Below are 57,671 nucleotides of genomic sequence, written 5' to 3'. Positions count from 1 at the left end.
ACCATTATTTTTCAATCCTCTACAAAAATTCCAATAACTTTTTGGAAAATTTGGAGATAAAAATATAAAATTCATCACCCTCACCCCTTTTTATTAAATATTAACATATATTATCATATATTTTTGGTATATTCAATATATTTTTTTATAACTCTATTAAAAATTACAATAGTTTTCTATTATAACTTTTATTTATATTACTCATATATTTTCTAAAATATATTTTTTAAGTTTTATATTGACTTTTATATAAATAAGTAGTATAATGCACAAAAGTAAATAAGCTAGAGGATAGAGGTTGCAATTTTCAAGAGTAATCTAAATGTAAAAAGTTGATGGACTGTTGTTTAGATAAAAGGGAGAATTGCCGAAAGGATTATAATCATCAAATAATTCTTGGGCTATTATAAAATATATAATAGACTGTCACAAATTTGTGGAGAGCTATCAAAGTATATTAGTTTTGTTATTATCATTACACTAATTGCATATAACTCATTTTTGTGAAGCCTCATTTTATTTGTGGCTTTTTTTATTTGTTAATATTAAATTTTTATAAATATGGAGGGTTTTATGAAAAAAAGTTTTATTAGAAGCATTCTTATATGCTCAATGTTTTTACTGTTATCTAGTTTTAGTTTTGCTGGAGAAGAAGGATATCAACCAGCACTTTATTCTACATTTTGGTCTTTAGTTCCACCTATAGTGGCGATAGTTCTTGCACTTATAACTAAAGAAGTTTATAGTTCACTATTTATAGGAATTACTGTTGGAGGTTTATTTTATTCTGGTTTTACTTTTGAAAGAACGGCTACTCATATTTTACAAGATGGTTTTATTTCAGTTCTTTCTAGTAGTTATAATGTAGGAATTTTAATTTTCTTAGTTGTACTAGGAACTATGGTTTGTCTTATGAATTCAGCTGGTGGTTCATTAGCTTTTGGATTATGGGCTAGTAAAAAAATAAAATCTCGTGTATCAGCTCAACTTGCTACAATATTACTAGGATGTTTAATATTTGTTGATGACTATTTTAATTGTTTAACTGTTGGAAGTGTTATGCGTCCTGTTACTGATAAATATAATGTATCTCGTGCAAAACTTGCTTATATTATAGACTCTACAGCAGCTCCTGTATGTATTATAGCTCCTATTTCTTCATGGGCAGCAGCAGTTACAGGATTTGTTCCTGGTGAAGACGGATTTTCAATATTTATTCAAGCGATTCCTTATAACTTTTATGCTTTACTTACAATATTTATGTTAGTAACTTTAGTTATTTCTAAAATAGATTATGGACCAATGAGAATTCATGAAGAAAATGCTTTAAATGGAGATTTATTTACAACTGCTGACCGTTCATTTGTTACAGAAGAAGTTCAAGAAAATAAAAAAGGTTCTGTTTTAGATTTAGTAATTCCTATTGCTTTATTAATTATTTGCTGTGTAATTGGAATGATTTATACTGGAGGATTTTTCAGTGGAGCTACATTTGTTGAGGCATTTTCTAGTAGTGATGCATCTCTAGGTCTTTCTTTAGGAAGTATTTTTGCAATGATATTTACAATTATTATTTATTCATTAAAAAGAGTTTTAACTTTCCATCAATGTATGGGATGTATTCCAGAAGGATTTAAAGCAATGGTTCCAGCAATTATAATTCTTACTTTTGCTTGGACTTTAAAAGCTATGACTGATAGTTTAGGAGCAGCTCCTTATGTAGCTCACTTTATGGAGACTTCAGCAAGTTCTTTAATGAATATGTTACCAGCAATTATATTCTTAGTTGGTTGTGGACTTGCTTTTGCTACAGGAACTTCTTGGGGAACATTTGGAATTTTAATTCCGATAGTTGTTGCTGTTTTTGAAGGTGACCATCAAATGATGATAATAGCAATTTCTTCTTGTATGGCTGGGGCTGTTTGTGGAGACCATTGTTCTCCAATTTCTGATACTACTATAATGGCTTCTGCTGGAGCTCAAAGTAATCATGTAAATCATGTTTATACTCAATTACCTTATGCTTTAACAGTAGCTGCTGTATCTTTTGTTTCTTATATTATAGTAGGATATACTAGAAGTTTATTCTTAGCTCTTCCTTTTGGAATGATAGCTCTTGCAGTTATTTTATTAATAACAAGAAAAAAACATATCTAATTTAATAAAAATTAAAAAAAATGTTGATTATAATTAAATCTTATAATCAACATTTTTTTCATTACTAGATTTTATTAAAAAAATATGTTAAAATATTTTGGATTTAAAATTACAATTGTTTTTATGGAGGAAAAATGTTAAAAAAAATAATAATTTAACTGAATCTAATGAGTTATTTAAAATAGATGGAAAACCTTCTTTTTTAGAAGCTCTACCACTTGCTTTTCAACATATTGTAGCTATGTTTGTAGGAAATGTTGCTCCTATATTAATTGTTTCTAGAGTTGCCAAATTAGATCAAAATATTATTACAATTTTAATTCAATGTTCTATGCTTACTGCTGCTATAGCTACTTTTATTCAAATTTATCCTATTAGTATTTTTGGATTACAAACAGGTTCTGGTTTACCTATAGTAATGGGAGTAAGTTTTGGATTTTTACCAACAACCTTAGCTATTTTAGCTGGTGGCTCAGAAAATTTACCTATTCTTTTTGGTTCTCAAATAATGGGTGGAATAGTTTCTATATTAATTGGTGGTTATTTAAAAAGAATAAGAAAATTCTTTCCACCATTAGTAGCCGGAACAGTAGTCTTTTCTATTGGATTATCTCTATTTCCAATAGGAATTAATTATATGGCTGGTGGAGTTGGAAGTCCTACATATGGTTCATATGAAAATTGGGCTATAAGCTTAATTGTTTTAGGAATAGTTTTATTTTTTAACCACTATACAAAAGGAATAACTAAATTATCTTCTATTTTAATTGGAATGAGTATAGGATATATAATTTCTCTATTTTTAGGAATTGTAGATTTTACTCCTGTAAAAGAAGCTTCTTGGTTTGCTTTACCTAAATTTTTTGTATTTGGAGCACCAAAATTTGAAATTGGTTCTATTATAGCTATGTCTATTATGTATCTTGTGACTGCCATTCAAGCTGTAGGAGATTTATCTGCTGTTACTTTAGGTGGAATGAATAGAGAAGTTACTGATAAAGAATTATCTGGTGGAGTTATAGGAAATGGATTTGGAGCCTTAGTTGCTTCTGCTTTAAACTCTTTTCCAACAGCAACATATTCTCAAAATGTTGGTTTAGTGGTATTAACAAAAGTTGTAAGTAGATATGTAATTGGAATAGCTGCCTCTTTCTTATTGATAGCAGGATTTGTTCCAAAATTTGGAGCTTTAATAAATACAATTCCTTCTGCTGTAATTGGTGGTGGAACTATAACTGTTTTCTCTATGATAAGTATGACAGGAATACAAATTATCAGCAAAAATGGAATTACAGGAAGAACAATGATAATAGTTGGATTATCTGTAGCTTTAGGTTCTGGAATTGGGCAAGTTCCTCAAGCTATAGCTCAATTTCCACAAATTATAAAATTAATATTTGGTTCTAGTGTTGTTATGTCTACATTACTTGCTTTATTATTAAATCTTCTCCTTCCTAAAGAAGAAGAAAAAAAATAAAAATAGGAGCTATTTTATTAGCTCCTATTTTTTTAATCTAATTCTTGAGTTCCTCCACCATTTATATAAATTATTTGACCACTTGTCCAAGAAGAAGCTGGACTTGCAAAATAAAGAACAGCCATAGAAATATCTTCAACATCTCCTAGTCTTCCTAATGGAGTTTTTGACAACATTTTTTCCTCTATTTTTTCAGTAAGAACTGTACTAAGAGCATGAGTTTTTATAGCTCCTGGTCCAATAGCATTGACTCTTATCTCTGGTCCTAAATCATAAGCTGCATATTTAGTCATTTGGTTTACAGCAGCTTTCGAACTTCCATATATAATCATATTATGACTTACCATATTAGCTGACATAGAACTAATATTGATAATTGAACCATATTTGTCTTTTTTCATATGTGGAGCACAAAGCTTTATAAGCATAAGTCCTGCAAAAAGATTTAAAGTAAAAGTTTTTGTTATATATTCAAGAGTAAGTGAATCTATATTCTCACGTCCAGCTCCACCACCACCAGCGTTATTTACTAAAATATTAACTTTTTCAAAAGTTTCAACAGTTTTATTTACAAGATTTATTAAATCTTTTTCTTCTAAAACATTACATTTTACAGCTAATGCTTTTACTTTAAATTTTTCTTCTATCTCTTTTACAAGAAGATTAATTTTTTCTTCATTTATATCACTGCATACTACATTAGCTCCTGCTTCAGCAAGTTTTAAAGCACTAGCTTTTCCTATTCCATCTCCAGCTCCTGTAATAATCGCAACTTTTCCACTTAAATCATATTTTTCTTTAATTCCCACATTTGACTCCTTTCATTTCTAATTCTAATAAATATTTTTTTATATTTAATCCTTTAGCATAACCTACTAATTTTCCATTACTTCCTATAACTCTATGGCACGGAACTACTATTATAAAAGGATTTTTATTATTAGCATTTCCTATGGCTCTAGCTCCTTTTGGACATCCTACATTTATACCAATTTCTTTATAAGTTCTAGTTTCACCATAAGGAATTTTTTCTAATTCTCGCCAAACTTTTATTTGAAAATCTGTTCCTTTAAAATTTAAAGGTAAATCAAATTTTTTTCTCTGTCCTAAAAAATATTCTTTTAATTGTTTTATAGCTTTTTCTCCCATATCATCATTTTGATTATTTTCAAAATCTATATTTTCTATTAATTCCACAGAATTTATATAATTTTCATCATAAATTATTTCTAGAAGTCCAATAGGAGATTTATAATATTTTTTATAATTATTTTTCATACAGAGATGTTACTCCAGTTTCTGTTAAGTTTTTAATATCTTCTTCTGAATATCCCAATTTTTCAAGTATCTCTTTTGTATGGTAACCTAAAGGATATCCACTCTCTTTATATTCTATAGGACATTCTGAAAGTTTTAATGGAGTTCCCATTTGTTTTACAATTTTTTCTTGAGAATTAGCCACTTTTACATCTACAACTAATTTTCTATCTTTTATATGTTCATCTTCTAACAGAGCTTCCCTCATATTTAAAACAGGTTCTACACAAACATCTTTTCCTTCAAATATATCCAACCATTCTTTTAAAGTTTTTTCTAATAATCTTTTTCTAATTTTTTCTTTCATCTCTTTTACATTTTCAGGCATTACTGTTTCTTTGATAAGTTCTGGAAGTTCTATACAATTACAAAAGTTTTCCCAAAATTTTGGTTCAAGAGAACCAACGCTTAAATATCTATTATCTTTTGTTTCATAAAAATCATAGGCACTTCCACCATTAAGTCTTGTTTTTTCTCTTTGTGGCTCTATTCCATTAACTAGAAAACTTGCTCCTTCCATAGCATGAAATGGAATAAGTCCATCAAACATAGATATATCAATATATTGTCCTTTTCCTGTTTTTTCTCTAAAATATACAGCAGAGAGAATACCTATAATAGAATGAAGAGAGCCTACACCTATATCTGCTATTTGCATATTTGTTAATACAGGACCTATATTTTCTTTTCCTGAATAATTCATATTTCCACTTCTAGCAAGATAGTTTATATCATGTCCAGCATTATTTTTTAAAGGTCCTGTTTGTCCATAACCTGTTAGAGAACAGTATATAATTTTAGGATTTACTTTTTTCAAATCTTCATAACCAAATCCCAATCTATCCATTACTCCAGGTCTAAATTGTTCAATTACTATATCATATTCTTTTATCAATTTATATATAATTTCTTTAGCTTTTTCTGTTTTTAAATTAAGAAAAAGATTTTTTTTATTTCTTCCAAGCCAAGCTTGATTGGCAGTAATATCACAACCATCTATATAAGGAGGATAATCAGCCACTATATCTTTTTTATCAGGAGCACTTATTTTTATAATATCAGCTCCTAAATCTCCTAACATAAGAGTAGCATAAGGTCCTGGTAATAATGTTGAAAAATCTAATATTTTTAATCCTGTTAAAGCTCCCATAATATCACTCCATTATATTTTTAAATATTTTTCTATTTGCTCTTTTGTAAATGTAAATTCTGGTGTACCTTCTGAATAAGGTGCTATGGCATATTGTTGGTATCTAATTACAAATTCATTTCCTCTAAAAAATAAAACAGCATTATCTAAATCAACAGTCCTCATTGTTTTTTCACCAAAATAATTAATCTCTCTTTTCTCTAAAGGTTTTCTCAACTCAGATTCTATTTTTTTAGTTATCTCTTGCTCGAAATATTTTTTTGCTCCTCTAGAAAAAATATCATTAAAAGTTAAATTTTTTCCTGTTTCTGAATTTATATTATAAGAAGTAAGTCCTGTTATTCCATGAGCTCCTCCTGTATAAAAATAATTCATTACCAAAGTAGATGTTATTCCAAAATTATTTTTGAACTCTTTAAAAATCATTTTAGCTTCATAAGGTCTATTTTTATATGGGTTAGTTACTCCCTCTTTTTTAAATCCTTTTATATTATCGTTAACAATTTTTTCAATCTCATTATTTACTGATAAAGATTTTTCATTTAAAATAAATTTAGGATATGAAAATTCATATTTATATTTTTCTGTTTCTTCATTTTTTGATATTGTTTTTATATCTACACTAGCTAAAGCTAAAGTAGAAAATAAAAAATAAAATAATAAATTTTTTTTCATAGTAATACTCCTTTGTACTTTAATTCATTATTTAGAGTTTATTTTTTTATAAAAAGTTTAAAAAAAGAGTTGGTTGCCCAACTCTTAAAAAAAACTATTTTTTTGTTCCTTCATGAAAGATTTCACTAAATGTTGTAAGATTTTGTAAGTCACTAGGAATTATTATTTTTGTAGCTTGTCCATCAGCCACTTTTACGAAAGTTTCCATACTCTTTAAAGCAAGTACAGATTTATCTGCTCCAGCTTCTTTTAGAAGTTTGATTCCCTCTGCTTGAGCATTTTGAATTTTTAATATAGCTTCAGCTCTTCCTTCAGCCTCTCTTATCTCAGCTTCTTTTTTAGCCTCAGCTCTTAAAATAGCTGCTTCTTTTTCTCCTTCAGCCACAAGAATAGCTGATTTTTTTTGTCCTTCTGCTTTTAATATTGATTCTCTTCTTTCTCTTTCAGCTTTCATTTGTTTTTCCATAGCATCTTGAATTTCAGCTGGTGGAATAATATTTTTTAATTCTACTCTATTAATTTTTATACCCCAAGGGTCTGTTGCCTCATCTAGTATAGCTCTCATTTTAGTATTTATTGTATCTCTTGAAGTAAGAGTATGGTCAAGCTCCATCTCTCCAATAATATTTCTAAGAGTTGTAGCTGTTAAATTTTCAATAGCATTAAGTGGTCTTTCAACTCCATATGTATATAATTTTGGGTCTGTAATTTGAAAATATATAACAGAGTCTATTTGCATAGTAACATTATCTTTTGTAATAACAGGTTGTGGTGGAAAATCCAATACCTGTTCTTTTAAAGAAACTTTTTTAGCAACTCTATCAATGAAAGGTATAAGAATATTTAAACCAACATCCCAAGTAGTTAAATAAGCTCCTAATCTTTCAATAACATAAGCTTGTGATTGAGCAACTATTCTTATATGAATAGCAGCTAAAACTATAATAACTAAAATTAGTAAAAATATAAAAAACATTTGTCCCTCCTAATATTATTTAGATTTTTCTAGTATAAGTTTATTTCCTTCTATTTTTTTTACATTAACAATTTCATCAAGATTAAGTTTTTCTTCAGAAATACCGTACCAATATTTTCCATCAAGAAAAACTGTATATATATTCTCTCCTCCTCTCTCTTCAACCTTTTCAATTTTGACTTTTTTATTTTGAATTCTATTTAATTCCTTACTCTTTCCTTTAAACTTTTTTACAGCTATTTTTCTTATAAAAATTAAAAATATTCCTGAAGTTGCTACAAAAATATAAAACTGATTCATAAATTCCAATTTATAAAAGAACATAGTTATAAAAGCACCTAAAGAAAACCAAATTGAAATTAAACCAAAACTAATTCCTTCAATTATTAAAAATATAATTCCTACAGCAAACCAAATTTCCATAATCAGTCTTCCCTTTCTTTTTTCTTTTTAAGACGATATTTTGTATATATTTGTTTATGACTTAAAATTTCTGATTTTTTTCTTTTAAAAGATTTCCATTTATATCATAAAATCTTATTATTTTTCTATATATATTGGAATTTTTTATCTCTTCATATTTCATTTTTCCATTCATATAATATTCTCTGTATATAGATAATTGGTCAGGATAAATAGTACTTATGTATTCTTCTTTTCTCTTTCCATTATAATGATAATAAGTTAATACTCTTATTCTAGAATCATTATCCACAAATTGCATTTGAGCTTTTAGTTTTCCATCTAAATAATATTTAGTTTCATCATCAGCCCAATCAGAAGTTTTTGGTCTAAATACTATTAACTTTCCATTATAATATTCTTTTCTTCCTTTACTATTCCCTTCTCCTATTAATTGTCCAGCTAAATTATAGCTTTTATATGAGTTATTATCATGGATTTCTTTAATCTTTCCATTTTTAAAATAGTATATAATTTTTTCTAAATTTCCATTTACATATATAAATTTTGAAAATAATTTTTTACTATTCCAATAATATTGTTTTTGCTCTCCAATAGCATATCCATTTTTGAAATTAAAATCTGCATAAATATCACCGTTTGGTGAGTAAATTCTATATTTTCCATTATATTTTGTTTTTTCAGATTTTCTTACCTCTTCATAAACTTCATTCCAATCTTTTAATGTTTTTTCAGCTTCTGAAAATAATTTTTGGTCTTCAAGAATCATATTTGTTACTTCTACTCCTTTAGGAGCTCCTGTATCATAATAATTTTTCCAATATCCCATTTCTCCCTTAGAGTAACTTTCTTTAATTAAAGTTTCTCCATTGTATTCTCTAGTTAACTTTTCTTTTCCTGTTAAATTTTTTGTTAAATTTCCATTTATATCATAAGATATATATTGAGAATTATCATGGTCTACTAAATAATATTGTTTTCCATTTGGATAATATACTTTTTCATAAACTTTTTTTCTTCTTCTAAATTTTTCATGGACTATTAATTGTCCACTTGGAAGATACCCTTTTCTTTCTGTAATAAATCCACTTTTGTCAGAAAAAATATCATATATAACATATTCATTCCTATAAAAATTTCCCATAAACCAATCACTACTAAAATATCCTTGTGATTTTGATTTTCCAGGTACAGTTGTTAAGCCTTGCTTTCTCTCTTTTTCCTCTTGAGATTGTTCCACTTGGAACTTAAATTCCTCTTTTACTTTGACAATTGGATAAATTATTGGAGAAAGAGCTAAAGCTGCTGCTTCCATTCCATAAGCTCCCACTTCTGTTTTTGGCTCTAAAAAGCTGCAACTACATAAAGTTAAAATTAAACTTCCTAAAGCAATTATTTTTTTCACAAATTTTCCTCCTCTCCCTTTTTAGATTCCTCATATTCTTCATATGCCAATCTTTTACATTTTTGAGATTTATATGATAAAATTACTGAAAATAAAATTTTTATACTACTAAATATCATAGGAAGAGAGCCAGACATTATAAAAGTTTTTGTTTCAGAGCTTATACTTCCAGCATCATCAAATCCTAAAAAGAATATTACAGGAACAGTTATTATAATAATCAGAATTAAAAATACTATTCCCCATAATAAATAAGATAAAAAAAACTTTTTTGAATGTTTAATAGTATATTTTTCACTTAACATACAATAAAAAATAAGTATACTAAGGTTAAGTGGAATTGATATAAGATAATTTTTTAAGGTAAATAAACAGACTATAAATACAAAGGGGTCAAATTTCCAAGTTTTTGTATTTTCCCAAAGTTTATCATATAGATTTTCCATTATTTATCACCTTCTATCACATTTTCATATAATAATTTTTCTGTTTTTCCATAAAACTTTTCTATCTTCTTATCCCCTACTTTTTTTACCTCATAAAATTTCTTTCCATTATTTCTATATTCTATATAATATTCTATATCACTAATCATCTCTTTATTTTTATGAATAGTTTTAGATTCAAGTTTCCCATTCTCAAAATATTTTTCTGATATAAGTTTTTTATTAGTTTCATCATAATAATTATTAGTATCAAGATTTCCATTTTTATAATATATTTTTCCAACAGGCATTCTTTTACCAAATAATTCATAATAAGTATATTGAAGATTTCCATTTTCATAATAAATATTTGTTTCTTCTAAATTAGATTTTTTTACTTCTCTTGTTGTATATTTTTTAACTCCATTTTCGTTATAGTGTTCTTTAATTTCTTCTAATATTTCTTCATTATCAGAGTATAAAATTATCTCTTTCTCTTTTATTTTTTTAGTATCTTCATTATACTCTATACTTTCTCTTCTATTTTTTTCTGTGAAATCATAAGAAGATTTTGGTTCTCCTGAAAAGAAAAATTCATTTTTAATTTTTAATTTTCCATTCTCATCATATTTCTCATAAACTTCTATATCTCCATTTTTAAAATAATATTTTTGTTCCCCTACTTTCATTCCATCTCTATAATTTTCTTCTGCAAAAATATCTTTTGAGTCAATGAAATATATTTTTTTACTTCCATCTAATTTTCCATTTTTATAATTAGATTCTGCTACTATATTCCCATTAACAGAGTATATTTTATCTACACCATTTTCTACTTTACTCTCTTCTTGGGCAAATCTTTCTATAATATTTCCTCCAATATCATATCTAGTATCACCTTTAGAATTTTCTTCTACCCTTCTTAAAGCACCATTTCTATGATAATACTCCTCTTTTTTTCCCTCTTTTTTATATTTTAAAACTCCGTCAGGATAAAATACCTCTCTATCTGCAGTATATGGAGCTATTCTCTTTTTATATTCTCGATAGTCTTGTATAACTTTTTTATAGGGATAAAATTCATTTCCTATTCCTAAAGCAATCAATAAAAATACTATTATTTTAAATTTAATATTATTTTTTTCTTTCATAGATAATTTCTCCTAATATTGATATTCTCTCTTAGATTCTTTTTTCATTTTTCCAACTAAATCATAAGTTCTTATATAACTAAATCCTTTTCCTGTTCTATAATTTGTATGATATTCACTTGAATATCTTTTCTTTCCATTCTTATAGTAAATACTATATTCTTCTATTAGGTCTCCATCTTCTTTTTTTAATTCGTATTTATATTGAATTTTATTATCTCTATATGCACTTTCGATTTTTATTTTATTGTCTAATTTTAGACTGTATTCTAAATTTCCTTTTTCATCATATCTTTTTAATTCTCTAACCATTATATCTGTTGTATTATCTATTGTTTCTAATTCGTCATAATAAATTTTTCCATTTTTATGATAACTTATTTTATGAAATTTAGTAAATTTTTCATTTTCTTCAAACTTAGATTCATATATAAGTTTTCCCTCAACTGTATATCTTTTTATATTTTTAGGTAACTCAACTTTTGCTTCAAGTCCATCATCATATTCACTTATTAATTTTTTTATACTTTTCTTATAGATATTAGGATAATATTCTCCTGAAAAAGTTAAAGTTCCATTTTTTGAAAAATATTTTTCTATTGTTTTATTATCTTTAGTAAGATATTTTTCATAAGCTATTTTTCCATCTGGATACTTTATAGTATAAGGAAGATTTTTATTTAATCTTTCCCTATAATTTTCATAATCTTTATCTTTATACTCTTTCTTTAAATCATTATTCAAATATATTTTTTCAGAAATTATTTTTTCACTTTCATCAAAATATCTTGTTTCATTATGTAAAATATTATTTTTATCTTTGAAGGTAATATCTTCATATTTTTTATTACCATTCAAATAATATTTTGTTTCTTTATTATCTTCTGTTACAGTCAAAATATTATCTTCAAAATTTATTTGTTTTATGATTTTTTCTTTCTCATTGACTTTACTATAACTTTCATTAACTAAAAGTCCATATTCATATTTTCTAGAAAAATTTTCTAAATTTCCTGTTTTTTCCTCTTTTATATTAATATCATTATAAAATTTAGAATAAAGGTCAGCATCATTTACAAAATTATCTTCTTTTCTATATCTTATTCGGACATTGCCATTCACTTCTAATTTTTTATCTAATCTTCCATCAAAAGAAAAATAATTTCTATCATTAGGAATATTGTTATCATTAATAAAAACTATTCTTTCTTGTCCATCTTTTATTAATTTTCTTTGAGATAAAGTTCCATCCTCATAATATTTTTCTTCTAAATAGGCATCTTCCTCTTCATCATATTTTGTTAATTTTTTTATAGCACCACTTTCATAAAGCTCTTTTTCCTCTGAAATTAATCCATCTCTATAAATTATCTCAAGATAATCTATATTTTCTGGTTTTGTAGCATAAATTAGAGTCCCTGTAAAAACATCATTAATGTCTGGAGAATAATATTTTCCATTTTTAAGATACAAGTCAGCTCTTTTATCAGGGTGTTTATCTGCTAAAGCTAAAGAAGAGAGAATTAAAAATCCAAGTATTATTTTTTTCATACAATCACCTTATCTATATTTTTTCTAAAAGTTCAATTTCCTTTTCCATAACTCCTTTTTGTGTAAAGTAGTTAAGAGCACGAATTTTATTATAATATATTTCCCAAACTTCTAAATCTTCTTTTTTAATAATTTGTGTATCTTTAAGTTTTCCATCATTATTATATATTTTTCTTTCAATAAAATTATCTGAACTTCTTGCTACTTCTTCTAATTTTAATTTTCCATCTTTATCATAAACCTTAATAGGCCAAACTACTTTTCCCATATTATATTCTAGTTCTATAAAAGTTTTTCCATTTGGATAATAAACAGTTCTTTTTCCATGAGGTTTCTCATCTTTATAATTTTCCTCTTTAACAAGAACTTCATCTTCTGAATAATATTTCTCTTTACAATAATTATCTTCATGTATAAATTCCATATCTATATTTCCATTTGGATAGTAACTTTGATGATGTTCTATTTTATCATTTTTATATTTTGTTTCCATATAAAGTTTTCCATTTTTATCATATTCAATTTCAAATACTCTTTCTCCTTTTTTATATTCAACCTCTTTTTCAAGTCTTTTATCACTTGTATAATATTTTGCTATTCCATTTCTTTGTCCGTATTTATAAGGAATTTCTGCATATCCACCATCATAAGTTTCAATCTCAACACCATTTCTCGAAAAATCTTTTCCTCTTGTATAATTTGTCATCATTTTACTAGTTAGAGATGAAAGTAAATTTATTATAATATATACAACTATAACTTTTCCGATAATTTTTAAAATAGATTTTTTAGTAGCTTCTCTCTGATATTCCTCCACTATAAGCTTTTCTTTAAAAGTTTCTTTTAATATTACTAAAAATTTTTCAAAATTTTCATCTTCTTTTGTAATTTTTTGAATAGAGTTAGGATTTTTTATTTCTGTATCTAAAGTGATGTTTTCTCCATTATACTTTATTATCCCTATCTCTACTTTATTTTTTATTTGAGAAACTCTAATTGTTGCAATATCATCAAAATATACTTTTTTAAATAATTTTATTTTTATATATGAGTTATCAAAATATATTTTAATTACTCTTTGTTTTAATGTTATAATAAGTGCAATCATATATATAATTGCTATAATATTAATTACAGACAATACAGGGCTTAATATATATTCCATAAAATTTTTATAATAAAAAACAGGTTCACTAATTATATAAAATATTATATAAAATCCTAATATAGTAACAATATGCAGAAAAATAAAGATATAAATTTTATTTTTAGAAAAATTAAATTTCTCCATATTTTTTAAATTAAACATTATCTCATTCTTTTTCTTTAAACCACTTTCTAAATAATCTAGTACAATACTTTTTTGATTTTCCATATTCTCCTCCATAATTAAATATTTTTTAATAAAAAAAATACCCATAATAAAATTATTCTTTTTAAAATAATTTTACTTTGGGCATCACCTCTCTTAGCATTGTAAAAATATGTTTTTCTGTTGAGTATTATATCATATTTTTATTATAATTAAAAGATAAAAATAAGTTATTTTTATATAAAAAAGAGTTGATAAGTTCTGTTTTCTATCAACTCTTTTCATATTAAATTATGATAATAAATTTAGTGGTTGTAATAATTGTTTTACCATATCGAAATCTTTTTTTACATCAGAAGAATTTTCTTTTTCTCCTCCTATAAATGATTCAGCAATCTCTAAATATTTTTGAGCTTTTTCTCTATCTTCTATTAAAGCATAGCAAATAGCAAGTTCTAATTCTACCCAACCTTTAAATAATGTGTTCTCTAAACTATTTTCTAAAACTTCTATAGCTTTTTGAACTTCTCCACCTTTTCTATAAACCACACCTAAATGATATGCAACCCAAGTATCATCTGGATTTATAAATAAAGCTTTTTCAAAATATTTTTGTGCTTCTTTTTTCTTATTAAGTTTTGATGAAACAAATCCTATTTGTCCAAAAATCCAGTTATCATCTCTTCCTAATTCTATTGCCTTATTAAGATACTCAAAAGCTTCATTATATTTTGTAGAATCATCTGATAAATTCCAACCTATTTCTGAATACAACCAAATATCTTTTCTTCCAAGTTTTTCAGCTTCAAATAGATATTTTAAAGCTTCTTTAGATTTATTTAGTTTTCCATATAAATATCCTATTTGAGAATTTATCAATATTTTATCACAATTTTCAAATGTAAGTACTTTTTTTAATCTTATAATGGCTTCTTCTATATTTCCTAATTCTCCAAGACATTCAGCTATCTCTACATTTATCCAATCATCATTTCTTCCTAATTCTTCTACTTTTAAATAATTTTCTAAAGCTTCTTCATATTTTTTTAATTTCTTTAATGAGAAACCTATTTCAGTAAATATCCACTCATCTTCTCTTCCTAAAGATTTAGCTTTTTGTAAATATAAAACAGCTTCTTCATATCTATCTAGCCTATTTAAAGAAAAACCTATTTCTGAATCTATCCATGAATCATCTTTTCCTAATAATTCTTTGGCTATCTCTAAATACTCAAGAGCTTCTTGATTTTTTCCTAAAGCATTTAGCCAATATCCAATTTCAGCATTGACTCCTACATCATTTTTTCCCAATTCTTTAGCTTTTTTATAACACTCTATTCCTTCCTCTATTTTATTTATTCTAGCAAGAGCATAACCTTTTTCAAAATAAATCCATTCATCATTTCTTCCTAATTCCATAGCTTTTTCTATATATAATAAAGCTTTTTCATTTTCTCTAATATGATTATACACCCAACCAAATTCTGAATTTATCCAAATATCATCTCTTCCTAGTTCTTTAGCTTTATTAAGATATTCTAACCCTTTTTCAATATCATTTTTTACATTATCATATATCCAAGCTATTTCAGAAGTAATGTAAATATCTTCCGAATCTATTTCTAAACCTTTTTGGTAACTTTCCATAGCTTCGTCATATTTTTCTAATTCTCTATAAGCTAATCCCAATCTTCCATATATCCAACTATCTTCTCTTCCTTGCTCTATAGCTTTCTTATATTCTTCAGCAGCTTCTTCAAATCTATTTAATCCTGATAAACAATATCCTAATTCAGAGTGTAACCAAATATCATCTCTTCCTAACTCTACTACTTTTTGTAAATGTTCATAGGCTTTTTCATATTCTTTCATATAGTCATATGCCCAAGCTAGTTCAGATTCTCCATAGATAATTCCTTCATCATCTTTTGCAATAGATAATATTTTTTTAAAATACTCTATAGCTTCTTCGTTTTTTCCCTCTTCTATTTTTTTATTTCCTAAATCAGAATAAGTATATCTTAAAAGAGTATCTCCATCTGGTTCATCAGGATTTAGCTCTAAACATCTTTCAAAATATTTTTGAGCTTCTTCAAGTTTTCCAGAATAATAACAAGAATATCCTATACGAAAATTCCAAAGAGATGTATTTTCTCCCTCATCTTTTAATGAAAGTAAAATCTCCATTCCTTTTTCATATTCATCATTATTATTATATGCTCTTGCAAGTTTTCCAAGAATATCATAAGTTAATTCTTCTTTTGGAAGAGAGGTAATTATATTGATAATTTCTTTATGTTGATTATCCTTATGTAACATATCTAACTTTTTCTCTAAATCACTTTTATTTAAAAATTGATTATATAAATTTTCATCATCAATATTTATTAATCTTTCTTCTAGGTTTTTATCTGCTTCTTCATTTATATAGTGAGAGTTTGCATAAGCATATCCTCTATCATTTTCTATATCATCTTTTAATGTTAAAAATTCATAATCATTTGGTACAAGCTCCAATCCTTTATCTATAGCTCTAAAAGCTTCATCTAAAAGATTAAATTTATAACATAGTCTTCCAAGTTGTAACCAACCCCAAGGATAATTAGGCTCTATCTTAGTCCCTAATCTACTATATTCTAAAGCTTCATCAAATCTTCTAAGGTAAACTAATGCACAAGAATATCTATAACACCAAACTCCACTTTTTACACCTTCTTCTTTCACTTTAGCAAGAGTTTTTTCTGAAAGTTCATAATATTCATACATATCCATATTGTTATAAACATAAGCTCTCCAAAGGGCAACATCTAAATCATTATCCATCTCTTCATCTGTATAATTATTCTCTTTTTGTAAGGCTTCTAATCCTTTTATTATTTCATCAAGATATTCTGCTTCTTCAAATTCTTTAGCCCATTCTTTAGTTACCAGTGACATAAGTATAACCTCCCTTAATTAATTTTTAAATATTATACATTTATTTTATATTAAAGTATAATTTAATTTTAGAGTAAAGTCAATTATTTATAAAAGATTTTAAATTAACATATCTTTATATAAAAATCTTTTACTTTAGATAATTTCAAGATAAAAAACTTTTATTAGAAATTAATTGTTTAACTGTATCATACTCTTTTTTAATTTCTAAAGATTTTGCAATTTCTCCTCCAATATATAAATCAACTTCCTCTAAATATTTTTGTGCTTTTTCTTTTTCATCAATTAGAGCATAACACCAAGCAAGTTCTAATTCTGTCCAACCTTTAAATTCTCCTATTTCTAAAACTATATTTAATAACTCTATTGCCTTTGATATTTCTCCAAACTTTCTATAAGTTGCCCCTAAATTATATAATATCCACTCATCATCAGGCTCTATAAATCTAGCTTTTTCAAAATATTTTATGGCTTCTTTAAATTTTTCAAGTTTCATATAAGCAAACCCAATTTGTCCATTAATCCATTTATCATCTTTTCCTAACTCTTGAGCTTTAATTAAATATTCCAATCCTTTTTTATAATTCTCTAACTTATCTTTACTACTTTCCATTTCATCAGCTATATTTAATATGTTCCAAGCTATTTCTGAAAGAACCCAAGTATCATCACTTTTTAATTTTTCAGCTTCATATAAATATTTTAAAGCTTCTTCATAATTTTCCTCTATTCCTAATATTCTTCCTATTTCAGAGTTTATATAAAGTTTATCACAATCTTCATAAGTAAGAGCTTTTTTAAGTCTTATAATTCCTTCTTCTAACTTATCCATTTCTGTTAAACATTCAGCTATTTCAACATTAATCCAATCATTATCTTTTCCTAATTCTTCAGCTTTATATAGATATTCTAAAGCTTCTTCATATCTTTCTAAATTTTTTAAGCAAAATCCTATTTCAGTAAATAACCAATCATCTTTTCTTCCTAAAGTCTTAGCTTTTTGTAAATATAAAATAGCTTCTTCGTATCTATCTAATCTATTTAAACAATAACCTATTTCAGAATTAATCCACTCATCATCTCTTTTATCTCTAGCTTTTATTAAATAAGGAAAAGCTTCCTCATATCTATTTAAACAATCAAGACAATATCCAATTTCAGAGTAAAGCCATTCATCATTTTTACCTAATTTTTCAGATTTTAATAAATATTCTAGTGCTTCTTCCTCTCTATTCATTCTATTAAGAGAAAATCCAACTTCATAATTAATCCATTCATCATCTCTTCCTAACTCTTTAGCTCTCAATATATGTTTTAATCCCTTTAGATAATCTTTTAAATGATTATATAACCAACCAAATTCTGAATTTATCCAAATATCATCTCTACCTAATTTTTTAGCTTTTTCTAAATATTCAAATCCCTTAGAAAAATCTGATTTTTTATTATTATAAATCCAAGCTATCTCTGAAAGTAACCAAATTTCTGAATTTTTTTCTTCAGCTTCAAGTCCTTTTAAGAAAATTTCTAAAGCTTTATCATAATTTTCTAATCTTTCATACATAGTTCCAAGTCTTGCATATATCCAATCGTCATTTCTTCCCATTTCAATAGCTTTTTCAAAATGTTTTATAGCTTCTTGATATTTTTCTAATCCACCTAAACAAAATCCTAATTCAGAATGTAACCAAATATCATCTCTTCCTAAAGCAACAACATTTTGTAAGTGATTATATGCCTTTTCATATTCTTTTATATGGTCGTATGCCCAGCCTAAATCTCTTTCAGTTAAAATAATAGTTTCTTCATCAGTTGCTAAATCTCTAGCTTTTAAAAGGTATTTTAATCCAACTTCAGATTCTCCAGATTCAACTTTACTATTTCCTATCTTTGAGCATATTAATCTATACATCATTATTGAATTTTTTCTTTCAGGCTCTATTTCTAAGGCTTTTACAATATATTTTTCAGCTTCCTCTAAATTATTTGAACATAAATAAGAATAAGCCATTCTATGATTCCAAAGAGCTGTATTCTCTTCATTAGCTTTCAGTCTAAGTAAAACTTTTATAGCTTCTTCTGGTTCAGAATTATTATTATATGCTTTAGAAAGAGAATATAAGACTCCAGCTGTTAGTTTTTCATTAGGAAGAGAATTAATTAAATCTATTATTTCTTGGAATTTTTCTAATTCATCTAAAATAATAATTTCTTTTTCTATATCACTTCTACTTAAAAATTCATTGTATAGCTTCTCATCATCAATATTAAGAAGGTCGTCTTCTGATTCATCATTATCTACTTCTTCATCAACATAATGAGTAAGACAAAAAGCAAATCCTCTATCATTATCTATATCATCTTTTAAAGTTAAAAAAGTATAATCATTAGGTCTTAATTGAAGTCCAGTTTCTATTGCTTTATAAGCTTCATCTAATAAATTAAACTTATAATAAAGTTTTGCTAGTTCTAACCAAGCCCATGGATATTTAGGATTTAATTCTACTGCTCTTTTACAATATTCTAAAGCTTCTTCAAATCTTCTTAAATAAACTATTGCACAAGCATATGTACAACACCACTCACTATTATTTATTCCTTCTTCTTTAACTTTAGAAAGAGTTTTTTCTGTCAATTCAAAAAACTCATATTTATTAACATTATTATAAGCATAGGCTCTCCAAAGGGCAACATCTAAATCATTATCCATCTCTTCATCAGAATAGTTGTTTTTAACTTGAAATTTATCTAGTATTGGTAGGACATCAACTGCATATTCTTGTTTTTCTAATTCTTTAATTATTTTCTTAGTTAAAATTCCCATAGAGTTCTCCTTAATTATCTTTAAAATTATATATTATTTTTTAGTTTAATATAAAATTTTCTCATTTTTAAATAATTTTTCTATTTTTATTTTGTAGTTTTTTTAATCTTATTTTATATTTTTTATTATATTTACTATTTCAACAGGAGTTAAATTAGAAACTTCTATTTTTATCCCCTCATGATTTTTATAATCTTTTAATCTCTCCTTACTTTTCAGTATAATTTCTTCTTTTCGTAATCCTAGTTCTATATCTTTTTTTAATCTTTTCTCTAATTCTATCTCATTGCATACTAAAGAAATAGAAAATACTTCTACTTTTTCTAAATTTAACCTACTTAATATTTCTTTCTCTACTTCTTTTAAATTTAATACCCAACAAAAAATTATATTCTTGTATTCACTACATTTTAAAAAATTATTTAAAAGATAAATTATATTATCAATAACCATTTTTTTAGTTTCTTCATTTACTATGAAAGGAGACATATCCCAACACCAATCTCCATCTAAAAAAACACTTCTATCTAAAGAATTTTTTAATAACTTTGATACAGTTGTTTTTCCAATTCCCATTGTTCCTTTAATTATATATAATTTTTTCATTTCTATTCTCCACAATTTAATTTTAAAATTTTAATTAGCTTTAAAATTATAAATTGGTTTTACTATCTCCTCTATTTCAATAGTATCTCCAATAACTTCTAAAATCTCTTCCATAGGTTTATAAGCCATAGGAGATTCATCTAAGGTACTATTAGATATACAGGTAGTAAATATTCCTTCCATAGTTTCTTTAAACTCATCTAAAGATAGATTTTCTTTAGCCTTTTTTCTACTAAGAATCCTTCCAGCACCATGTGGAGCTGAATAGTTCCATTTTGGATTACCCTTTCCTATTCCTATGATAATTCCATCTCTCATATTTAAAGGAATTATAACTCTTTCATTCTTTTTAGCTGATGTAGCACCTTTTCTTAAAATATGAAGTCCTTTATAATCCTCTATATAATTATGAGTACTCTCTATATAATTTCCTTTAACAAAGGGAATATCCAACTTTTCTAAAATAGTTTTTATCATTATCTCTCTATTTAAACAAGCAAACTCTTCCATAACTCTCATATCAAAAAGATAATCTTCTAAATAACTTTCTTTTAAATAACAGCTTGGATTAGGAATATGAGGATTTTCTTTCTTATATTCCTCTATCATTTTTTCTCTTTCTTCTGGAGTTACATTTTTAGTTATATTATAAATATACTCTACTCTCTCTTTATTACAAGTATCTATTGCGATATTTTGATGATAACTTGCTACTTGAACTCCTAAATTTCTACTTCCAGAGTGAACAAATAGAATATAACACTCTTCATTTTCTCCTACTTCTATAAAATGATTTCCTCCACCAAGAGTTCCTAAACTTAAATAAGCTCTATCCATAGCCTGTCTATCTACCTTAGCTCTTAATTTTATCTCATAACCTTTAGGTATAAATTTTGATTTTCTCTTATTTATTGATAAACCACTTGGAATATTTTTTCTTATTATATCATCTAACTCTTTTAATTTCTCTATATGAAATTTAAAATATCTTTTATCTATTTTATATCCAGCTATTCCACAACCAATATCTACACCTACATGATTAGGGCAAACTTTATCAGTTATCAGCATAGTAGTTCCTACTACACAACCTTTTCCAGCATGATAGTCTGGCATAATTACTATATTATTATCATTAAATATTCTATTAATTTCTTCTATCTGATTTATAGCTTCATAATCAGTCAAATTATTTGACATTATTTTATACATAAATTATCCTCCATCTCTAACTTAATGGAGAAATGAAATTTTAACTTTCCCAAGTAATATCTACTATTTCTCCATTTTTATCAGTAACTATAACTAAAATTTCATCACTTATCTCATCATCAAGAATATAATCCCAAATAGCATAATCTTCATATTCAGGATAAATTCCTATTCTTCTAAGTTTTATTATTGAAAGAACTTGCCTATCTAAAGATAATTTTTTATCACACCTTTCAAGTAATCTTTCTTCTTCAATAGCTTCTCCTAATTCTTCCAAATGAAAATCAACCCATTCTTTTGTTATTCCATCATTTTCAAAATCTTTTATAATCTCTTTATCAATTTTTTCTTTAAAAACTTCTAATTTAGAAATATATTCTTCGTATTCTTTTACCCAACTATCTTTTCCAAGAACTACATCAGTATTTATATCAAGCTCTATTTCCCTATTTTGAAATTCTATTCTAGTTTCAAGATAATCAGTATTAAAATCCACATTTTTAAAATATTTTATATCCATAGTTCCTCCTTATACTTCTCTTTTTTTATCAGAATATAAAATTCTTTGGTAGTCCCAATCTTTAGAATCCATATCCCCTAAATACATTCTTTCATGTTCAGGAACAGCTTCATAAGTTTTTCTTAATTTCTCTTTTGTATAATCACAAGGGTCAGCCAAATACTCAAAATATGCTTCTCTACATAATTCAAGAGTTGTTTCTTCTTCACAAACTTTTTTCATCATATCTTCTACTTCTTTAAATTTTTGGCTTTTTTCTACAAAATAATTAATTTTTTCTATTTCTATCTCTGCAAAATCTTTTATAAAAAATCTATCTTTTACCTCTGTTGTAAGAATATTTTTATCAAACATCTCTTTTATTTCTTCTAAAGAAAAATATTTTTCCTCTAACATTCCAATTTTAAAAGTTTTATCCTCATAAGCTATTAAGGTAGTTAAATATAATTTCTCTCCAAAATTATAAAAAATAAAAGTATCATCTCCATCAAACCAGCTATATAATTTAGATTTATGCTCCATTTTAAATGGAGTAGAAGTAATCATCATCTCTTTTTTATAATCTTCCTTTGGAATTTTTTTAACTATTTTGTTAATTTCTTCTATATAAGGATTTAACTCTTTTATATTTTCTATAATAGATTTATAATATGTATCTTTATTATACTCCCAATTAGCTGATTTTATAACATAATCTCCAACTTCAAAAATAGAAATATTTTTTCCATTTGGAATTTCACAACATAACCAATCTTTATCAATAACTTCTTTAATATCCTGAAATTCCACTTTTTCCCAACAATTAATTACACCATTTTCATAAAGAGCTACTGTTGTAAAAAAAATAATTTCCATTTTTAATAATACCTGGGATATATCTTCCCTCAATTCTTTGATAACAATATATATTCTTCATAATAAAACTCCCTTTATAATTTTATTTATTTTAAATAAAATTTTTATATTTATCTATAAACTGTTGAAGTTCTTTTTTATAACCTAAATCAAATAAAAGCATATAACCATTATGGAAAATATCATAATCTGGGTCTTTTTGTTTTTCTTCCTTCTCTGCTAATATAAATACTTGCTTTGCTATTTCTATTTGTTTTGAATGATGTTTAATTTTTTTCAATATCATTCTTGCATAAGACGCAATTACTTCTTGGTCATGTAAAGCAATTTCAGTTAACTCTTTAAAAACAGATAATATTACACTTTCGTCCCACATATCAGTTCCTCTTAGAAAGTCCATTATTAGTAATCTTTTATGTAAATCTCTTTTAACCAAAGATTGATTGAGTTCTATGTGTAAATCATTATATTTTACATCTATATCTTCTTTAGTCCAATTAAAAATTTTAATCTTATAATCTTGATAAGCTGTCATAAGTTCTATCCAGGTTTTACTATGCTCTTTACCAAATTCAATCATTCTCTTTCCTCTCTACTTATTAAAAAATAATCTTATCCCATAAAATATACTTACTTGGAATATCATCACTTAACCAAACTTTATTCTCTGATAGATAAAATTTATGTCCAATTTTCTTCAAGCCCTCTATATCTATTGGTAAAATGACTACTTCTCCATGTCTTTTCCCAACATTTCTAGCTGTTTCTATATCTTTAGATAGATGAACATATTGCCTATTCCCTTTTATTATCCCTTTTTCTCTAATACTTTCCAAAAATCTAGTTGCTGTTCCATGATATAGAATAGTTGGAGGTGTCATTTCTTTTAAATTTAATTCTACTTCAATAGAGTGTCCCTGACTAGCTCTTATTTTTTCTTTATTTTCACTAAAAGAATATCTCTTTTTATTATTTTCTCTAACTATTTTTTCTAGTATTTCCATATCAATATATCTTCCAGAAAGTTTTATTTTTTCTATCAACTCTTTTACATCTGCCCAGCCATTTTTATCTAAAGTTATTCCTATTGTTTCTGGTTTATGTCTAAGAATAAGACTTAAAAATTTTCCAAGTTTTACATCATCTAATTTTTTCATTTTTACTCCTATATCTAAAACCAATTATATTTTTTAGATTTTCTCTTTTCTTCATAAGGGTTATAAGTATCATCATTACAACCAAATTCTTTTAAATAAATAATTTTATTAAAATCATTCCATTTTATTATAGAAATACCATCAAACTTTTGTATTTCCCCATCATTCATTTCGCAAAAAAATTTCCACTCAACAAGAGTTTTATCTTTATTGTGAGTAAATTTTAATATATCCCATTTCTTTACTGTTCCTCTTTGATTCCACTCATTAAACCAATAAGTAATTTCTGATAAATTATCATATTGAGGTCCCCAACTTTCTATATAAATTGCTGATTCTGAAAATATATTTTCTATACCCTTATTTTCTTTTTGTAACCACATTTCAAACCACAATCTAACTTTGCTTTCTCTTTCTATATAAATTTTCTCACTCATTTACTCCCCTCTTTTCAAAATTTTTTTCAAATATATCATATCTACTAATTGAACTCCATTTTCAATTATAGGCTTATCATAATTTTTAATAAAAAAATCCTTTATAATATGAGATTTTTTAAAACCACACTTTTCATAAAAAGGGATAGTAGTTGGACTATCTCCCGTTCCTACTTGTATGACTAAATAATTTTTTGAATATTTTTTTATTATAAACTCTATTAATTTCTTTCCATAACCTTGCTTATGCCAATTAGGTAAAGTTGCTATATTTTTTATTTCTAATATTCCATTCCCCTCATCTGTTACAACACACTCTGCCTTTACTCCATTATCATCAAGAATATACATTTCTCCTCTTTCAAGATATTTATCAATCATTTTTTCTTCTTCATCAGCTAATAACAATAAATCAATATATTTTTTCTTATTAGTTTCTACTTTTAAAATTTTCAAATAATCTCTTCCTTTCTACAATCTAGTATTTCTCCTATAACTTTCAATAGTTCTTTTTGGCAATTTTGTCCCTATATTATCTAATATATCCCAAAAATTTTTATAATCTCTTGAGGATATAATATAACTTTTATCTTCTACAATTATTTTAACTCTGTAATAATAAAGATGAATTTTAGGTATAAATTCACTTTCTATAAATTTTATTTTTTCTATATCTTTTTTCTTAATTCTAACTTCTTTTCTTAAAATTGGATAAAAAAATATTAATTCATAATGAGTAATCTTCATAGTCTTATATAAAATAAAATCTCTTATAAATATCCAACCATAAAAAATTGCCAATAAAATTGTAAAAATTATATAACTATTTTTAGAGAAAGTAACTTTTGTTTTTAATCCAAAATAAACTACAAAGCAAGAAAAACTTATAAAAATACTATCTATTATTTTTGATAAAATATTTATCTTGCTTTTAATCTTATAATTTTCCATAGGATTCTCCTAATTTTTATAACTTTCTAACTCTTTTAACCATTTGTTATAGACTTTATCTATAACCTCTTTCATATCTTGATAATATTTTTCATCAAAATTTAGATATAAATAAGCTTCTCTTTTTAATTCTGGGGAATAATATTTCTCCTCTCCAAAGATTCTTTTAGCATAGTTGTCTATATCTCCTGGGAAAAAATCTTCATTATCAAAATCATAGTCATAGTAATATCTAATAAATTCTTTTCCTACATCATTAAAGAATGATTTTCTTAAATCTCCTTTTAACCTATATTTTACCAACTCTCTTAAATCAATAAAATCTTGAGAAGTGTATTTTTCAAACTCTTTACCATAAGCTTTTAAGAAATTATCACTTAAAAAATTATTTTCCATACACCAACGAAGAAAGATAGCTAAGTGATTATATATATTTATCTCATCTACCTCTATTCCTTTTGAATAGTAATCTCCTAAATGCCATTCTGATGAATCCATAATATCATTTTGCAACTCTTTTTCTTCCTCTGAATATTCAAGAACTTTTTCTCTTTGCATATCTACAACATAGTTTATTTTTTTCTCTACATCTAGTAACAATAAATTTTTCATTCCATTTTTTAAAGCAAAAGTATATTCCTCATCATATAAAGGAACTATTTGATAAAATTGTAAATCTCTATTTTCAAGTTTTAAAAGTCCAGAGTTTTCTTCTTTCATTTCTGGATATAATATAGTTACTGCACTTAAATTAGTTTTAGAATTAAAAGGCTCAAAATTATTTTCTAAATGTCCCCACTCATATGCGAAAAAGTAAGTAAATGGAATATATGTTAATTGTATTAATTCATCTATTGCCCAAGTATAATTTTTATCATCAAAATTCCAGTCAGGAGGGAAAGAAATCATAAGCTCTGCAAAACTTGAAAAATTTTCATTATTTTGGTTATACATCTCATATTCTCCCATTCCAAGAGTTATAAGTGTGTAATATGGTTTTTCCTCTGTTGGATTAATTTGAGCTACATCTAAATAATAATTATCATATCCAATTTCATATATCTCCTCAACTTTACCAAAATTTTTCTCTATAAATTTTATAATCTCTATTCTTTCATTTTCAGTATATCTCATAAAAATCTCCTCCTCTGTTTTATATCTTAATGAGTGGTCTGATTTTTTTATCAGGCCATCTTTAAAATATAAAATCTTTTAAAAAAAGATTAACCATTCTGAATGACTAACTATTGCATATATAATTTTTCTTTTAGGCTCTTTATTTTTAATAACTTTAATAACTATATAAATAATGCTTAGAAGATTTACAAGAATTAAGATTCTAAAAAATATTAAACTATAAAAGCCTATAAAAAATCCTGGAATTATAATAAAAATATCATAGAGTTTATTCAATATAAAAAGTTTTCTTAAATCTTCATATTTTCTTATAAATAGAAAGTATATAAAGGTATAAAAAACAGCCATAATTAAAAATATAATTAAAATTATTTGTATTCCCATTTTATCATTTCCTTTATTTTTGATATTTTAATTAATTTTTAAATTTCATCTTTAAGAGTTATAGGAATATTTACTAGAATATCTTTCATTACTTTATCTAAATCTTCAGTTCTGGTACAATTAGAAGAGCCTTTTTTATATTCAATTTCAAAAATTTTATTTAAACTTGAAAGAAGTTTTGGATAAGCTTTATCTCTATATTCAAAAGCCCATAATTCTCCACATTCTTCACATTTAACAATTATTTTTTTAAATTTTATTTCATGTCCTTTATAAGAAGTTATAACCAATCCTTTTTCTATAAGTGTTGTAGGGTAATTAGAATAACCATATTTTCCTAATTCCTTGCATGTCTTACATCTCATTTTAATGCACTCCTTATTGTTTGTTGTGTTATCTATACAATCTATTTTATAGCAAAAAACATAAGATATTAGGTTTATAAAAAATAATCCTATAATGATGATTTTCTTCATTTTTTCTCCTATTTAATATTCCTTGTGAGTTTTAATTATATTATTCTTTCCTTTCACTTAAGATTATAAAAACTATTTTTATTATTTCCCTTTTCTAAATGAACCACTCCCTCTATAAGTATTAACAACACAAGTAAAAATTTGTCCACAATGTTTACAACGTATTATATGAACCATAATTTCATCAGCCCAACCTTTTTCAGTTTTTACTTGGTTTAGAGAACAGGTAGATTCCTCTTTAATTAATTCAAAGTTACCATTTTCTATAAGTTGATTAATATATTCAATACAGTCTAAATATTCTTTTGGGGAATCAAATTTCTTCCATAGTTGAATATTATAGCAGTAATTACACATTAAACTCTCCTTTTCATCTAAATAAAACTCTATTAAATAAAATGATATAATTAAATTTATAAAGTATATAAGCCCTGTAAAACTTCCATTTAGAATACTAATCATTAAAAAAGTATTTTCTCCTATTAAAATTAATAGAACTTTAGGATTTAAAAATTTTGCAGTTAAATAAAATCCATCTTTTAAAGCTAAAGTAAGTGGATTATCAATGAAAGCACTTAGTATTTGAAAATTTATAACTAACCCTATAAAACTTATCATTAGAATAAGTAAAAAATTATGTAAGAAATCATTTTCAAGAATAAAATTTATATTCATATTAATACTATATTCTATAAATACAATAATTGTTAAGAGTATTCCCCCTATAATATTAATAATTAAAATATTGAAAAATTTTCTTACATTCATTGATTTTGGTTGAACTCTTCCATTAATTTTAATTAACATATTTAGAATTAAAATTTCTAATCCTGTTATTACCAATAAAACTAATACTCCCCAAACTATCAATAAAAGTATCTTATCTGCCAAAATACTAATTACAAAATAAAAAGATAATCCTGTTCCAAATATAACTATTACTGCTCCTATACTTAATATAGATTTCATATAAAATCCTAAAGATTTTTCTCTTAATCTATAAGTAACCTCATCTTTTCTATCTGAAATTAGAAAGTTTTTAAAAACTAACATCAGAAAACAAATAAAAATTGTTACAAAGAAAAGAAAAAATAAGTTTAATAAATCATGGCAAACATCAGTATTTAATCCATAATATATTAAAACAGAGATATACAAAGTAAAAATTACTCCATAAAATAAGACTAAAATTCTTGAAGCTTTTTCTTTAAAGTACCTAAACATATCTATTACAGCTACTCTACACTCTAAATCTTTTACTAAAGAATATAAAAATCCCATAACAAAGATAGATACTATAATATCAGTAGATACTGTTTTTAGATTAAAGAAAAGTATTTGACTATTACTTAAAAACTCATTTCTATCTAAAATTTCTATCTGTTTATAGAGTAAAAAAGCATTTAAAGAGAAAATAACTATATAGATTAAACTATTTATTGCTATATCTTTTCCCCTTTTTCCTTTTCATTCCTCTATAAAAACTGTTCCCAACATAACTGGAATAAATATAGTAAAGGTTTCAACTTTTATATCAAATTTATTTATTCCAAAGATAATAGCTAGATTTAATAAAAATATTATAGCTATTCTAAATGACTTTCTATAAAGTTCTGATACACTAATTTTAAATATCTCCAGCATAATATCAGCCCCTTTACAGTTCTTCAGTTAAAAACTTTTCAACAATTTCCTCACAATTATTTATAAAATAGCTCCAATCTCCTATTTTATAAATCTCCTCATGCTCTCCATCAAAAATATACAAAGTTTTTTCTTTAGAATACCATAAAAGATGTAACCAATAATTTTCTAAATCCTTTACTAAAGAGAGATATTTTTTTCTTTTCCAAATCATTTCAACTGTATCTTCTAATTTAAAAAACTCAATATATTTACTATCAATATTTTCAGAGAACTCTATCTTTAAATCTCCCTTATCAAAGAACTCTACCATATCTTTTGGCAATTTATATTTTTTTATTATGCTTTTTCTAGCTTCTTCATTATGAAAATCTACTGGTTCTAAACTTTTAATATACTCTATCATCTCTTGATTTTTATTTAAAACTGCTATTGTATATGGTCTTTCTCCAAATTTATTTTTAATTGTAATATCAGCTCCCTTTTCTACTAACCATTTTACTAATTCAAGAGAGTTTCTTTGAACAGCTACCATCACAGGAGTTGAATTATCAGTAAAAACCATCTCATATTCATGGTAATTTATATCAGCTCCATAATCTAAAAACATTTGAGCTAAATTTTTATTTTTATCATAGATAGCTTGTCGTAAACAGTTATTTCCATATTTTTTAACTGTTACTCTATACTTCTCAAAAACATCTATATTTTTAAATTTTTCTCCATAGTAAATATCAGTATAAATTCTTTTATATTGCCTTTCAGTTAAATTTTCTAATGCTCCATGTTTTATTAATAATTCACATATCTCTGAAGATAAAAAACGTCCTGCACTTGAAATAGGAGTTACCCAATCATCTATTTCAGCTTTTACATTCACTCCCTTTTCTAAAAGCCATAGTATAACTTTTTCATTGACACATTGTATAGCCATTTCTAAAGGAGTTTCAGTTATAAATTCATTTAAAGTAATTTTTTTATTTATATCCCAACCTTTTTTATATTCCTCTTCCAATTTTTCAATATCACCATTTATGATATATTCTACTACTTGAGGTACTGTTTCAAAATTTCCAAGATAACCAATCTTATACATAGTCCCTCCCTATTTTTCTTTATAATTTTCTATCTTTAATAAACTTCCATCAGGATTATATAATTTCCATTTTCCTATCTTTTTACCCTCTTTATATTTTCCCTCTGAAAGTAATTTTCCATTTTCATTATAATATTTCCAAAGTCCTGTTTCTTCTCCTTGAAAAACTTCTCCCTCTTCTTCTAACTGTCCATTAGGATAATATCCTCTATATTTTCCTTTTCTATCCTTTAAATTTTCTTCAAATTTTAAATTTCCATTTTCATAAAAAGCTTTTATACTTTCTAAATCTCCATTTTTAAAACTTCCTATTTGAGATAGAGTCCCATCTTTATAAAATTCTTTAAACTCCCCATTAAGTTTTCCATTTTTAAAATTTTCTATTGACTGTACTTGTCCATTTTCATATTTTTTTATTATCTGTCCTGTAAAATTTTCTTCTATCTGATAACTAAAAGAATAAGTTATTAAGCTAAAAAATATCATCAATATCAACTTTTTCATAAGTTTTACCTCTTATTTTCTAAACTTAAAAATTTTTCCAAATCTTCAACTAACTTTTTTAATTGTTCTTCTTTATAAAAATAATGTTCTGAATCTTTTAAAATTTCCAATTCACAATTAAATTGACTTGAAAATTTTTTAGTTGTTTCTATATTACAAATTTCATCTTTATCCCCACATAAAATATGTGTAAAAGGAGTCCATATCGTTATTGGATTTTCCTTAACATATGAATAATAATCCCAAGATAATGTTTCTCCTATTGGTGTAGCTATTTCTCTTTCTTTTTTTAATCTAGCTTCAGTTACTTCAAAAGCTTTCATCATATTTTCAATAAGTTCTCTCATATCTATAAGAGGAGATAAAAAGAAAGCTTTCTCTATTTTTTTATCTTTATAGGCTAAAAGGCTAAAATATGCCCCTAAACTATTGGCAAATAAAGAAATTTCTTCCCAATTTTTTTGTAATTTTTCATATATATTATTTAATTCCTTTACACAAACTTGAGGAGTCAAAGGTATTATCTCATTTTTTCTCTCCCCATGCTTTGGTAAATCAAAACTTAAAACTTGATAACCATATTTTATTGAAATTTTAGCTAGTATCTCAATTGGAATATCAGCTTTATTTGACATCATTCCATGAACTGCTATTATAATTTTATTACTCTTTTCTCCCCATAAAATTACAGGAATATTATTTATTGTAAAAAAATCTTGTTTTAATAAACTCATACTTCTTTCCCCTTAATCAACATCAAAATATAAAAAATGTTTTCCACAATGTAAACATCTGAATAAATATCCTTGTACATGTCCTCCATTAACCATATTTTTTATTATTTCTATCTGTTCTTCACTCCATTCATTTCCATCAGCAGGATTTCCATTTTTAATAACTTCTTCTAAAACTCCCATTTTTTCTAGTTCTTTAGTTCCTACATAATCAATAAAAGCACAAAAATCATCACAATGAGTTACCCAACATTCTTCTTGCCAACCACAATAACTAGGAGTTCTATGAATTAGTTCATCAATTTTTTCTTCATCACTAACTTTTCCAAAATAAAGTGATATAAAATCTCCATCAAACTTTCTACTTGCTTCTCCATTGGCTATACATTCTGGACATAAATATTCAATATCTTCAACAGAATAAAAAGGTCCAGTATAGTAAACATCAGTTTCTTTTCCACAACATTCACATATTACTGTTTCGTCAGTTTCAAACTCTCCTGTTTTTAAAGGGTCTGGGTGGTATTTAAAAAATGGTAATTCTTTTTTCATAAAAACTCCTCCTATACTTTTTCATATTAATTTTTCTCTAAATCTCTTTGATTTTCAAAAGTTACATAAATTTCATTTCCTAAATAGTGCCTAAAATTATATTCTAAGTAATCAAAGATAGAATCATACTGTTCCATACAATCATTTCTATAATAAAGAGTATGATAAAATTTTCCTCTATCATCTATCCATAAAGTTCCACCAATATGCCAACCTGTTTCAACTATTGGAATTACTTTATCTCTTACCTCTTCTGGAATTTGTTTTAATTCATATTCTTTATCTTGTTCTTCAAAAGGTAAATCATAAGGAATGGAAAAGCTAAAATCATTTCCCCCTATTCGTACTTCTCCATTTTTACCTATATATTTGAAAAACCAATCCTCTTTTATCCCTAAAAATTCTTGTAAAAATTTTTTAGCAAAGTCATTTAGAATATAATCATTCTTCTGGTAATACTCTACTATTTTTTCTATATCTACTTTTCTTCCCTCATACCAACCAGCATATTCTAAAACTTGATGGGCTAAAGATTTTTCACTATTAAGTTTATAGACTTTTCCCATATAATCATCTCCTAGCTTTTATATTCAGCTTTTAATTTTTCAATTAAAGAACCTAGATGATTATACCATTCTTCATAACTTGGATTTTGTCCATTATCATACCACAAATCTACTATTTCTCTTTCGCCATCTTCATCTGGAACTTTATTATAAATATTAGTTAAATAATCAATAAGGTATTTTAAAGATTTTTTATCACTAGAAAATTTTTCTAATTTAGAAAAAGTAGTTTCACCTTCCTCTTCGTCGTCATAATCTAATTTTCCATTTTCTTTAAAATCAAAATAAAGTTCTGATATAGCTATTGCTGTATTATCATAAAGAAATTCTATATCTTCAAAAGTTTCTCCTAACATTCCTTCTTCAATCATTAAATTTATTATTTCTTTTAAAGTAATCACTTTCTTATTTTTAAATCCTTCAAGGTATTCTCTTAAAACATCGACAACATCTAATCCCTCATCACTTTCTAATGCTTTTATACCCCAAGCCCCCATAATTACCTCCTTATCCAGCTAAACCATTAATTGAAAAACTTCCGTCTTCTTCTATATAGCATTCTATACAATGTCCTACAAAATAATCAGGCTCAAAAGTAAGAGATACTGACAAAAGTTCTATTTCTCCATCTGAATAAATATCAGTTGCAATTTCTGTAAAATTCATACTTTTTTCAAAATCTTCTTCAGTTATTGGAGTATAAACTTTAGTACCATTTATAAGATAACAATTTTCTTCTTTGTCGTCTTTTATCCCTCCTTCTTCCCATTTTACCCATTTTGTTGCAAGATTTATATAATCTCCTCCTTTTAAAAGTTCCATAAGTTGTACTTTATTTTTTTCAGCTTTTTCAAGAATAGTATTTATTTTTTCTAAAGATTTATTTAAAATATTTTTTAATTCGCTTTCAGAAACTTCTTCTTCTGTATCATAGTTTAAAAGTACTTCTGATTTTTGTCCTAAAAAATCAATATAAGAAGTAAAATAATATCCCCAATCATTTTCCTCTATTTCAAAATCATCTACTCTTAATTTTTCCATATTACACCTCTATTTAATATAAAAATTATACATTTTTTCCATTATATTATCTTCATCTTCCCAATATTCTTCACCAAGAGAATTTAATTTTTCCTCATCTTCTATAGTTAAATATTTAGGTATATCCCATAATTCTTTTAATCTATCATCATTTTCAAGTTTAACTATAACAGAATAACACTCTTCTAAAATTCTTTTAGAATTATTAGCTCCTATTTTTTCAAGAGCTTTTATTTCTAACAAATAAGAATTATAACCCCAATTACAAAATGCTTGAAGAAATCCACCATTATAAATATCTAATTCATATTGGAATAATGCTCCTATTTCCTGTGTTTTTTCATCTAAATTATCATAATTAGGTTTTGCCTCTGCAAATTTTTCTCCATATTTCTCAAAGGTTTTCCACCATAAATCTTCTGTAACTTCCATATTACACCTCTAATCAAAAAAATTTTTTATCTCTTTTCTCTTATCTAAGATTTCAAAAAGTTTGTCCATATCCAAATCAAACATTTTACTATCATCATTTATTTTAGAGAAATAATAATTTACTTTTTCCTCTCCAAAATCTTTTTCTAATTCTTCCCATTCTTCTTTAGCAAGAGGAACAAAAGCTAAAGTATCACTTCCTAAACTTTCCATAAACAGTCTTATCTCATACTCTGGCTGTATTACCTTATTTAAAGTTTTTATTGTAGTATCTCTATCAGACCCTTCCTCATTAGGATAAGATATTTTATACTCCTTTCCTTTCCATTCGATAATTATATTAAATCCCATTTTGTTGTCAGTATCTTCATTTTTTCCAATAAGTTTTCCAGAGTGAATTACATTTTCTATATAATTAATTATATCCTCGTCGTATTCTCTCCAATCTATCCAAACAAGTTTTGCAGAATTTTCCCATAATTTATCAAAACTCTCTCTATCTTCATTTTTTAAAAAATTTTTTATATATTCCATAGTTAATCTCCTTAACTTAAGCTAATTCATATTCAGCAATAGAAATTTTCTCTCCATTATCATTAATATATGAAAGTCTTAAAAAATCATATCCATTTACTTTCACATCTTCCCAAGAGATTATATCCCCATTAATAAGAGTTACTGTTTTATTATCTTCATTTATAAATTCTTCTTTTTCATCTTCATAATCAATGCTATATCCAAGTTCTAATATTAGTTTTGAAGGAGGAATATCATATTTTTTCAGAGAACGATTTTCTAACTGTTCTTCACTATATTCATCACAAAACATACTATTATATCCATGATAACCTTCATCAAAAATTGTTATCTCCTCTTTAGTATCCCTATCTATTGCTACTATTTTAATTGGAATATTATCTATATTTCCTATATATTTTACTTTTTCTCCTTTTACTTCAAATAATTCTCCACAATACCATAATTCTAATAAATCATTTCCAGATGATGAAACAACTGTCATAGTACTAAAAGTTTTTTCTTCATAATCTTTAATATTATTTCTTAGATATGTAGGAACTTTTATATTTTCTTTATTTGTAAAACTCTCTAAATCACTATAAAGTTGTTTATTAATTTCAGATTCTCCATAACCACATATTTTAGCTATTAATTCCATTCTTTTTAAAGATAATAAAGCCTTTTCTTTTAACTCTTCATCTATCTTACCTGTAATTTTTATCTGTGCAAAAGCTATAGCTATAACTACCTCATCACTTTCATTAATTATAGATTCTCTACTCAATCCTTTATCTTTTATTTTTAATTCCTCTGCAAAAGCTTTCTCATCAGTTATAGATATAGGTTCAAAATACTCTATTCCCCACTCTTTTTCTATTAAATATTTTGGAAAATCTGTAAAATTAAAATTTTTATTTTTTCTTATTTTCTCCTCTATTATATGAAGTACATCATTTCCTGTATCACTTCCAAAAGGTGTTTCCTCATCTCCACAATTACAATAAAGCTGTTCATCAGTAAAATGTTCTCTAAAATTAGGGTGTGAAGTAAGAAAATCAATATCGTACTCCATATCATCAAAATAGTAGTGGTTTTCAAAATCAAAACTTTTAACCTCTTCATAACCTTTTCTTATTTTAGAGTTAATAAGTTTTGTAGCTTGTTTTTCACACTCTTCTACACTATCCCACTCTTTAATCTCATATTTTCCTATGGTATCTATCTTTCCATAGTTAACTACAAATTTATTTTCTGATGTTTCTATCCACCAAAATTTTTGAGATTTTTCATCAACAAATTCAAAGGCTCTTTTCATAAAAACCTCCTTTTTTTAGTAACATTGAAGAATTAACCATACATTATCAAAATTTCTATTTTTTAAATCCTCTTTTCTAATATTAAAATATATCTTTCCACTATCTCCAAAATATAGTCCATAATCTTCAAACTCAATCTCACTCATTTGCATAAGCAGTATCCAATCCTTAGCATTTTCTATTATCTCATCTTTTAAATCTCCATATTTTATAGGTGCAGAGCCATAATAAAGATTTTTTCTAGCAACTCCCTCACACTCTTCAAAATACTCCCCTTGAATAAGTTCTGGGTGTCCTAAAAGTTTTGTGGTATCAGTTTTATATCCCAACTCCTCTAAATCTTTTTCAAACTCTTTTTCTTTTCTACTTACCTCTTCATCACTATCTTCATCATCATAGTAATCAAAAAAATCAATAGGATAATCATTCATACTTTCAAAATCTATTTTAGCTTCAGGAATTATACAATCTTTTTCCATATCCTCTGGAAAATCAGTAGATACTAAATCTTCCACATTTCCATCATAATAAAAAACTCTTGCACTTCCCCTATCATTAGGAGAAAATCCCCAAGTCATAGTTAGTAACTCATAGAAAAAATATAGTATTCCCTTTTCTGGTAAAAGACTTTCTTTATCATATTTATGTACCTCTTCACAATTAATTTGCATTAAAAATGAAAGTGGTCTATTTGCAACTCTTTTTTTATAATCTTCTCCATTGTAGTAATACCATTGAAAATCCTTTGGTAAATCAGGTTTTCCTCCAATTTTTGAACTTCCTTTAGGAATTTTTTCACTATTTTCTTCGTTATAATTTATTACTATTGCATTTCTTTTTAAAGGTTCTAATTCTTTTTTATCTATCATATTACCACCTCTAATCCCACCAGAAATACCAAACACTAGAATTAACTAGACTTCCTGCCAGTTTTCCAAGAGTATCATAACTTTGGTCTACATCTGGACAATATCCATACATCTCTACTGCCACTTCCATAGCTTCTTTTTCTGTTTTTATAACTTTCTCCACTCTATATTCTAATACATCATGAGTTATGCTAATTGGTACAGCTCCATATTTTTCAAACCAATATCTTGAGATTGCCATATGTTCTGATATACTAGGACACTCATTCCAATTTCCCATAGGAAACCAAGCAAAAATTTCCCAAGGATTTTTTACAGGAACTTTTACTATAAATAGTTCTTCAGGTTTATTTGTTCTATAATTTAAAAATCCTATTGGAGAGTTAAGTCTATCCTCTCCACTATCTTCAAACTCTCCTAATATCTCATCTTCCCAATCCACTTCATCATCTTCAGCTTCATCTTTTCTTCTAGCTATTAAATCTCTCAATATATTTTCTCCACCCTCTGAATAAATAGAGGAGATATATTTTTCTCTATATTTTCTTACATCTTCTATATTAAATTCTTCATCATCTGATATATTAAAAGAAAAACTTTCTAAAAGAGTTTCATCTACTGTTACAATTACAGGGAAATATTCTTTCTTTTTTCCCTCTTCTACATACTTTTCAAACTTTTCCATTATCTCTTCATAAGTGTTATTAGGAAAATATTCACACTCACAGTCAAAAAACTCTACAAATTCCTTTGCTAATTCACTCATTTCTACCATAATATCACTTTCCTTTTAACAATTATACTCTTCTGCCATATCATTTGAAAAAGTATTTTCTTCTACATTTCCTAAAAATTCAAGTTCTCCCCATTCATTAGAAATTTTTGGAATAACTCCACTATATTTGCAAGAGGGTATTCCAAAGAAACAATTATATTTTTTATCAAATTTATCTTTTCCTAAGAATTTTTTTACAGGCTCAATTAACTCCTCCCAATCTTTAAATAAAATTTCTAACTCATCTGTTGGCTCTTCACTACTTCCACATACTTGAAAATCCTCATCAAAAGTTACTCCAAAATCATATTCAAATCTATTAAAATATTCTTCAAACATCTCTTCAAATTCTTCTTTCCACTCTTTTTCTACAGAAAAGATTTTTTCTAACTCTTTATTAAAATCTTTTTCTAAAAAATTATATTCAGGATTATATTCGTCCTCTTCTCCCTCAAAGATACAGTAAAATGATTGAATATATTTATAGAAATCTTCTACATTTTTAAAGTTTCCTACCCAAAATCCCAAATAACCAGCTTTTCTTTCACATACTTTCTTTGACATATGAATCCCTCCAGTTAATCTAATTCTGCTCTACTAAATAAATCTAAAATCTCCTCTTTATTTTCACAACTCTTTTTAAATTTACAAATAAATTCAACTAAAGAATCTTTATCTTTTGAATATGCTACAAACATACTTCCCTCTGGATCAAAATCAACTTTTTCTTGTAACTCTGGACATTTTTCATCTAAAAATACCTGTGCTAAACTAGCCCAATCATATCCATTTCCTTCAAAGCCTTCATCTTCTCGAGTATCAAATACTTCCTGCAAATATTCTCCTACTGATAAACAAACTGAACATGAAGTGTCATGTTCTACCCAAAAGAATGGTTTTATTTTTTCTTCCAATTCTTTATTCATAACTCCTCCTTGATTTATAAATAACACACCACTATTTCAATATCTAAATCTTTAAATACATCTTTTATCATAGGTTCAACTTTATCCCATGATAATCTATCAAGTCCACAACCTATTTTAGGCATAACCAATTTTTTTATATCTTTATTTTTTAATATTTTCTCTTTCATTTCTATTAATGATTCTTCTAAAGATTTATAACTAGGTATTTGCCAATATCTATCTTTAGTTATTAAATTAAATACATTGTCTACTTCAATACATTTTTCTTTTAAAGTTTCTGGTTTTTCTTTAGAAAGTTCTATTAGAATTTTTTTCATATTATATCTTCTATTAAATTCAACAGCTATTCCAGCTCCAAGTGCATAATCCCTACTTATGCAATGAGCATAATAACAATCTTTATGATTAAACACATCATCTTGAATTATTTTATATTTCATTTTACTCTTCCTCTTCATCAGAATATTCTTTTTCAATATCTATAAAATGGATATAAAATCCACAAATTTCTCCATTTTCATCATATCCAAAATAACAAGGATAATATCCATCTCCCCAACCTGATGTAAAAATTGGAATATTTAACTCTGTATCAGGAATTGTCCAATTTACCCAATCTCCATATTCTCTTTGATATTTAGGATATTTCTTAGCATTTTCTATCAATAAATCATCAAATATATCATCAAATGGATTATCTGCTTCTTCCTCTTCTTCAAGTTTTTCCCAATATTTTATATATTCCTCTTGAGTTTTTTTATCTACAATACAACCCATTCCAGCATCTACACCAAAACCATAAAACTCATCTTCTTTAGCCTCATCTAAATTTTCTTCAACTCCTGTCATAGCTAATTCATAAACTATTGGTTTATTTTTATTGAATTCCACTTTTACACAAGCATATCTATCTCCATAATCTTTACTTAGAACTACTGATATTTTTATAGGATATTTTCCAACAGGAACTTTTTGAATAAATGTTCTTGCGTCCATTAAATCTACCAATGGGTCACAAGCTAAAATTTCTCCAGTAGGTAAGTTTACCTCTCCAATATCTAAAATATCAACTTCCATTTCTCCAATTTTCTTTTCATTAAAATAACTTTCTAAATCAATTTTACATCTTAATTTTTCTTTATTTCTCTCATACATATCTTGCCAATTATTATTTACAACTTCTTTCATATTTTCTTCTCCTTTATCCCAATAAAAAATCTCTCCATCTCCACTTACATCAAAAAATCCCACTTGATATTTTTCACAAAGTTTTTTTACCAAATTATATGCTTCTTTATCTTTACTCCATGGAAATGCAAGGTATATCACATCATAACCTATACAATAATCTGTTAAATAATCTTCTAATTCTGGATTATTTTCTATTTCCTCATCATTTGGACTATCTTCCCCATCCATAGGAGGAAAAGTTTTTATCATCTCTTTGTAAAAATCTTGAAGTTTTTCTGATGAAACATTTATATCATCATAATCATGCTCTTCTCCCCACTCTGTCTGCTCATCATACCACTTCAAAAATTCCTCTCTTTTTCTAGGTGCTTTTGAAATCTCAAATGCCATTAAATCATAACTCATAGAATCCTCCTTATGAATGTTGTTCTCTTAAATATATAATATCTTCTTTTTCATCATATAAAAGTCCAACTATTTCTCCCCACATTGTAAATGGTATAATCTCCATTCCCATTACACACATATCCTCAGTAGGTGCTGGTGTCAATTCCAATTCATCTTCAATATTAACAAAGAAATCTCCCAAACAATTTTTTAACTCTTCTTTATCTATAAGCAATTCATCTTCAGGAGTTATTCCATAATTTTCTGTAAGAGCTTTAACAGATACAACTTTTTCTTTTAACTCATAATAATATTTTGCCATATTATAACAATAAAAACTTTCAATATAATATTCTAAATCTTGTTCCTCTTTAAAAATTATTCCCTCTATTTTATTTAAAATATTTTCTACATAATTTACTATTTTTATTTTTTTATCAAGATAATATTTTTTATTTTCTTCAAAATCTCTTTCTAAAATTTCATAAAGTCTTTCCACATCATTTTTTCCAAAACAATCTATATTTCCTAAAAACTCATACTTACCATCTTTTAATTTAAACCCAAAATAATAATTTTCAGAAAATTTATAGGACTTTATGCAAAAGATTCCATCAACTGTTAAAAAATGATAATCCCCTATTGTACAAATAGGTTTAAAATAATATTTTAATTTTTCATCTATAAAAACATCTTTGTAATTAGGAAAAAATTTTATATTTTTCATAATTCCTCCTATAATAAAAATGCTCATGACAAAATTGTTCCTTACTCTAAATTAAAGAACAATCAATGTCATAAGCATCACCTCTCTTCTAGTTATATTTATTTTACCAATCTCTTTCTCTTATAGCCTCTTCTATATCTATGTTTATGTCAAAATATTCAAGTATTTTCCCTACTGTTACTCCTATACTATCTCTTGCTACTGTTTCTATCTCACTATCGTTTTCATCAAACTCTTCTTGTAAATCATTAATTTTTTCTGTCATTTCATCAAGTTTCTCTTGAACTTCTTCTAAATCTTCATACTCTTCTTTTTCTAAAAATTCAACTACTTCTACTATACAATCTTTTACTTTATCTACTAAAAATCTTGGGTAGTAATCATCATTATACATATCTTTTAAATATACAAAATCAGAATTTAATTTTTTTGCCATAATTAAATACCTCCTATAAATTTTCTAAGATTTCTTTTGCAAAAGTTCTAATATTTTCATCATCATTTAATAAAAGTTTTTCTATAATATCTTTACTATTTTCTACTACAAAATTAGTATAATAAAAAGCACTATTGTATTCTCTTTCTAAGTCTTCCTCTTCAAAATGGGCTTCTATATATTCTTCTTCATCATCAAAATCTTCCAATTTTAAATCTATATTAAGAATATTTTTCATATCTGGATAAACTTCTAAATCATCAATGGATTCTTCAATAAAAAACTCTTTTTTTATATCTTTTATAGTTTCTGCTATTAATTTATAGATTTTTAATATATAGTAATATTCTTCCTTTTTATCTCCATATCCTTTTTCTAATTGACGAGTTAAAAAAATCATTACAAAAGGAGTTAAGGTCCAAAAAGTTGATTGATGTTCTATATTACTTTCTATATCCTTCAAAACTTCTAAATTAAGAAGATTCTTATTTTTTATATCTTCTCCTATCTTTTTACCACAGTTATAAGCTCCAAAAAGTTTTGTCCAGTCTATTTCATTAGCTTTCACTTTTTTTATATATTCAAGATTTCCATCAATATTTACCATTTTATTCTCCTAATAATTTATAAAGTTTCTCTATCTCGTTTTTTTCTAATGGCTCTACTAAAATATATTCCCCATCTATAAAGGAGTATTTATCCTTAGATAAATTTTGAATAAATTTAGTATAATCTATATCCCCAAGCATTTCATAAGAATTTTCATCATCAGGATTTCCATTTATAATTACAAAAATTAATCTCCAAAATTTTACATCCTCATTTTTTACTATATGGAGATTTTCATATTCAACACTTGGCTTAAATGGTAATATCGTTCTTACGCTTTCAGTTAAAGTATAAGCTCCAAATATCTCTTCATTATTATTTTTATAAAATCTTTGATTAGCAGAAAAAGCATCTATATATTGAATTTCTGTTATAATTTTACTAAAAGTTTCTACTGAATTTTTAGAATTCTTAATATCATTTAGTAATTCATTATTAAATGATATTGGTCTATATATTCCATAAAGTTTTGAAATTTCACTTCCTTTTTCCTTAAGATTATCTTCTAAACTTTGTATTCCATACTTTATATCTTCAATATATGGATAAGTTCTAATAGTTTCTAAAGTATAGTCTTCTCCATGCTCATTTACTATCTTGTTATTTTCTAAAAACTTTCCTAACTTTTCAATAAAATCAAATACTACTTCCCAATCTCCAATACTACAAGGAGTGAAAACTCTTATTCCATAGTATTTATTTTCCTTATTATATGAAAGTTCAAAACCTCTAGCACTTTTTTCCTCTTCTCCAAGAAGAATACATTCAAAATTTTCTAACTTTTCATTTAAAAATTTTTCTATATTTTCATCAGCTTCATCTAAAGTATATTGAGAAATTGTTTCTCCTATTTCTAAGACTTTTTCTATAGTTATACTTTCCTTATTTTTTAAATTTTTTATAAAAAAATTTATACTCATAAAACCTCCTATTCTTCATCTAAAGCTTCATAAAGTTTATCCAAAATAGGTATAATATCATCAGGTATTCCCTCTCCCCAACCTGGACTTTCTAAAACTTCTCCCTCTAAAGCTATATACATCTCTTCAGGTATCTTAGCTTTCATCTCATCTTCATCAACTTCTTCTGTCCAATCATATCCAGAATTATATGGATCACTCTTAGGGTCAAAAGCATATTTTTGATTTTTATAAAATCCTGAAATATAATTTTTCTCAAGAGTTTCAATAATATCATAATCTTCCAAAAGCCAAGAATCTTTCTTTTTACAATCCTCTCTATTTTCATATTGTTTAAAATCTTGAGGGTTCATATACCAATATAAAAATAGTGCTGTTCCTTTGTCAGTATCAGGTTGTTCTGCTATCCATTTAATAACTTCTTTAGAATTATCAAAGTTCCAATCTATTGCTAAAAGTTGTCTTGTCTCTGGAGAGTTTTTCTTTAAATAGTCTATAATCAATTCATTTTCTAACTCATCAAATTCATCTTCATCAATTTCTATGTTTTCCCAATCAAAATCTTCTCTTAAAATATCTTCTACTTTTAACATATGACATTCCTCCTAATCTATTATATTTTTTCAAAAATTTAATTTTAACTTTATTTATCTAAAATTTCTAAAGTCCTCATAGTTACATATTCTATATCTATTTTTTTTAAATCTTCTTCAATCAAAGAATAAATATTATCAAAACAAAGAATATTATCTCTATATTCATATTGTGCATATAGTTTTCCATATTCTGAAATCCACACTTCTGCTGGATAAATATATCCTATAACTCCAAGAGGTTGGCAAGTCTGCCCAGCTATTTTTTCTATCTCTTCTTTTCCTCTAGTTATCATATCCCTAAAAACTGCTTCTTCTAATTTATCCTTTATACCATTTTGAAGATAGGGAAAAAGCCCAAATTCAAAATAATTTTTTCTTTTTATATTTCTATCTGTAAAATACCATTCACTACATAATCCAAAATATTTTTTATAAAATCTCTTAGTAGTTTTCATCATTTCTAATCCATATTTCTGATAATGTTTTTCCACTATAGAAATATCAACACTTCTTCCCTTATACCAACCAGCACACTCTAGTAATTTTTTTACTTTTTCTTGCAAAGAACCTGTTATTTTAACTGGATTTTTTATCATAAAAACTCCCTCTAATTTATTGAATTATATCAATCTTCTTTAACAACAATCCCAATTATATATTACCTCATCAAAATTAAGTTCTTTTAAATCTTTTTCTCTTATAAAGAAATTAGCTATTCCACAATCTCCCCACATAATTTCATGCTCATCTGTTCCTTCGCTGTCTATTTGAAGAAGTAAAATATTATATCCAGATTTTAAATCTCTTATGTCACTTTGTGTAAAGTTAGGATAACCTCCTATTTTATGCCCTGCATCAAATAATTTTTCTCCAACTTCTTTATCTTCTTCTAATATGTCCCATATATCCCAATAACTTAAATATTCTCCATCTTTATATACTTTTAATATTTCTTGATATTTCTCTTTATTTTCAAGATGGAATTTTTTCATTTCCTCAGCTACTATTTCTCTAAAATCATCATTACTATCTGAAAAATATCCATCTTTTAATTCAAATTTTAAAGAAAATTCACTTTCTATTGGGAAATAACTATCTTCATCTTCATATGGTTTATATTTTCCTAAAATTTCTTCCTCAGTTACATTTTTATCAATTTCTTTATAATACACTACCTTATATCCATTTCCTAAAGGATTATCAAAATCAAGTCCAATACAATCATCATTTAATACCCAAAATTGTAACATTCCCTCTTTCATTGGATAAATATTATTTTCTGGTAATTCCTCTACATTTATTTGAGCAAGTAATGTAAATTGTCTATTTTCTTTATCTTTTGGAACTTCCTTATCTTTAGGTAAGTATGGAAGTCCCCCAAATTTACTTTGGAATAAATTAGGTTTATCGTCTGATACTTTTATTTTTATCATAGGTTTTTTATTTTTTTCTAAAATATCTAAAACAATTTTCTTAATTTCCTCATTAAATTTTAATTCCTCTTCTGTAAGTTTTTTCTTACCCATATTTACCTCCTACAACCACTCTATATTAATTTCTTTTCTCGGAGCAGTTCTTTGATAACTTATATCAGGATATCCTATCAACATACATGTACATACAACATTTCTTTTTAATTTGAATTTTTTAATAAGTTCCTCATTGCTAGTAATTCCCATTTCTATAAATCCACTAAAAAGAACTCCTAATCCCATCATATTAGCCATCATCTCTATTTTATCTCCAGCTAATACTCCATTAGTCTTATTTGAACTTGTGATTACTAAAACCATTGGTGCTTTAAAGAAAAGTTTATCATCTATACCACGATTTTCATACATTTCTACAAATAGACTTCTATATTTTCTTAGAAACATATTATTTTCTCCAGAATTAGTAAAATTATTTATTCCCTCCCAAACAAGTGGCTTAAATTCTTCCAATTTATCTTGAATAACATAATATTTTACATCTTGGATATTAGCTCCTGTTGGGCTATATCTTCCAACTTCTAATAATTTTTCAATAATATCTCTATCTATTTTTTTATCTTTAAAATGTCTGATACTTCTTCTTGACTTTACAAAATTTAAAAAGACTTCTGAATTTATTTTAGAATCTAAACTTTTTAATTCTTGTGTTTCTTCATATCCCTCAAAAGTTATAGCATTTGTTGGACACACAGCTACACAATGCCCACACATCATACAATCACTTTTTATCTTTATTTTTTCCTCTTCAAATATAATATTTTCTGGAAAACAATCCTTAATACACATTTTACATTTAATACATTTATTAGAGTCTACTCTAATCATAATTTTTTATTCCTCCCTAAAAGTTTCAATGTTTCTAGTAATATACATCATTACATAAAGAACTATCATTATTAAAATAGTTCCTGTCATAAGTGCATATTGTTCCATCTTTAAAATAGAATATAGTACTGCATATATTCCTGATAAGAATACAAAAATTCCTATACCATAATTATTATTCTTAGTTACTGCTTTTATATACAATGAATTTGGAATTACCACCATTAAAGTGGCTATTATATAAGCTAATTCAAAGCTAAAATATTCTGACATTGAAAGTAAAACCAAATAAAACATTGTAAGTGAAAATCCTACTACACCATATTGGATATAGTGAGTAAATCTTTTACTTGTTACTTCAAAAATATATACTACAAAAAGACTTAACATTATAAAAAGCATACTATATTTTACAGCTCTCATAACTTGTCTATAATGAGTTATTCCCTCATATAAATCTACTCCAATTTTTCCTTCTGATATATCAGAATAAAATCCATCTGCAAAATCCTGTTTATAATTTCTTACAAATGATGATATATCCCATTCTGCTTTAAATCCATTTTCATCAATTACTTTTGCACTTGGTAAAATTCCATAAAATTTTGGAGCTTTCCAAGGAGAAGTCACTTCAAAATGATTTTCCTTTCCAAAAGGTAAAATATTTATACCACCATTACCTCTTAGATTTAACTTAATAGAAAAAGTTATTTTTCCTTCTTCTAAATAATTTTTTTCTATAGTTCCCGATATTCCTGTACTTAAATTCCATTGTTTAAGTCCAGTCCCTGATGCTAAGTATATATCTTCCTCTCCTACTTGAAATTTTTCAACTTTCATTATAGACTTAGTATCTGTTATTCCTAATCCTATCCCAATATTATATGGGTACATATTAGCTGGCAATACATCTTTTAATTTTGGAAATTCTCCCTCTAATGTAACATCTCCATTATAAACTATTGTTTTATATATTCCCCTTTCTCTTACTTCGTCTTTTAAATCAACTTTTATATTTAGTTTATCTGGTAATACTATCCAATCTTTTACAATAGTTTTCTCTAATTTTTTTCCAGAATCATCATAACTTACTTCTTTATCACTATACGGAATTATTAAAAATGCTCCTGCAATAGTTTGTTTTTTACCCCATTCATTTCCAATTTCTTCTACCATATTTCTATATGAATAATCTCTTTCATCAATTATTCTATTTATAAAAAACATTGGTATTTGTAATAAAATAGCTAATATAAAAAGAAATCCTATTTTTTTTACAAGAGAGTTATTATCTCTTAAACTAATCATAAAATCCCTCCTTTAATTAGTCTAATTAAAATTTAATTTTTATAGTGTCCTCCTCAAAAGCCACTCCTTTTGATATTGTAATTGGTAATTTTTGATGTACTGAAAATCCAATAGTTTCTCCATCTTTTAATTCAACATTATTTCCAACTACATAATATATAATATCAAAGATAAAATCATATATATCAAAAGCCTCTTTTTTAGAATCTAAAATTTCTATCTCTTTTTTATCAAAAAATTTAAGTCCATCAGTATATCCACCTATTCCCTTCTTTGTACGATAAAGTCCTATATATACTATACTTTGAATTGGAAGTTCTTTCTCTTCTTTTAAATATTGTGTATGGCTTAAAAATTCTTCTCTTGCCATTACAGTAGGAGCTTTATAAATTCCTATTGTATTTTCTAATTTCAATACAGAGCTTGAAAGTTTTACAAAAAGTTTTCCTGTTTCTATTGGATTTTCTCCAAAAGTAGCTACAATCATTTGAGATTTATGTTTTGAAACTTTCTCTACTCCACCTTGCCATAAAAAATTATTTTTAGCATTTTCCTCTGCCTCTTTATTTGGAACAGGGGATTTAATAAAAGCTAATGAACCCCTCATTCCATCAATTTCAAAAACTAAAACATCATCTTTAATTTCAGATTTATCAATTTCTATTTCCCAATCTTCTTTTAAATTTTTTATTATTTCATCAAAATTGCAATTCTCATCTTCAAAAAGTATAAATCCATTTAAAATTTTTCTTTCTTTTTCCATAATTTTCTCTCCTTATATCATTATAAATTTTTAGTAAAGTCTATCCTTAAACCACTATTTTTAAGCAATTTTTCTATTCTCTCAAATTCTTTATAAGAAATCAAAAATACTCCATATGTATCTGAATCTAAATCAAAACTTGCTAGTAAAATATTTTTACTTTTAAATTCCTCATCAAAAATTTCACTCCAAGTAGTTATATCATCATCTTCGTCAAACTCTATATTATCCAAACTATAGTCATTAGAGATATTTTTTAATAAATTTTCAATCATTTTAAAATCTTCTAATTCACATTTCCAATCTAAATAATATAAATATCCATTTTTTTCTAAGATTTGAGATAATATATAAAATTTTACAAATTTTATCTCACTATTAGACATATTATCTATGTCTTTTTCCATATATATAAATTCTTTATTTTCTATTAAGTATTTTCTTATATTATCAAAACTACATTTTAATTGATTTATGACTTCATTATCTCCATTTGATATAATATTTCCTAACTCTATTAAAAGTCCATTATCAATCTTTTCATTTATACCATAATCTACTTTTTTCTCTTTAGGTTTTACAAGATAAGCTTTTTTTATCATATTATTTTCTAATATAAAGAAATATATTTTATCATTATCATAATCAGCATAACTAGAACATTTAATTTTTTTGTTTGAGCTTAGAAAATTACTCATTCTAATCTCTTCTAAAGATATTTTTTCATCTAATAAAATATCCTTTAAATCTTCCTTTTCTATCTCTTCATTATAAAAATCACTATCATTTATATTATCTATGATTTGAAATATAATAAAAGTTTCTATATCATTTGTAATTTTTGCCCAAGAATATAAATCATCATTAGTTGTTATATAAATTGGGGGATTTTCCAATTCTAAATCCTCTTTTTTTATTCCAGCATTCCATACACCTTGATTTTCACACCAAAATATAAGAAAATTATCTATTTTTTCTAACTCTTTCTTTATTTCTTCCTCTGAATACTCATCTTCTTCTAAGTCTTCCCTTAACCAATTATGAGAAAACTCTATATCTTCTAATTTAAAAAGTTCACTAAAAGAGGTATTTATATCTAAATCTCCACACTCATGGTAATATTCTCTTAAAATTTTAGGTAAAAATACTCCTAATCTTTTTTCTGTTTCCTCTATCTCTTCCCAACTTATTTTATATTTACTTTTATCAACAAAATGTTCTTTAAAATATTCTATTTCTATTTTACTAGGATTTTTATAAAAAGAATATATATCCTCTTCTTTTACTCTTTTTATTTTTCCTCTGTATAAAAATTTTACCATTTCTTCTGCTGACAGATTATATTTTTTCATAATTTACCTCTTTTATTCAGACATAATAAGTAATTCAAGAATTTCTGTATATCCTTTTTCACTTGCATAATATTCTGGAGTTTTTCCATTATTATCTGAAATCTTAGTGTCAGCTCCATGATTTATAAGTTCTAATACATTATCTTTTTTACCCCATTGAACTGCTATTATAAGTGGAGTTTCTCCACTTTTATTTCTAGCATTTACATTTCCACCATTTTCTAATAAAACTTTACAAATATTTTGATTATCCTTTTTAACACTGAAATGAAGTGGGGTTTCTCCATTATTATTAGCTAAATTTACATCTGCTTTATTTTCAATCAATAACTCTACTATATATTGATTCTCATTTTTTACAGCTAAAATAAGTGGGGTTTCTCCACTATCGTTTATATTATTTATTGTAGAGGAAGAAGATTTAAGAAGAGTTTTTACCACTTCACTTTGGTTATTATAACAAGCTTGATGCAAAGCTGTATTTCCAAAATTATCTTTTTCCCCTGTTGACAAAAAATTTACAAGTTCTTTTAATCCGTTGGTAGTAGCATAATCTATTGGTAAATGTCCATCATTATCTTTTAAAGTTGTATCAGCTCCAAGCTCTATACATTTAAAGGCAGCCTCACTTTTATTTTGCATAATAGCATAAATTATAGGTGTTCTTCCTTTAAAATCTGTGGCATTTATATCTCCACCATTTTTTACCAATATATCTAAAATTTCTTTATTTCCTTTCATAGCCCCTTGATGAAGAGGAGTTATACTGTTATTATCTCCTAAATTTATATCTGCTCCTGCTTCTATTAAAAGTTTAACTATCTCTCTATCTCCTTCACCACAGCTATAAAAAAGAGCAGTTCTTCCCATATCATCTCTTTCATTTACATCTATTTTTTTAGAGTTTAGAAATACTTTTATAACAGATTTTTGTCTATTTTTACAAGCTATTATAAACGAATTTACTCCCATAAGTCTAACCTCCTATATTTAAAAGATATTGTGCCAATTTTTCTTTTTTCATTTTTAAAGCTATATCCAAAGCAGTTTCCCCATTATTATTTGTAATAGAAGTATCTACATCATAATTTTCTAAAACTTCTAAAGCTTCTACTCCCTCTTCTTCTCTCCAAATATTAGGAAGTAACATAAGAGGAGTTTCACCATCTATATTTTTACTATTTGGATTAGCTCCACTTTCCATTAAAAGTTCTGTCATATCACCAATTTTATCTCCACCATTTTTAAATAATTTGTGAAGTGGTGTATTTCCATTTTTATCTCCTATGTTTACATCTGCTCCTCTATCTATTAATTTTTCAAAAATAATAAATTCTGCTTTTTCATCTTCTACCCAATTAAATCTATGTGATATACTACATATTAAATTAATTGGTGTATTATATTCATCATCAACATAACTATTTAAAAATTTTTCATCTTTAAGATAATATTTTGTTATCTCTTGAAAATTCTCTTTTGTTTTTTCCCCTTTGATATTTATACCTGTAGTCATCATAGTTTTTACAAAATAATAAAAACTACTTAATCCAGTTTCACCATTTCTTTCACAAACATTAGCTCCATTTTCTATAAGAAGTTTTACAATATTTTTTTGTAAATGTTTAGAAGCTATAGCAAGGGGAGAGAGTTTTTTTAACTCTCCCATATTTCCCTCATAAATTTCATTTAAGTTACTTTTTCTTGATATATATTCTTTTACTATATCTTCATATCCAAACCAACAGGCTTCATGTAAACCAATTCCAAAAGTTTTATCATCTTCACTTACACCTTTTAATAATGCACATGCTCTTTTATTTTTAGATTCAAAAGCCAAGTCATAAGCTAATTTATCTATTGCTGTTTTTGTTTCAACATCTATTCCAGAATTTAAAATTGCTTTTATAGTTCTTAAATATGGTTCTTCTTGTTTTCTATATTCTTCTTCTCTTTTTAAATAAAAATCTATTCTATGTAGAGAATTACAAACTATATGTAGTACATTCCAGCCATTAGATAAAATAACTTTATCATATTTTATTCCTAGCTCATTCATTATTTCAAAAATTATATATTTTTGAAAATCAGCACATTTATGATAAAACATCTCTCCTGATTCATCTCTTTTATTTATATTTCCACCATTTTCTACAAGAATTTTCATTATTTTTTTTATATCCTCGTATTTTTCTTCTGGATTTTTTATATCATTTAACATAAAAAATGGTGTTTTTCCATATTTATTAGTCTTAAAAAGCCTTGTTTTTCCTTGAAGTTTACCCATCATAAAAAAGTATTCAAAAATCTCACTATCTGCAAACTTTGTTGTAATATGAAAAACTGTATTTCCATAAGAATCTTCATCATCTATTTGATATTTTTCATACTCTTTTTTTCTTTCTTCAAAGGATAAATTTTTTCTATAAAGTTCTTCTAAAGAATATACATCAATTTCCATTATAACACCTCTTCAATCCAAGGATTTCTCAACCACTCTCCATCATCCTCATCATCTGTTTCAGTTAAAAGTCCCTCTAAAGCTTCTACTGTTTCATAATAACGATTATATGTTTCTGATGGGTCTTTTCTATAAGTCCAGAATAATCCACCTACAATGTAAGATATTCCAAACTCTTTCCAAGAATTAAATGTACCTATCATAACTCCTGCTATTTTATCTAAAATTTCCCAAGCTTCCTCTTCGTTAATATAATTCATAAAATATGCCCAACGAACTATTGCACTAGCTCTTCCGTAGTCCCAACCAAGCATAATATTTTCTGGTAATTTATCTTTAAAATATTTTGCAAATTCAAATCCATTTTTTGTAATTTCAACTTCTTCTTCATCCATATCTTCTGTTATTAACTCGTCAATAGTATTAGCATTTACATAACTTAAATATTCATCTGTATGTCCTTCATTTAATAACCAACCTATTGTATCATATACATCTTCTTTACTTTCTATTCCCCAAAATTCTGTAAGAATATAATTTATCTTTTCATTAAAGAAATCATCATGTTCTTCTACATCTAAAGTATCATTCTCATGTCCATTTATATAAGATAAAATTCCAGAAAGTAAAATTTCAAATTTTTCTATATATTCATCTCCATTTTTTACTTTTATTTTATTTCCATCAGGTAATGAATTATACATATTTTCAATTAAACTTCCAACACCCTCTAAAGATACATCTTCCTCTTCTCCATTTTCCAATCCATTCCACATATTCATTTGACTTTCATAATAATTTTGCATATCTTCTGGAGTCATTTTTGTAAAATCTTCTATTCCTGTCATTGCTTGAAATTGTTTCATTTGCTCTGATATCATATCTTGAAGTCCTGTATTTCCTGAGGAAAACATTTCATTCATAGCTTTTGTTATAGCTTCAGATTGAGAGGCTATTGCATCATTTCCTCTTTTAAGAGCTTCTTCTTTAGCTTCTTGAGTTTTTTGTAATATAGTTGCCATATCAACACCAGGAGCTACATTTTGAATAGCTTCTATATCTATTTCTTTTTCTAAATTAGATAAAGAATTTTCAAAAGCTTGTTTCATTAAATCTCCCATATTTTCAAAATTTTCTCCATAGACATCTTTCATATGTTCCTTCATTAATTTTTCCATTTCTTCTTGAGCTTTTTTCATTTCATTTGACATATAAATTCCTCCTGTTTAAAAATTTTTAAAGTAATTATAAAGACAAATTAATCCCAATCCTATTATCACAGAAATAAATATTACTATTGTAAATTTTAAATTATATTTAAGTTGTTTTAAGATAAATATTGTAGAACCTATTATCATATAAACAACAATTACAACACATATAAAGGCAACTATATCAAAATTTTTCATTTTTATCACTTACTTTTAATTAAGTTTGTTGATGAAAAGCTGTTACAATTTTACAATCTGGACAAATTTCTATATACAAAGTTCCCTCTGCTGAATCCATTATAGTGTCCCAATGAATTTGAGCAAGGTATTTCATTTTCTTTCCACACTCTGGACACTCCCTATATTCCCAATCTTGTACCCAACTAGCAAATCCACCTATAGTGCTTACATCATCTCCAAAAGCACCATAAAATAAAGGTTTTTCTTTAACTGAAACAACAAATTTATTATTTACCATTTCATCTATTATATTTTCACTAAAATAATTCTCTTCTTCTCCCTCATAATCTAAAACTTCACTTGTTCCATCAAGATTAAATTTAGTAGATATTCCTTCAGTTAAAGTTACACAATTAGGACAACAACTTACTGTAATTATTCCATCTAATCCTAAAAATGAAAATCTCTCATCTCTTCCATCTATTACTAGAATATCTATCATCTCTCCACCACAATGAGGACATTTTTCTCCTCTTTTTCTAGCTATAAAAGTTCCATTTTCATCTTTTTTCTCTCCTATATCAAAAGAGAAACATCTATCATAGTTAAGCTTTATATAGTTATTTTTACTATCAAAAGTCCAACCACCCTCTTCAGCATATATATCTGAATCTACATATAATTTTTTTCTCCAAGGTCTAGGGTTTATTTTGAGTTCATATAGAGTATCTTGAGATTTTTTATCTCCAATCATGGCAAGACATTGTAAAAATCTTCCACCATCATCAGCAGATTTTGTACTCATAATTTTTTCTATTATTATATCTCTAACCTCTTCACTAGCTTTATAATATAGTTCACTTGGATAGTAAATCTCTCTTTCACAAGCTACTTTAGAAATCTCTTTTATATCTGCTCCTCTAGTCATTAAATCTTGAAATATATCACATTCATCTGTTTGATAAAACTCATCTTCTGTTGAAGTTTTTAATCTTTCTATTACTTGATTTATTTTTTTCTGTATCTCATCTTCTGTCCAACTATTGACTTCCTCTCTGTGCTTTCTTTTTCTACATCTCCAACAAAGTCCTTCAAATCCTAAAGGTGTTCCACATTCTGGGCATTTATATTTTAAACTCATAACTACCTCCTATAGACTAAAAATCTCTTAATTCCTCAAATCTATCTAATAATTTATCTTTATTAATATTATCTGGTAAAATATCTAAAATATTACATAAAGCTGTATAAATTTCATCTCTTTCTTCTGTTTCTATAAATCTCATCTTATTAAATGTTTGAGTATAATTAGTTACTATTTCTAAAGCTTTTTTCTCTCTTTCTTCTTCTGTATCATTAGCTATTTTTAATAATGCTGAACGTGTTTTACGATATTGCTCTACTGCTTTTTTAGCTGAAGATACAGGAATATGTTCTGCTCCGTCCCAAGCTCTAAAAGGATTATCTAAATTTTGTGCTAACCATTCTGATTTACGAGGTTTTGTAATTCGTAAACTTATTCTAGGATTTTTTTTCCAAAGGTTTTTTACTGTTTTAGCTACTTCTTCTGGAAAACTAGTTAGCCAAAGCCAATTAAGCTTAGGTAATTCTTCTGGAGTTGGAATATCTTCTTTAGTAAATCCAAATAAATCATATGTAGAAAATATTTCTAATTCCTTAAATTCTTTTAAAGAAGAAAAATTTTTAATATTTCCTGGCTTTCCCCACAATCTTAGTTCTTTTAGATGAGAATGAATATCAGGAAGTTCAATCATATCAAAACTTTTTATATTAATTCCATGAAGAGTTTTAAGATTTGATAATTCTTTATGTGATTGATAATTGCCAATAAATTGTATCATCAACTCTTCTCCATTATTAGGAGCATGAATTACACAATTATCCAATTCTTCATTTTGAAATAACAGTTGTTCTACCTCTTCTCCTAACCATAATTCTTCTAATCCTTTCATATCAAGCATTAACTTACTAATACTTGTTCCTCTAAAATCTAGTTTTTTTTGATTATGATTAATTAAAGTAAGTTCATATATAAAAGGAGATTCTTTTAAAAATTCTAATAAATCATTATGCCATTTCTCACAAATAATCTCAGAAAGACATGGTAACTTTAATAATTCTAATGTAGAATCAAAAGGAGTATATTTATCCATTATTCTATGACTACCTAATTTTATAGAATATCCATCTATATCTATTTCATCTTCACTTTCCATAGCTTTTTTAAAGGCTATTCTTTTTTCTTCTGGTATTTTTTGCCATTTTAATTGATAATAAATATCATCACTATTATTCCAAGTTCCATATGTATTACTTTTTTTAGTAATAATTGGAGAAATATTTCCTACATATTGTAATTCCTCTGGTATTTCTTTTTCTACATTAATCAAGCAAAGAGATTTTTCCCAATACATAAAATCTTTGTACAATGGTTGAAGATTTTTTAATTGATTTTTATTTAAAGGTTCTGTTCCTGTCCAATTTAATTCTAGCTTAGTAATAGTTTTTTCAGAAATATCAGTAATTTGACAAGCTATATAACAACCTAATTTTTTATGATAAGTAGTATAAATATCCCCAACTTTAACTTCCATATATTTACCTCTCTATAAATTATTTTTTTATCCATTCAAATATACAAATAATAATTATTATTGCCCCAAATAGTCCTGTAAAAAATCTAAATCCACCTTCTCCAAAGATTTCATAAACAGTTCTCATAAATCTTTTTGAGCCTGTAGGGTCACAAATCCAGCTCCATTTAAAAATAGCTCCGAAGAAAAATATTCCTCCGATAATTATTCCAAAAAGATAGGGATATTTCTTTATATAGGGTTCTATGGTTTCCATAAATTTTACATATAAATCACTAATAGGATTATTCATATTTTTCTCCTTTCTCAGATTTATCTAATAAAAAAATGCTCATGACAAAATTATCCTTTGTTTACAAAAAATAATTTTCATAAGCATCACCTCTCTTTCAAGTTAAAAAATATTTGTCTTTTTGTTTAAAATTGTACCACTTTTTTTTTTTTTTTTGACAAGATGTTTTATTTTTGTTGTGTTTTTAGAGAATAAATTATAATATATCCTAAACTAATGATAAATAATATAATCAAACTATATAAAATATATTCTATATTATGAATATGAAGATATCCATAAAAACCTTTATAATAAGTTCCATCCCAATCAGTTATTGTAACTGGATGAATAAATGAATCGACATAAAAATACATTATTCCTATGAAGCTAATAACTAATAAAAATAAAAAAACTTTGATTGTTTTAGGTATTATTTTTCTATCTTCTATTTTTTCTACTATTTCACAAAAATTCTCTTCATAATTTTCTATCTCATCTTTTAATAAATAGTCTATTGTTACATTAAAATAATAACTAAGTTTTATTATCTTTTCTATCTCAGGAAAAGATTTATTAGATTCCCATTTTGTAATTGTTTGTCTAGAAACATTTAATTTTTCTCCCAATTCTTCCTGAGTTATTCCTTTTCTTTTTCGTTGAATTTGTATTTTATTTCCAAAGTTCATAGATACCTCCTTTCTTCATTCTAGTTATAACCTCTTTTTTTATAAAATGCAACCAACTATATACATACTTTTTGGCAACTTTAAATTTACATTTTATTATTTTTATCTTTTATTTTTTTTATTACTTATTTCAATTTTATTTCATTTTTCCATTTATTTTAATTATACCACATAATTTAAAAAAATCAGGTGTTAGTTTTATTATTTTTTTATGCAAATTTTTTTAATTTTTTATATTAATTTTATTTTTATATAATTTTTTATAATAAAAAAGAAGATACTGTACATTTTTACAATATCTTCTTCATAAAAGTTTTTTAGGAAATTCTATTATTTTTTATATTTTGCATAAAATTCTTCTATTAATTTATCTGTATCTAGATTGTTAGCTTCTATATCTTTAAAGTATCTATATGTTCCAACTTTTAATTCTAATGTTGCATCTTCGTCAGAAACTATTATTCCACTTCTATGTAATTGAAGAGCTGATATTGTCCACATATGATTTACTCCCTCTTCTACTGCATAGTGTAAAGCTCTAGCTTTTGAAGCTCCATTTACTAGTATTAATACTTCTTTAGCATCCATAACAGTTCCTACTCCAACAGTTAAAGATACTTTTGGTACTTTTGTTAAATCTCCACCAAAGAATCTAGAGTTTGCTATTATAGTATCTTTTGTTAATTCTTTACTTCTTGTTCTTGAAGATAGAGAAGAACCTGGTTCATTGAAAGCAATATGTCCATCTGGTCCAATTCCTCCAACAAATAAATCTATTCCTCCATAAGAAGCTATTTTTTCTTCATATCTTCTACACTCTTCGATTTCTTCTTCTTCGTTTTTAACCATTCCATTTAACATATTTACATTTTCAGGTTTAATATTTACATGGTCAAATAAATTATCATGCATATATCTCCAATAACTTTGAGGATTATCTTTATCTAGTCCAACATATTCGTCCATATTAAATGTTACTACATTTTCAAAAGATAAAATTCCATCTTTATAGAATTGAACTAATCTTTTGTACATTCCAACTGGTGTTCCTCCTGTAGGTAGACCTAAAACAAAAGGTTTTTCTGGTGTAGGATTAGCCTCTATTATTCTTTTTGCTACATGCACAGCAGCCCAGTCTCCAATAT

General features: G+C 25.8%; 65 protein-coding genes and 1 riboswitch (2 of these 66 only partly in view). Of the genes, 2 read left to right on the top strand and 63 right to left on the bottom strand.

Annotation, left to right across the window (positions count from 1 at the left end; genetic code table 11):
• A protein-coding gene (locus T364_RS0108250) for an ATP-grasp domain-containing protein (RefSeq protein ID WP_027129165.1) crosses the window boundary here: on the bottom strand, nucleotides 1-75 show its 5' end (the start). 1,119 nt of this gene lie to the left of the window's left edge; 75 of the gene's 1,194 nt are visible here — the first part of the coding sequence; it begins with the start codon at nucleotides 73-75; the stop codon falls past the left edge of the window.
• A gap of 209 nt (nucleotides 76-284) precedes the next feature.
• Nucleotides 285-455, top strand: a riboswitch (Lysine riboswitch).
• A 118-nt stretch (nucleotides 456-573) separates the two neighbouring features.
• Here T364_RS0108250 and T364_RS0108245 point away from each other — a divergent pair.
• On the top strand, nucleotides 574-2,157 hold the full coding sequence (locus T364_RS0108245; protein ID WP_035945585.1) for a Na+/H+ antiporter NhaC family protein: 1,584 nt from the start codon (nucleotides 574-576) through the stop codon (nucleotides 2,155-2,157).
• Nucleotides 2,158-2,254: 97 nt separating this feature from the next.
• Nucleotides 2,255-3,634 (top strand): uracil-xanthine permease family protein, encoded by a 1,380-nt coding sequence (locus tag T364_RS0108240; RefSeq protein ID WP_245596695.1) that lies wholly within the window; start codon nucleotides 2,255-2,257, stop codon nucleotides 3,632-3,634.
• A 32-nt stretch (nucleotides 3,635-3,666) separates the two neighbouring features.
• Here the strand turns inward: T364_RS0108240 and T364_RS0108235 are convergent, their stop codons facing one another.
• The 62 genes from T364_RS0108235 to nagB form a co-directional block, all read right to left on the bottom strand.
• The gene (locus T364_RS0108235) at nucleotides 3,667-4,443 is read right to left on the bottom strand and encodes a glucose 1-dehydrogenase (RefSeq protein ID WP_027129162.1); all 777 of its coding nucleotides are present in this window, start codon (nucleotides 4,441-4,443) and stop codon (nucleotides 3,667-3,669) included.
• Entirely contained in the window at nucleotides 4,433-4,912 is a 480-nt protein-coding gene (locus T364_RS0108230; protein WP_027129161.1) for a methylated-DNA--[protein]-cysteine S-methyltransferase, read from the bottom strand. The genes T364_RS0108235 and T364_RS0108230 overlap by 11 nt, the downstream gene beginning before the upstream one ends.
• Nucleotides 4,902-6,101 carry a CaiB/BaiF CoA transferase family protein gene (locus tag T364_RS0108225; protein WP_051532698.1) on the bottom strand — a complete coding sequence of 400 codons (1,200 nt, stop codon included), beginning with the start codon at nucleotides 6,099-6,101 and terminating at the stop codon, nucleotides 4,902-4,904. Before T364_RS0108225 ends, T364_RS0108230 begins: the two co-directional genes overlap by 11 nt.
• 12 nt (nucleotides 6,102-6,113) lie before the next feature.
• Nucleotides 6,114-6,776, bottom strand: a complete 663-nt coding sequence (locus T364_RS0108220) for a PdaC/RsiV family protein (RefSeq protein ID WP_027129159.1) — start codon at nucleotides 6,774-6,776, stop codon at nucleotides 6,114-6,116.
• Nucleotides 6,777-6,870: 94 nt separating this feature from the next.
• Complete coding sequence (locus T364_RS0108215) at nucleotides 6,871-7,752, bottom strand: SPFH domain-containing protein (RefSeq protein ID WP_027129158.1); 882 nt, start codon at nucleotides 7,750-7,752, stop codon at nucleotides 6,871-6,873.
• 15 nt (nucleotides 7,753-7,767) lie between these two features.
• Nucleotides 7,768-8,175, bottom strand: a complete 408-nt coding sequence (locus T364_RS0108210; RefSeq protein WP_051532697.1) for an NfeD family protein — start codon at nucleotides 8,173-8,175, stop codon at nucleotides 7,768-7,770.
• A 61-nt stretch (nucleotides 8,176-8,236) separates the two neighbouring features.
• Nucleotides 8,237-9,580, bottom strand: coding sequence for a toxin-antitoxin system YwqK family antitoxin (locus T364_RS0108205; protein ID WP_027129156.1), 1,344 nt, complete (start codon nucleotides 9,578-9,580; stop codon nucleotides 8,237-8,239).
• Nucleotides 9,577-10,026 (bottom strand): hypothetical protein, encoded by a 450-nt coding sequence (locus T364_RS0108200; RefSeq protein WP_027129155.1) that lies wholly within the window; start codon nucleotides 10,024-10,026, stop codon nucleotides 9,577-9,579. Before T364_RS0108200 ends, T364_RS0108205 begins: the two co-directional genes overlap by 4 nt.
• Nucleotides 10,026-11,156 carry a toxin-antitoxin system YwqK family antitoxin gene (locus T364_RS0108195; protein ID WP_027129154.1) on the bottom strand — a complete coding sequence of 377 codons (1,131 nt, stop codon included), beginning with the start codon at nucleotides 11,154-11,156 and terminating at the stop codon, nucleotides 10,026-10,028. Before T364_RS0108195 ends, T364_RS0108200 begins: the two co-directional genes overlap by 1 nt.
• A gap of 12 nt (nucleotides 11,157-11,168) precedes the next feature.
• Entirely contained in the window at nucleotides 11,169-12,707 is a 1,539-nt protein-coding gene (locus T364_RS0108190) for a hypothetical protein (protein ID WP_027129153.1), read from the bottom strand.
• A 13-nt stretch (nucleotides 12,708-12,720) separates the two neighbouring features.
• Nucleotides 12,721-14,082 carry a toxin-antitoxin system YwqK family antitoxin gene (locus T364_RS0108185; RefSeq protein WP_027129152.1) on the bottom strand — a complete coding sequence of 454 codons (1,362 nt, stop codon included), beginning with the start codon at nucleotides 14,080-14,082 and terminating at the stop codon, nucleotides 12,721-12,723.
• A gap of 228 nt (nucleotides 14,083-14,310) precedes the next feature.
• Nucleotides 14,311-16,956, bottom strand: a complete 2,646-nt coding sequence (locus tag T364_RS0108180; protein ID WP_027129151.1) for a tetratricopeptide repeat protein — start codon at nucleotides 16,954-16,956, stop codon at nucleotides 14,311-14,313.
• 145 nt (nucleotides 16,957-17,101) lie between these two features.
• The gene (locus T364_RS0108175; RefSeq protein WP_027129150.1) at nucleotides 17,102-19,780 is read right to left on the bottom strand and encodes a tetratricopeptide repeat protein; all 2,679 of its coding nucleotides are present in this window, start codon (nucleotides 19,778-19,780) and stop codon (nucleotides 17,102-17,104) included.
• Between the two features lie 108 nt (nucleotides 19,781-19,888).
• Nucleotides 19,889-20,386: an ATP-binding protein gene (locus T364_RS0108170; RefSeq protein ID WP_027129149.1), complete on the bottom strand. Its 498-nt coding sequence runs from the start codon at nucleotides 20,384-20,386 to the stop codon at nucleotides 19,889-19,891.
• 30 nt (nucleotides 20,387-20,416) lie between these two features.
• Complete coding sequence (locus tag T364_RS0108165; protein ID WP_027129148.1) at nucleotides 20,417-21,598, bottom strand: RtcB family protein; 1,182 nt, start codon at nucleotides 21,596-21,598, stop codon at nucleotides 20,417-20,419.
• A gap of 40 nt (nucleotides 21,599-21,638) precedes the next feature.
• A complete protein-coding gene (locus T364_RS0108160) occupies nucleotides 21,639-22,118 on the bottom strand; it encodes a DUF2004 domain-containing protein (RefSeq protein WP_027129147.1) in 480 nt (159 codons plus the stop codon).
• 9 nt (nucleotides 22,119-22,127) lie between these two features.
• Entirely contained in the window at nucleotides 22,128-22,973 is an 846-nt protein-coding gene (locus T364_RS0108155) for a DUF7638 domain-containing protein (protein WP_027129146.1), read from the bottom strand.
• A 91-nt stretch (nucleotides 22,974-23,064) separates the two neighbouring features.
• Nucleotides 23,065-23,553 (bottom strand): hypothetical protein, encoded by a 489-nt coding sequence (locus T364_RS0108150; protein ID WP_027129145.1) that lies wholly within the window; start codon nucleotides 23,551-23,553, stop codon nucleotides 23,065-23,067.
• A gap of 19 nt (nucleotides 23,554-23,572) precedes the next feature.
• Nucleotides 23,573-24,130: an RNA 2'-phosphotransferase gene (locus T364_RS0108145; protein WP_027129144.1), complete on the bottom strand. Its 558-nt coding sequence runs from the start codon at nucleotides 24,128-24,130 to the stop codon at nucleotides 23,573-23,575.
• A 14-nt stretch (nucleotides 24,131-24,144) separates the two neighbouring features.
• Nucleotides 24,145-24,567: a hypothetical protein gene (locus T364_RS0108140; protein ID WP_027129143.1), complete on the bottom strand. Its 423-nt coding sequence runs from the start codon at nucleotides 24,565-24,567 to the stop codon at nucleotides 24,145-24,147.
• Nucleotides 24,568-25,023: a GNAT family N-acetyltransferase gene (locus tag T364_RS0108135; protein ID WP_027129142.1), complete on the bottom strand. Its 456-nt coding sequence runs from the start codon at nucleotides 25,021-25,023 to the stop codon at nucleotides 24,568-24,570.
• Between the two features lie 15 nt (nucleotides 25,024-25,038).
• A complete protein-coding gene (locus tag T364_RS0108130; RefSeq protein ID WP_027129141.1) occupies nucleotides 25,039-25,518 on the bottom strand; it encodes a hypothetical protein in 480 nt (159 codons plus the stop codon).
• Between the two features lie 9 nt (nucleotides 25,519-25,527).
• Nucleotides 25,528-26,652 (bottom strand): suppressor of fused domain protein, encoded by a 1,125-nt coding sequence (locus T364_RS0108125; protein ID WP_027129140.1) that lies wholly within the window; start codon nucleotides 26,650-26,652, stop codon nucleotides 25,528-25,530.
• Nucleotides 26,653-27,077: 425 nt separating this feature from the next.
• The gene (locus T364_RS0108115) at nucleotides 27,078-27,404 is read right to left on the bottom strand and encodes a hypothetical protein (protein ID WP_027129138.1); all 327 of its coding nucleotides are present in this window, start codon (nucleotides 27,402-27,404) and stop codon (nucleotides 27,078-27,080) included.
• Between the two features lie 192 nt (nucleotides 27,405-27,596).
• A complete protein-coding gene (locus T364_RS11220; protein WP_211249033.1) occupies nucleotides 27,597-28,796 on the bottom strand; it encodes a hypothetical protein in 1,200 nt (399 codons plus the stop codon).
• A gap of 186 nt (nucleotides 28,797-28,982) precedes the next feature.
• A complete protein-coding gene (locus tag T364_RS11155; protein WP_158413631.1) occupies nucleotides 28,983-29,159 on the bottom strand; it encodes a hypothetical protein in 177 nt (58 codons plus the stop codon).
• A 13-nt stretch (nucleotides 29,160-29,172) separates the two neighbouring features.
• Nucleotides 29,173-30,255: an ankyrin repeat domain-containing protein gene (locus T364_RS0108100; protein WP_027129136.1), complete on the bottom strand. Its 1,083-nt coding sequence runs from the start codon at nucleotides 30,253-30,255 to the stop codon at nucleotides 29,173-29,175.
• A gap of 9 nt (nucleotides 30,256-30,264) precedes the next feature.
• Nucleotides 30,265-30,759, bottom strand: a complete 495-nt coding sequence (locus tag T364_RS10760; RefSeq protein ID WP_027129135.1) for a toxin-antitoxin system YwqK family antitoxin — start codon at nucleotides 30,757-30,759, stop codon at nucleotides 30,265-30,267.
• A 5-nt stretch (nucleotides 30,760-30,764) separates the two neighbouring features.
• Nucleotides 30,765-31,493 (bottom strand): alpha/beta hydrolase, encoded by a 729-nt coding sequence (locus T364_RS0108090; RefSeq protein ID WP_027129134.1) that lies wholly within the window; start codon nucleotides 31,491-31,493, stop codon nucleotides 30,765-30,767.
• A gap of 12 nt (nucleotides 31,494-31,505) precedes the next feature.
• Entirely contained in the window at nucleotides 31,506-32,045 is a 540-nt protein-coding gene (locus T364_RS0108085; RefSeq protein ID WP_027129133.1) for a CbrC family protein, read from the bottom strand.
• Nucleotides 32,046-32,071: 26 nt separating this feature from the next.
• Nucleotides 32,072-32,611 carry an SUKH-3 domain-containing protein gene (locus T364_RS0108080; RefSeq protein ID WP_027129132.1) on the bottom strand — a complete coding sequence of 180 codons (540 nt, stop codon included), beginning with the start codon at nucleotides 32,609-32,611 and terminating at the stop codon, nucleotides 32,072-32,074.
• 11 nt (nucleotides 32,612-32,622) lie between these two features.
• A complete protein-coding gene (locus T364_RS0108075) occupies nucleotides 32,623-33,108 on the bottom strand; it encodes a DUF4259 domain-containing protein (RefSeq protein ID WP_027129131.1) in 486 nt (161 codons plus the stop codon).
• Between the two features lie 10 nt (nucleotides 33,109-33,118).
• A complete protein-coding gene (locus T364_RS0108070) occupies nucleotides 33,119-33,652 on the bottom strand; it encodes a DUF2262 domain-containing protein (protein ID WP_027129130.1) in 534 nt (177 codons plus the stop codon).
• A gap of 9 nt (nucleotides 33,653-33,661) precedes the next feature.
• The gene (locus T364_RS0108065) at nucleotides 33,662-34,084 is read right to left on the bottom strand and encodes a DMP19 family protein (RefSeq protein ID WP_027129129.1); all 423 of its coding nucleotides are present in this window, start codon (nucleotides 34,082-34,084) and stop codon (nucleotides 33,662-33,664) included.
• 9 nt (nucleotides 34,085-34,093) lie between these two features.
• Nucleotides 34,094-34,618 (bottom strand): hypothetical protein, encoded by a 525-nt coding sequence (locus T364_RS0108060; protein ID WP_027129128.1) that lies wholly within the window; start codon nucleotides 34,616-34,618, stop codon nucleotides 34,094-34,096.
• Nucleotides 34,619-34,634: 16 nt separating this feature from the next.
• Entirely contained in the window at nucleotides 34,635-35,918 is a 1,284-nt protein-coding gene (locus tag T364_RS11215) for a WGR domain-containing protein (RefSeq protein WP_211249032.1), read from the bottom strand.
• Between the two features lie 15 nt (nucleotides 35,919-35,933).
• Nucleotides 35,934-36,788, bottom strand: a complete 855-nt coding sequence (locus T364_RS0108050; protein WP_035945581.1) for a YwqG family protein — start codon at nucleotides 36,786-36,788, stop codon at nucleotides 35,934-35,936.
• A 10-nt stretch (nucleotides 36,789-36,798) separates the two neighbouring features.
• Nucleotides 36,799-37,563: a DUF4253 domain-containing protein gene (locus T364_RS0108045; RefSeq protein WP_027129126.1), complete on the bottom strand. Its 765-nt coding sequence runs from the start codon at nucleotides 37,561-37,563 to the stop codon at nucleotides 36,799-36,801.
• A 15-nt stretch (nucleotides 37,564-37,578) separates the two neighbouring features.
• Entirely contained in the window at nucleotides 37,579-38,127 is a 549-nt protein-coding gene (locus T364_RS10985) for a hypothetical protein (RefSeq protein WP_027129125.1), read from the bottom strand.
• Nucleotides 38,128-38,141: 14 nt separating this feature from the next.
• Nucleotides 38,142-38,489, bottom strand: coding sequence for an immunity 51 family protein (locus T364_RS0108035; RefSeq protein WP_027129124.1), 348 nt, complete (start codon nucleotides 38,487-38,489; stop codon nucleotides 38,142-38,144).
• A 14-nt stretch (nucleotides 38,490-38,503) separates the two neighbouring features.
• A complete protein-coding gene (locus tag T364_RS0108030; RefSeq protein WP_027129123.1) occupies nucleotides 38,504-38,932 on the bottom strand; it encodes a macro domain-containing protein in 429 nt (142 codons plus the stop codon).
• 1 nt (nucleotide 38,933) lies between these two features.
• Entirely contained in the window at nucleotides 38,934-40,088 is a 1,155-nt protein-coding gene (locus T364_RS11300) for a DUF4241 domain-containing protein (RefSeq protein WP_245596694.1), read from the bottom strand.
• A gap of 10 nt (nucleotides 40,089-40,098) precedes the next feature.
• Nucleotides 40,099-40,797: a hypothetical protein gene (locus T364_RS0108020; protein ID WP_027129121.1), complete on the bottom strand. Its 699-nt coding sequence runs from the start codon at nucleotides 40,795-40,797 to the stop codon at nucleotides 40,099-40,101.
• A gap of 103 nt (nucleotides 40,798-40,900) precedes the next feature.
• The gene (locus tag T364_RS0108015; RefSeq protein WP_027129120.1) at nucleotides 40,901-41,233 is read right to left on the bottom strand and encodes a DUF5713 family protein; all 333 of its coding nucleotides are present in this window, start codon (nucleotides 41,231-41,233) and stop codon (nucleotides 40,901-40,903) included.
• A gap of 13 nt (nucleotides 41,234-41,246) precedes the next feature.
• Complete coding sequence (locus tag T364_RS0108010; RefSeq protein WP_027129119.1) at nucleotides 41,247-41,840, bottom strand: hypothetical protein; 594 nt, start codon at nucleotides 41,838-41,840, stop codon at nucleotides 41,247-41,249.
• Nucleotide 41,841: 1 nt separating this feature from the next.
• Nucleotides 41,842-42,762 (bottom strand): DUF4299 family protein, encoded by a 921-nt coding sequence (locus tag T364_RS0108005; protein WP_027129118.1) that lies wholly within the window; start codon nucleotides 42,760-42,762, stop codon nucleotides 41,842-41,844.
• A gap of 8 nt (nucleotides 42,763-42,770) precedes the next feature.
• Nucleotides 42,771-43,355 (bottom strand): DUF4274 domain-containing protein, encoded by a 585-nt coding sequence (locus T364_RS0108000; RefSeq protein WP_035945579.1) that lies wholly within the window; start codon nucleotides 43,353-43,355, stop codon nucleotides 42,771-42,773.
• Between the two features lie 50 nt (nucleotides 43,356-43,405).
• Nucleotides 43,406-43,954: an SUKH-3 domain-containing protein gene (locus T364_RS0107995; protein WP_027129116.1), complete on the bottom strand. Its 549-nt coding sequence runs from the start codon at nucleotides 43,952-43,954 to the stop codon at nucleotides 43,406-43,408.
• Nucleotides 43,955-43,993: 39 nt separating this feature from the next.
• Nucleotides 43,994-44,884, bottom strand: coding sequence for a YwqG family protein (locus T364_RS0107990; RefSeq protein ID WP_027129115.1), 891 nt, complete (start codon nucleotides 44,882-44,884; stop codon nucleotides 43,994-43,996).
• Between the two features lie 9 nt (nucleotides 44,885-44,893).
• Nucleotides 44,894-45,676: a nitroreductase family protein gene (locus T364_RS0107985; RefSeq protein WP_027129114.1), complete on the bottom strand. Its 783-nt coding sequence runs from the start codon at nucleotides 45,674-45,676 to the stop codon at nucleotides 44,894-44,896.
• A gap of 6 nt (nucleotides 45,677-45,682) precedes the next feature.
• On the bottom strand, nucleotides 45,683-46,984 hold the full coding sequence (gene creD, locus T364_RS0107980) for a cell envelope integrity protein CreD (RefSeq protein WP_027129113.1): 1,302 nt from the start codon (nucleotides 46,982-46,984) through the stop codon (nucleotides 45,683-45,685).
• 25 nt (nucleotides 46,985-47,009) lie between these two features.
• Nucleotides 47,010-47,747 carry a DUF4261 domain-containing protein gene (locus tag T364_RS0107975; RefSeq protein WP_035945577.1) on the bottom strand — a complete coding sequence of 246 codons (738 nt, stop codon included), beginning with the start codon at nucleotides 47,745-47,747 and terminating at the stop codon, nucleotides 47,010-47,012.
• Between the two features lie 20 nt (nucleotides 47,748-47,767).
• On the bottom strand, nucleotides 47,768-49,099 hold the full coding sequence (locus tag T364_RS0107970; protein WP_027129111.1) for a DUF6630 family protein: 1,332 nt from the start codon (nucleotides 49,097-49,099) through the stop codon (nucleotides 47,768-47,770).
• A gap of 12 nt (nucleotides 49,100-49,111) precedes the next feature.
• A complete protein-coding gene (locus tag T364_RS0107965; RefSeq protein WP_027129110.1) occupies nucleotides 49,112-50,071 on the bottom strand; it encodes an ankyrin repeat domain-containing protein in 960 nt (319 codons plus the stop codon).
• Nucleotides 50,072-50,075: 4 nt separating this feature from the next.
• Nucleotides 50,076-51,560, bottom strand: coding sequence for an ankyrin repeat domain-containing protein (locus tag T364_RS0107960; RefSeq protein WP_027129109.1), 1,485 nt, complete (start codon nucleotides 51,558-51,560; stop codon nucleotides 50,076-50,078).
• Nucleotides 51,560-52,771, bottom strand: coding sequence for a DUF1266 domain-containing protein (locus T364_RS0107955; protein WP_027129108.1), 1,212 nt, complete (start codon nucleotides 52,769-52,771; stop codon nucleotides 51,560-51,562). Before T364_RS0107955 ends, T364_RS0107960 begins: the two co-directional genes overlap by 1 nt.
• A 15-nt stretch (nucleotides 52,772-52,786) precedes the next feature.
• Nucleotides 52,787-52,969, bottom strand: a complete 183-nt coding sequence (locus T364_RS0107950; protein WP_027129107.1) for a hypothetical protein — start codon at nucleotides 52,967-52,969, stop codon at nucleotides 52,787-52,789.
• 19 nt (nucleotides 52,970-52,988) lie between these two features.
• A complete protein-coding gene (locus T364_RS0107945; RefSeq protein WP_027129106.1) occupies nucleotides 52,989-54,092 on the bottom strand; it encodes a hypothetical protein in 1,104 nt (367 codons plus the stop codon).
• A 16-nt stretch (nucleotides 54,093-54,108) separates the two neighbouring features.
• Complete coding sequence (locus T364_RS0107940) at nucleotides 54,109-55,566, bottom strand: hypothetical protein (protein ID WP_027129105.1); 1,458 nt, start codon at nucleotides 55,564-55,566, stop codon at nucleotides 54,109-54,111.
• Between the two features lie 19 nt (nucleotides 55,567-55,585).
• Nucleotides 55,586-55,858 carry an Imm17 family immunity protein gene (locus tag T364_RS0107935; RefSeq protein ID WP_081775689.1) on the bottom strand — a complete coding sequence of 91 codons (273 nt, stop codon included), beginning with the start codon at nucleotides 55,856-55,858 and terminating at the stop codon, nucleotides 55,586-55,588.
• Between the two features lie 167 nt (nucleotides 55,859-56,025).
• Complete coding sequence (locus tag T364_RS10980) at nucleotides 56,026-56,526, bottom strand: helix-turn-helix domain-containing protein (RefSeq protein WP_051532696.1); 501 nt, start codon at nucleotides 56,524-56,526, stop codon at nucleotides 56,026-56,028.
• A gap of 330 nt (nucleotides 56,527-56,856) precedes the next feature.
• Nucleotides 56,857-57,671: the 3' portion of a glucosamine-6-phosphate deaminase gene (gene nagB / locus T364_RS0107925; RefSeq protein WP_027129103.1), read on the bottom strand. It continues 25 nt past the right edge of the window; the window shows 815 of its 840 coding nt (coding positions 26-840); its start codon lies off the right edge, out of view; its stop codon occupies nucleotides 56,857-56,859.

It is taken from the genome of Fusobacterium perfoetens ATCC 29250 (genome assembly GCF_000622245.1).
In the GTDB taxonomy this organism is placed as follows: domain Bacteria; phylum Fusobacteriota; class Fusobacteriia; order Fusobacteriales; family Fusobacteriaceae; genus Fusobacterium_B; species Fusobacterium_B perfoetens.
This window is presented reverse-complemented; position numbering and strand designations above follow the sequence as displayed.

Bases quoted from the DNA above. Each gene is read 5' to 3' on its own strand.
- T364_RS0108045 (WP_027129126.1), bottom strand. From the start codon at position 37,563: ATGGTAGAAATGAGTGAATTAGCAAAGGAATTTGTAGAGTTTTTTGAC.
- T364_RS0107985 (WP_027129114.1), bottom strand. From the start codon at position 45,676: ATGATTAGAGTAGACTCTAATAAATGTATTAAATGTAAAATGTGTATT.
- T364_RS0108085 (WP_027129133.1), bottom strand. From the start codon at position 32,045: ATGAAAAAAGAATTACCATTTTTTAAATACCACCCAGACCCTTTAAAA.
- T364_RS0108000 (WP_035945579.1), bottom strand. From the start codon at position 43,355: ATGTTAAAAGTAGAAGATATTTTAAGAGAAGATTTTGATTGGGAAAAC.
- T364_RS0107955 (WP_027129108.1), bottom strand. From the start codon at position 52,771: ATGTCAAATGAAATGAAAAAAGCTCAAGAAGAAATGGAAAAATTAATG.
- T364_RS0107995 (WP_027129116.1), bottom strand. From the start codon at position 43,954: ATGATAAAAAATCCAGTTAAAATAACAGGTTCTTTGCAAGAAAAAGTA.
- T364_RS0107970 (WP_027129111.1), bottom strand. From the start codon at position 49,099: ATGAAAAAATATAATCTGTCAGCAGAAGAAATGGTAAAATTTTTATAC.
- T364_RS0107990 (WP_027129115.1), bottom strand. From the start codon at position 44,884: ATGGGTAAGAAAAAACTTACAGAAGAGGAATTAAAATTTAATGAGGAA.
- T364_RS0107945 (WP_027129106.1), bottom strand. From the start codon at position 54,092: ATGAGTTTAAAATATAAATGCCCAGAATGTGGAACACCTTTAGGATTT.
- T364_RS11215 (WP_211249032.1), bottom strand. From the start codon at position 35,918: ATGAAAAGAGCCTTTGAATTTGTTGATGAAAAATCTCAAAAATTTTGG.
- T364_RS0108170 (WP_027129149.1), bottom strand. From the start codon at position 20,386: ATGAAAAAATTATATATAATTAAAGGAACAATGGGAATTGGAAAAACA.
- T364_RS0108080 (WP_027129132.1), bottom strand. From the start codon at position 32,611: ATGGGAAAAGTCTATAAACTTAATAGTGAAAAATCTTTAGCCCATCAA.
- T364_RS0108115 (WP_027129138.1), bottom strand. From the start codon at position 27,404: ATGAGATGTAAGACATGCAAGGAATTAGGAAAATATGGTTATTCTAAT.
- T364_RS0108140 (WP_027129143.1), bottom strand. From the start codon at position 24,567: ATGAGTGAGAAAATTTATATAGAAAGAGAAAGCAAAGTTAGATTGTGG.
- T364_RS10760 (WP_027129135.1), bottom strand. From the start codon at position 30,759: ATGAAAAAGTTGATATTGATGATATTTTTTAGCTTAATAACTTATTCT.
- T364_RS0108075 (WP_027129131.1), bottom strand. From the start codon at position 33,108: ATGGGGGCTTGGGGTATAAAAGCATTAGAAAGTGATGAGGGATTAGAT.
- T364_RS0108180 (WP_027129151.1), bottom strand. From the start codon at position 16,956: ATGTCACTGGTAACTAAAGAATGGGCTAAAGAATTTGAAGAAGCAGAA.
- T364_RS0107960 (WP_027129109.1), bottom strand. From the start codon at position 51,560: ATGGAAATTGATGTATATTCTTTAGAAGAACTTTATAGAAAAAATTTA.
- T364_RS0108145 (WP_027129144.1), bottom strand. From the start codon at position 24,130: ATGAAAAAATTAGATGATGTAAAACTTGGAAAATTTTTAAGTCTTATT.
- T364_RS0108015 (WP_027129120.1), bottom strand. From the start codon at position 41,233: ATGGCAAAAAAATTAAATTCTGATTTTGTATATTTAAAAGATATGTAT.
- T364_RS0107950 (WP_027129107.1), bottom strand. From the start codon at position 52,969: ATGAAAAATTTTGATATAGTTGCCTTTATATGTGTTGTAATTGTTGTT.
- T364_RS0108070 (WP_027129130.1), bottom strand. From the start codon at position 33,652: ATGGAAAAATTAAGAGTAGATGATTTTGAAATAGAGGAAAATGATTGG.
- T364_RS0108165 (WP_027129148.1), bottom strand. From the start codon at position 21,598: ATGTATAAAATAATGTCAAATAATTTGACTGATTATGAAGCTATAAAT.
- T364_RS10985 (WP_027129125.1), bottom strand. From the start codon at position 38,127: ATGTCAAAGAAAGTATGTGAAAGAAAAGCTGGTTATTTGGGATTTTGG.
- T364_RS0108230 (WP_027129161.1), bottom strand. From the start codon at position 4,912: ATGAAAAATAATTATAAAAAATATTATAAATCTCCTATTGGACTTCTA.
- T364_RS0108200 (WP_027129155.1), bottom strand. From the start codon at position 10,026: ATGGAAAATCTATATGATAAACTTTGGGAAAATACAAAAACTTGGAAA.
- T364_RS0108185 (WP_027129152.1), bottom strand. From the start codon at position 14,082: ATGGAAAATCAAAAAAGTATTGTACTAGATTATTTAGAAAGTGGTTTA.
- T364_RS0108195 (WP_027129154.1), bottom strand. From the start codon at position 11,156: ATGAAAGAAAAAAATAATATTAAATTTAAAATAATAGTATTTTTATTG.
- T364_RS11300 (WP_245596694.1), bottom strand. From the start codon at position 40,088: ATGAGTTATGATTTAATGGCATTTGAGATTTCAAAAGCACCTAGAAAA.
- T364_RS0108125 (WP_027129140.1), bottom strand. From the start codon at position 26,652: ATGAGATATACTGAAAATGAAAGAATAGAGATTATAAAATTTATAGAG.
- T364_RS0108215 (WP_027129158.1), bottom strand. From the start codon at position 7,752: ATGTTTTTTATATTTTTACTAATTTTAGTTATTATAGTTTTAGCTGCT.
- T364_RS0108150 (WP_027129145.1), bottom strand. From the start codon at position 23,553: ATGATTGAATTTGGTAAAGAGCATAGTAAAACCTGGATAGAACTTATG.
- T364_RS0108035 (WP_027129124.1), bottom strand. From the start codon at position 38,489: ATGAATAAAGAATTGGAAGAAAAAATAAAACCATTCTTTTGGGTAGAA.
- T364_RS0108210 (WP_051532697.1), bottom strand. From the start codon at position 8,175: ATGGAAATTTGGTTTGCTGTAGGAATTATATTTTTAATAATTGAAGGA.
- T364_RS0108050 (WP_035945581.1), bottom strand. From the start codon at position 36,788: ATGATAGATAAAAAAGAATTAGAACCTTTAAAAAGAAATGCAATAGTA.
- T364_RS0108160 (WP_027129147.1), bottom strand. From the start codon at position 22,118: ATGGATATAAAATATTTTAAAAATGTGGATTTTAATACTGATTATCTT.
- T364_RS0108225 (WP_051532698.1), bottom strand. From the start codon at position 6,101: ATGGGAGCTTTAACAGGATTAAAAATATTAGATTTTTCAACATTATTA.
- T364_RS0108060 (WP_027129128.1), bottom strand. From the start codon at position 34,618: ATGGAATATATAAAAAATTTTTTAAAAAATGAAGATAGAGAGAGTTTT.
- T364_RS0108005 (WP_027129118.1), bottom strand. From the start codon at position 42,762: ATGAGTATAAATTTTTTTATAAAAAATTTAAAAAATAAGGAAAGTATA.
- T364_RS0108190 (WP_027129153.1), bottom strand. From the start codon at position 12,707: ATGAAAAAAATAATACTTGGATTTTTAATTCTCTCTTCTTTAGCTTTA.
- T364_RS11155 (WP_158413631.1), bottom strand. From the start codon at position 29,159: ATGCTGGAGATATTTAAAATTAGTGTATCAGAACTTTATAGAAAGTCA.
- T364_RS0108030 (WP_027129123.1), bottom strand. From the start codon at position 38,932: ATGAAATATAAAATAATTCAAGATGATGTGTTTAATCATAAAGATTGT.
- T364_RS0108245 (WP_035945585.1), top strand. From the start codon at position 574: ATGAAAAAAAGTTTTATTAGAAGCATTCTTATATGCTCAATGTTTTTA.
- T364_RS0108020 (WP_027129121.1), bottom strand. From the start codon at position 40,797: ATGAAAAATATAAAATTTTTTCCTAATTACAAAGATGTTTTTATAGAT.
- T364_RS0108130 (WP_027129141.1), bottom strand. From the start codon at position 25,518: ATGGAAAATTATAAGATTAAAAGCAAGATAAATATTTTATCAAAAATA.
- creD (WP_027129113.1), bottom strand. From the start codon at position 46,984: ATGATTAGTTTAAGAGATAATAACTCTCTTGTAAAAAAAATAGGATTT.
- T364_RS0108175 (WP_027129150.1), bottom strand. From the start codon at position 19,780: ATGGGAATTTTAACTAAGAAAATAATTAAAGAATTAGAAAAACAAGAA.
- T364_RS0108065 (WP_027129129.1), bottom strand. From the start codon at position 34,084: ATGGAAGTTACAGAAGATTTATGGTGGAAAACCTTTGAGAAATATGGA.
- T364_RS0107975 (WP_035945577.1), bottom strand. From the start codon at position 47,747: ATGGAAAAAGAAAGAAAAATTTTAAATGGATTTATACTTTTTGAAGAT.
- T364_RS0108010 (WP_027129119.1), bottom strand. From the start codon at position 41,840: ATGGTAAATATTGATGGAAATCTTGAATATATAAAAAAAGTGAAAGCT.
- T364_RS0108220 (WP_027129159.1), bottom strand. From the start codon at position 6,776: ATGAAAAAAAATTTATTATTTTATTTTTTATTTTCTACTTTAGCTTTA.
- T364_RS0108090 (WP_027129134.1), bottom strand. From the start codon at position 31,493: ATGAGTTTATTAAAACAAGATTTTTTTACAATAAATAATATTCCTGTA.
- T364_RS0108100 (WP_027129136.1), bottom strand. From the start codon at position 30,255: ATGTATAAGATTGGTTATCTTGGAAATTTTGAAACAGTACCTCAAGTA.
- T364_RS0108155 (WP_027129146.1), bottom strand. From the start codon at position 22,973: ATGGAAATTATTTTTTTTACAACAGTAGCTCTTTATGAAAATGGTGTA.
- T364_RS11220 (WP_211249033.1), bottom strand. From the start codon at position 28,796: ATGGGATTTTTATATTCTTTAGTAAAAGATTTAGAGTGTAGAGTAGCT.
- T364_RS0107965 (WP_027129110.1), bottom strand. From the start codon at position 50,071: ATGGGAGTAAATTCGTTTATAATAGCTTGTAAAAATAGACAAAAATCT.
- T364_RS10980 (WP_051532696.1), bottom strand. From the start codon at position 56,526: ATGAACTTTGGAAATAAAATACAAATTCAACGAAAAAGAAAAGGAATA.
- T364_RS0107935 (WP_081775689.1), bottom strand. From the start codon at position 55,858: ATGAATAATCCTATTAGTGATTTATATGTAAAATTTATGGAAACCATA.
- T364_RS0107940 (WP_027129105.1), bottom strand. From the start codon at position 55,566: ATGGAAGTTAAAGTTGGGGATATTTATACTACTTATCATAAAAAATTA.